This window comes from Variovorax guangxiensis, assembly GCF_003952165.1.
Taxonomy (GTDB): domain Bacteria; phylum Pseudomonadota; class Gammaproteobacteria; order Burkholderiales; family Burkholderiaceae_C; genus Variovorax; species Variovorax guangxiensis.
The window spans coordinates 224,947-280,966 of the sequence record NZ_RXFT01000005.1; the positions used below are offsets into that span (position 1 = coordinate 224,947).

The 56,020-nt window shown below is 69.1% G+C and carries 52 protein-coding genes (2 of these 52 running past the window's edge); 33 read left to right on the forward strand and 19 right to left on the reverse strand.

Annotated elements, in window-relative coordinates:
- Positions 1–1,135, forward strand: partial view of an FGGY-family carbohydrate kinase gene (locus EJP67_RS14080; protein WP_126022335.1) — the 3' portion only. It extends 392 nt beyond the left edge of the window; only the last 1,135 of its 1,527 coding nucleotides appear in the window; the start codon falls outside the window, past its left edge; its stop codon occupies positions 1,133–1,135.
- Entirely contained in the window at positions 1,132–1,869 is a 738-nt protein-coding gene (locus EJP67_RS14085; RefSeq protein WP_126022336.1) for an SDR family oxidoreductase, read from the forward strand. The genes EJP67_RS14080 and EJP67_RS14085 overlap by 4 nt, the downstream gene beginning before the upstream one ends.
- Before the next feature lie 12 nt (positions 1,870–1,881).
- Here the strand turns inward: EJP67_RS14085 and EJP67_RS14090 are convergent, their stop codons facing one another.
- From EJP67_RS14090 to EJP67_RS14100, 3 genes are read right to left on the reverse strand one after another with little or no spacing between them, the layout of a single operon-like run.
- The gene (locus EJP67_RS14090) at positions 1,882–2,199 is read right to left on the reverse strand and encodes a polyhydroxyalkanoic acid system family protein (protein WP_126022337.1); all 318 of its coding nucleotides are present in this window, start codon (positions 2,197–2,199) and stop codon (positions 1,882–1,884) included.
- Positions 2,192–3,340 (reverse strand): aminopeptidase, encoded by a 1,149-nt coding sequence (locus EJP67_RS14095; protein ID WP_126022338.1) that lies wholly within the window; start codon positions 3,338–3,340, stop codon positions 2,192–2,194. The genes EJP67_RS14090 and EJP67_RS14095 overlap by 8 nt, the downstream gene beginning before the upstream one ends.
- Positions 3,337–5,400: a molybdopterin-containing oxidoreductase family protein gene (locus EJP67_RS14100; protein WP_126022339.1), complete on the reverse strand. Its 2,064-nt coding sequence runs from the start codon at positions 5,398–5,400 to the stop codon at positions 3,337–3,339. The genes EJP67_RS14095 and EJP67_RS14100 overlap by 4 nt, the downstream gene beginning before the upstream one ends.
- Positions 5,401–5,451: 51 nt before the next feature.
- Between EJP67_RS14100 and EJP67_RS14105 the strand changes: the two genes are divergently transcribed.
- Positions 5,452–6,576 (forward strand): ABC transporter substrate-binding protein, encoded by a 1,125-nt coding sequence (locus EJP67_RS14105; RefSeq protein ID WP_165909629.1) that lies wholly within the window; start codon positions 5,452–5,454, stop codon positions 6,574–6,576.
- Positions 6,577–6,594: 18 nt separating this feature from the next.
- Here EJP67_RS14105 and EJP67_RS14110 read toward each other — a convergent pair whose 3' ends face one another.
- The 4 genes from EJP67_RS14110 to EJP67_RS14125 form a co-directional block, all read right to left on the reverse strand.
- Entirely contained in the window at positions 6,595–7,689 is a 1,095-nt protein-coding gene (locus EJP67_RS14110) for a M14 family metallopeptidase (RefSeq protein ID WP_126022340.1), read from the reverse strand.
- 46 nt (positions 7,690–7,735) lie between these two features.
- Complete coding sequence (locus tag EJP67_RS14115; RefSeq protein WP_126022341.1) at positions 7,736–8,938, reverse strand: M20 aminoacylase family protein; 1,203 nt, start codon at positions 8,936–8,938, stop codon at positions 7,736–7,738.
- 103 nt (positions 8,939–9,041) lie between these two features.
- Positions 9,042–9,557: a nucleoside deaminase gene (locus EJP67_RS14120; protein WP_126022342.1), complete on the reverse strand. Its 516-nt coding sequence runs from the start codon at positions 9,555–9,557 to the stop codon at positions 9,042–9,044.
- Positions 9,558–9,579: 22 nt separating this feature from the next.
- Positions 9,580–10,779, reverse strand: coding sequence for a glycerophosphodiester phosphodiesterase (locus tag EJP67_RS14125; RefSeq protein WP_126022545.1), 1,200 nt, complete (start codon positions 10,777–10,779; stop codon positions 9,580–9,582).
- 106 nt (positions 10,780–10,885) lie between these two features.
- On the opposite strand from EJP67_RS14125, the gene argE reads away from it, so the two are divergent.
- The 10 genes from argE to EJP67_RS14175 all read left to right on the forward strand — a co-directional run bounded on the left by argE (position 10,886) and on the right by EJP67_RS14175 (position 23,468).
- Positions 10,886–12,052: an acetylornithine deacetylase gene (gene argE, locus EJP67_RS14130; RefSeq protein WP_126022343.1), complete on the forward strand. Its 1,167-nt coding sequence runs from the start codon at positions 10,886–10,888 to the stop codon at positions 12,050–12,052.
- On the forward strand, positions 12,045–13,307 hold the full coding sequence (locus EJP67_RS14135; RefSeq protein ID WP_240650654.1) for a DUF445 domain-containing protein: 1,263 nt from the start codon (positions 12,045–12,047) through the stop codon (positions 13,305–13,307). The genes argE and EJP67_RS14135 overlap by 8 nt, the downstream gene beginning before the upstream one ends.
- Positions 13,308–13,442: 135 nt before the next feature.
- On the forward strand, positions 13,443–15,125 hold the full coding sequence (locus tag EJP67_RS14140; protein ID WP_126022344.1) for a hypothetical protein: 1,683 nt from the start codon (positions 13,443–13,445) through the stop codon (positions 15,123–15,125).
- Positions 15,126–15,261: 136 nt separating this feature from the next.
- Positions 15,262–16,035, forward strand: coding sequence for an MHYT domain-containing protein (locus EJP67_RS14145; protein ID WP_126022345.1), 774 nt, complete (start codon positions 15,262–15,264; stop codon positions 16,033–16,035).
- Positions 16,036–16,110: 75 nt separating this feature from the next.
- Positions 16,111–17,721, forward strand: a complete 1,611-nt coding sequence (locus EJP67_RS14150; protein ID WP_126022346.1) for an acyl-CoA carboxylase subunit beta — start codon at positions 16,111–16,113, stop codon at positions 17,719–17,721.
- Entirely contained in the window at positions 17,718–19,679 is a 1,962-nt protein-coding gene (locus EJP67_RS14155) for an acetyl/propionyl/methylcrotonyl-CoA carboxylase subunit alpha (RefSeq protein ID WP_126022347.1), read from the forward strand. Before EJP67_RS14150 ends, EJP67_RS14155 begins: the two co-directional genes overlap by 4 nt.
- Positions 19,680–19,715: 36 nt before the next feature.
- Positions 19,716–20,618: an SDR family oxidoreductase gene (locus tag EJP67_RS14160; protein ID WP_126022348.1), complete on the forward strand. Its 903-nt coding sequence runs from the start codon at positions 19,716–19,718 to the stop codon at positions 20,616–20,618.
- Positions 20,619–20,651: 33 nt separating this feature from the next.
- Positions 20,652–21,812, forward strand: a complete 1,161-nt coding sequence (locus EJP67_RS14165; protein ID WP_126022349.1) for an acyl-CoA dehydrogenase family protein — start codon at positions 20,652–20,654, stop codon at positions 21,810–21,812.
- Positions 21,813–21,827: 15 nt separating this feature from the next.
- Entirely contained in the window at positions 21,828–22,994 is a 1,167-nt protein-coding gene (locus EJP67_RS14170; RefSeq protein WP_126022350.1) for an acyl-CoA dehydrogenase family protein, read from the forward strand.
- A 171-nt stretch (positions 22,995–23,165) separates the two neighbouring features.
- Complete coding sequence (locus EJP67_RS14175; protein WP_126022351.1) at positions 23,166–23,468, forward strand: Dabb family protein; 303 nt, start codon at positions 23,166–23,168, stop codon at positions 23,466–23,468.
- Between the two features lie 10 nt (positions 23,469–23,478).
- Here the strand turns inward: EJP67_RS14175 and EJP67_RS14180 are convergent, their stop codons facing one another.
- Positions 23,479–24,753: a DEAD/DEAH box helicase gene (locus EJP67_RS14180; protein WP_126022352.1), complete on the reverse strand. Its 1,275-nt coding sequence runs from the start codon at positions 24,751–24,753 to the stop codon at positions 23,479–23,481.
- A gap of 59 nt (positions 24,754–24,812) precedes the next feature.
- Here EJP67_RS14180 and EJP67_RS14185 point away from each other — a divergent pair, with 59 nt between their 5' ends.
- From EJP67_RS14185 to EJP67_RS14205, 5 genes are all read left to right on the forward strand, one after another.
- Positions 24,813–25,208: a translation initiation factor Sui1 gene (locus tag EJP67_RS14185; protein ID WP_126022353.1), complete on the forward strand. Its 396-nt coding sequence runs from the start codon at positions 24,813–24,815 to the stop codon at positions 25,206–25,208.
- 7 nt (positions 25,209–25,215) lie between these two features.
- Positions 25,216–25,452 carry a DUF3820 family protein gene (locus tag EJP67_RS14190; protein WP_126022354.1) on the forward strand — a complete coding sequence of 79 codons (237 nt, stop codon included), beginning with the start codon at positions 25,216–25,218 and terminating at the stop codon, positions 25,450–25,452.
- 195 nt (positions 25,453–25,647) lie between these two features.
- Complete coding sequence (locus EJP67_RS14195; protein ID WP_126022355.1) at positions 25,648–26,088, forward strand: RNA recognition motif domain-containing protein; 441 nt, start codon at positions 25,648–25,650, stop codon at positions 26,086–26,088.
- A 191-nt stretch (positions 26,089–26,279) separates the two neighbouring features.
- On the forward strand, positions 26,280–26,768 hold the full coding sequence (locus EJP67_RS14200) for a tripartite tricarboxylate transporter TctB family protein (protein WP_126022356.1): 489 nt from the start codon (positions 26,280–26,282) through the stop codon (positions 26,766–26,768).
- Positions 26,769–26,781: 13 nt separating this feature from the next.
- A complete protein-coding gene (locus EJP67_RS14205) occupies positions 26,782–28,293 on the forward strand; it encodes a tripartite tricarboxylate transporter permease (protein WP_126022357.1) in 1,512 nt (503 codons plus the stop codon).
- A gap of 3 nt (positions 28,294–28,296) precedes the next feature.
- Here the strand turns inward: EJP67_RS14205 and chrA are convergent, their stop codons facing one another.
- Both chrA and EJP67_RS14215 read right to left on the reverse strand, forming a co-directional pair.
- Positions 28,297–29,661 (reverse strand): chromate efflux transporter, encoded by a 1,365-nt coding sequence (gene chrA / locus EJP67_RS14210; RefSeq protein WP_126022358.1) that lies wholly within the window; start codon positions 29,659–29,661, stop codon positions 28,297–28,299.
- Between the two features lie 20 nt (positions 29,662–29,681).
- A complete protein-coding gene (locus EJP67_RS14215; protein ID WP_126022359.1) occupies positions 29,682–30,440 on the reverse strand; it encodes a sulfite exporter TauE/SafE family protein in 759 nt (252 codons plus the stop codon).
- Between the two features lie 356 nt (positions 30,441–30,796).
- Between EJP67_RS14215 and EJP67_RS14220 the strand changes: the two genes are divergently transcribed.
- Both EJP67_RS14220 and EJP67_RS14225 read left to right on the forward strand, forming a co-directional pair.
- Positions 30,797–32,053, forward strand: a complete 1,257-nt coding sequence (locus EJP67_RS14220) for an ammonium transporter (protein ID WP_126022360.1) — start codon at positions 30,797–30,799, stop codon at positions 32,051–32,053.
- A 23-nt stretch (positions 32,054–32,076) separates the two neighbouring features.
- Entirely contained in the window at positions 32,077–32,382 is a 306-nt protein-coding gene (locus EJP67_RS14225) for a hypothetical protein (protein WP_019655447.1), read from the forward strand.
- Between the two features lie 7 nt (positions 32,383–32,389).
- Here EJP67_RS14225 and EJP67_RS14230 read toward each other — a convergent pair whose 3' ends face one another.
- The 6 genes from EJP67_RS14230 to EJP67_RS14255 form a co-directional block, all read right to left on the reverse strand.
- Positions 32,390–34,063 (reverse strand): thiamine pyrophosphate-binding protein, encoded by a 1,674-nt coding sequence (locus EJP67_RS14230; protein WP_126022361.1) that lies wholly within the window; start codon positions 34,061–34,063, stop codon positions 32,390–32,392.
- 157 nt (positions 34,064–34,220) lie between these two features.
- Positions 34,221–35,450 (reverse strand): pyridoxal phosphate-dependent aminotransferase, encoded by a 1,230-nt coding sequence (locus tag EJP67_RS14235; protein ID WP_126022362.1) that lies wholly within the window; start codon positions 35,448–35,450, stop codon positions 34,221–34,223.
- Positions 35,447–36,346 carry an amino acid ABC transporter substrate-binding protein gene (locus EJP67_RS14240; RefSeq protein WP_126022363.1) on the reverse strand — a complete coding sequence of 300 codons (900 nt, stop codon included), beginning with the start codon at positions 36,344–36,346 and terminating at the stop codon, positions 35,447–35,449. The genes EJP67_RS14235 and EJP67_RS14240 overlap by 4 nt, the downstream gene beginning before the upstream one ends.
- A 169-nt stretch (positions 36,347–36,515) precedes the next feature.
- Positions 36,516–38,054, reverse strand: a complete 1,539-nt coding sequence (amaB, locus tag EJP67_RS14245; protein ID WP_126022364.1) for an L-piperidine-6-carboxylate dehydrogenase — start codon at positions 38,052–38,054, stop codon at positions 36,516–36,518.
- A gap of 149 nt (positions 38,055–38,203) precedes the next feature.
- Positions 38,204–38,623 (reverse strand): MAPEG family protein, encoded by a 420-nt coding sequence (locus EJP67_RS14250; RefSeq protein ID WP_126022365.1) that lies wholly within the window; start codon positions 38,621–38,623, stop codon positions 38,204–38,206.
- 14 nt (positions 38,624–38,637) lie between these two features.
- A complete protein-coding gene (locus EJP67_RS14255; protein WP_126022366.1) occupies positions 38,638–39,528 on the reverse strand; it encodes an IclR family transcriptional regulator in 891 nt (296 codons plus the stop codon).
- A gap of 217 nt (positions 39,529–39,745) precedes the next feature.
- Between EJP67_RS14255 and EJP67_RS14260 the strand changes: the two genes are divergently transcribed.
- The 7 genes from EJP67_RS14260 to EJP67_RS14290 are packed head-to-tail and all read left to right on the forward strand — an operon-like array spanning position 39,746 to position 46,424.
- Positions 39,746–40,819: an ABC transporter ATP-binding protein gene (locus tag EJP67_RS14260; protein WP_126022367.1), complete on the forward strand. Its 1,074-nt coding sequence runs from the start codon at positions 39,746–39,748 to the stop codon at positions 40,817–40,819.
- The gene (locus tag EJP67_RS14265; RefSeq protein WP_126022368.1) at positions 40,816–41,679 is read left to right on the forward strand and encodes an ABC transporter permease; all 864 of its coding nucleotides are present in this window, start codon (positions 40,816–40,818) and stop codon (positions 41,677–41,679) included. Before EJP67_RS14260 ends, EJP67_RS14265 begins: the two co-directional genes overlap by 4 nt.
- A gap of 4 nt (positions 41,680–41,683) precedes the next feature.
- Positions 41,684–42,478 carry an ABC transporter permease gene (locus tag EJP67_RS14270; protein ID WP_126022369.1) on the forward strand — a complete coding sequence of 265 codons (795 nt, stop codon included), beginning with the start codon at positions 41,684–41,686 and terminating at the stop codon, positions 42,476–42,478.
- A gap of 6 nt (positions 42,479–42,484) precedes the next feature.
- Positions 42,485–42,784 (forward strand): (2Fe-2S)-binding protein, encoded by a 300-nt coding sequence (locus EJP67_RS14275; protein ID WP_420824268.1) that lies wholly within the window; start codon positions 42,485–42,487, stop codon positions 42,782–42,784.
- Positions 42,781–44,202: an FAD/NAD(P)-dependent oxidoreductase gene (locus tag EJP67_RS14280; RefSeq protein ID WP_126022371.1), complete on the forward strand. Its 1,422-nt coding sequence runs from the start codon at positions 42,781–42,783 to the stop codon at positions 44,200–44,202. Before EJP67_RS14275 ends, EJP67_RS14280 begins: the two co-directional genes overlap by 4 nt.
- Positions 44,199–45,353, forward strand: coding sequence for an NAD(P)/FAD-dependent oxidoreductase (locus tag EJP67_RS14285; RefSeq protein WP_126022372.1), 1,155 nt, complete (start codon positions 44,199–44,201; stop codon positions 45,351–45,353). The genes EJP67_RS14280 and EJP67_RS14285 overlap by 4 nt, the downstream gene beginning before the upstream one ends.
- A 21-nt stretch (positions 45,354–45,374) precedes the next feature.
- Positions 45,375–46,424: an ABC transporter substrate-binding protein gene (locus tag EJP67_RS14290; protein WP_240650655.1), complete on the forward strand. Its 1,050-nt coding sequence runs from the start codon at positions 45,375–45,377 to the stop codon at positions 46,422–46,424.
- A 123-nt stretch (positions 46,425–46,547) separates the two neighbouring features.
- On the opposite strand, the gene tet is transcribed toward EJP67_RS14290, so the two are convergent.
- Positions 46,548–47,765 carry a Tet(A)/Tet(B)/Tet(C) family tetracycline efflux MFS transporter gene (tet, locus tag EJP67_RS14295; protein WP_126022374.1) on the reverse strand — a complete coding sequence of 406 codons (1,218 nt, stop codon included), beginning with the start codon at positions 47,763–47,765 and terminating at the stop codon, positions 46,548–46,550.
- Positions 47,766–47,846: 81 nt separating this feature from the next.
- On the opposite strand from tet, the gene tetR reads away from it, so the two are divergent.
- A complete protein-coding gene (gene tetR / locus EJP67_RS14300; protein ID WP_126022375.1) occupies positions 47,847–48,500 on the forward strand; it encodes a tetracycline resistance transcriptional repressor TetR in 654 nt (217 codons plus the stop codon).
- A 6-nt stretch (positions 48,501–48,506) separates the two neighbouring features.
- On the opposite strand, the gene EJP67_RS14305 is transcribed toward tetR, so the two are convergent.
- Positions 48,507–50,135: a GMC family oxidoreductase gene (locus EJP67_RS14305; protein ID WP_126022376.1), complete on the reverse strand. Its 1,629-nt coding sequence runs from the start codon at positions 50,133–50,135 to the stop codon at positions 48,507–48,509.
- Positions 50,136–50,305: 170 nt separating this feature from the next.
- Positions 50,306–51,814 (reverse strand): CoA-acylating methylmalonate-semialdehyde dehydrogenase, encoded by a 1,509-nt coding sequence (locus EJP67_RS14310; protein ID WP_126022377.1) that lies wholly within the window; start codon positions 51,812–51,814, stop codon positions 50,306–50,308.
- Positions 51,815–51,934: 120 nt separating this feature from the next.
- Here EJP67_RS14310 and EJP67_RS14315 point away from each other — a divergent pair, with 120 nt between their 5' ends.
- From EJP67_RS14315 to EJP67_RS14335, 5 genes are all read left to right on the forward strand, one after another.
- On the forward strand, positions 51,935–52,864 hold the full coding sequence (locus EJP67_RS14315; protein WP_126022378.1) for a LysR family transcriptional regulator: 930 nt from the start codon (positions 51,935–51,937) through the stop codon (positions 52,862–52,864).
- Between the two features lie 148 nt (positions 52,865–53,012).
- Positions 53,013–54,179: an MlaE family ABC transporter permease gene (locus EJP67_RS14320; protein ID WP_126022379.1), complete on the forward strand. Its 1,167-nt coding sequence runs from the start codon at positions 53,013–53,015 to the stop codon at positions 54,177–54,179.
- 12 nt (positions 54,180–54,191) lie between these two features.
- A complete protein-coding gene (locus tag EJP67_RS14325) occupies positions 54,192–55,016 on the forward strand; it encodes an ABC transporter ATP-binding protein (protein WP_126022380.1) in 825 nt (274 codons plus the stop codon).
- 9 nt (positions 55,017–55,025) lie between these two features.
- The gene (locus tag EJP67_RS14330) at positions 55,026–55,985 is read left to right on the forward strand and encodes an MlaD family protein (protein ID WP_126022381.1); all 960 of its coding nucleotides are present in this window, start codon (positions 55,026–55,028) and stop codon (positions 55,983–55,985) included.
- A gap of 27 nt (positions 55,986–56,012) precedes the next feature.
- Positions 56,013–56,020, forward strand: the start of a protein-coding gene (locus EJP67_RS14335; protein ID WP_126022382.1) for an ABC-type transport auxiliary lipoprotein family protein. Its footprint extends 658 nt past the window's final position; 8 of the gene's 666 nt are visible here — the first part of the coding sequence; its start codon is at positions 56,013–56,015; the stop codon falls past the right edge of the window.

Genomic DNA, 56,020 nt, shown 5'->3' on the forward strand with positions numbered 1-56,020 from the left:
CAGCTACTACGGCTTCACCAAGATCCTGTGGGTGCGCGAGCACCTGCCCGAGGTGTGGGCGAAAACGCGCCACTTCCTGCCGCCCAACAGCTACGTCAACTGGCGGCTCACCGGCGAACTCGCCGTCGACCACAGCTCGGCCGGCAACATCGGCGGCGTGTACGACGCGGCACGCCGGCAATGGTCGCAAGAGGCGATGGAGATGCTCGGCATTCCGTCGCGCATGATGCCGCCGCGCCTGGTCGAGTCGAGCGACGTGGTCGGCGGGCTGAGCGCCGAATGGGCCGCGAAGCTGGGCCTCGCCGAGGGCATGCCGCTGATGGCGGGCGGCGTCGATGCGGCGGTGGCCACCTTCTGCGCGGGCGTCACCGGAAGCGGCGACCACGTGGCGATGATCGGCACCAGCATGTGCTGGGGTTTCGTGAGCCCCACTGTCGATGCGCGGCACCGGCTCATCACCATGCCCCACGTGTACCGCGGCGCGGACCGCAGCTATGTGTTCGGCGGCGCGATCACGGCGGGCGCCGCGGTCACCTGGTTCCGTGAAGCCTTCTGCCAGGCGGAGATCGCCGAGGCCGCGCGCACCGGCGAGGACGCGCACGCGCTGATCGAGCGCAAGGCGGTCGAGGTTCCGCCCGGCGCCGAGGGCCTGGTGTTCCTGCCCTATCTCATGGGCGAGCGCAGCCCGATCTGGGACGCGCAGGCCAAGGGCGCCTTCATCGGGCTTTCGCTGGCGCACAGCCGCGCCCACCTGTACCGCGCGGTGCTCGAGGGCGTGAGCTTCGCGCTGCAGCACAACATCGAGGCCGGGCGCCAGAGCGGCCAGCCGCTGGACGAGCGCCTGATCGTGGTCGGCGGCGCGGCGCACTCCGACCTCTGGATGCAGATCGTGGCGGACATCACGGGCTATCCGGTGTTCACCATCGAGCAGGAAGTGGAAGCGGCGCTGGGCGCGGCCATGCTCGCGGCGCTCGGCGCCGGGCTGGTCGATGCGGCCACCGCCGAACGCGGCTGGGTCACGCTGGTGGAGCGGGCGCGACCCGAGCCCCGCGCGCAGGCCTTGTACCGCGAGCGCTTCGAAATCTACAAATCGCTCTACCCCGCGCTGCGCGATGCGATGCAGCGGCTGAAATGACCACTTCCTTCGATTTCTCCGGGCGCCGCGCCCTCGTGACCGGCGCGAGCAGCGGCATCGGCCGCGCGGTGGCGGCGCGGCTCGCGCAGGCAGGCGCGCAGGTCACGGCCGTCGGGCGCAATGCCGCGGCACTGGCGGCGCTGCACACCGAAGCCGGTTGCACGCCGCTGGTGCTCGACGTGGCCGACGCACCCGCGCTGGAACGCGCGCTCGCGCCCCTGCCCGCCTTCGACCTGGTGGTGAATTGCGCCGGCATCGCGCTGCTCGAATCGGCCACCGAGATGCAGGCCGAGAGCTTCGATGCGGTGATGGCCGTCAACGCGCGCGCGGCGGCATTGGTGGCCTCGCGCTGCGGCAAGGCCATGATCGCGGCCGGCGTGCGCGGCAGCATCGTCAACGTGTCGAGCCAGGCTGCGCTGGTGGCGCTCGACGCGCATCTCTGCTACTGCGCCTCGAAGGCGGCGATGGACGCCATCACGCGTTCGCTGTGCCTGGAGTTCGGGCCGCACGGCATCCGTGTGAACAGCGTGAACCCGACCGTCACGCTCACGCCGATGGCCGAGCAGGCCTGGTCCGATCCGGCCAAGAGTGCGGCCGCATTGAAGAACATTCCGCTGGGCCGCTTCGCGCAGGTGGAGGAAGTGGTGGCGCCCGTCCTCTTCCTGCTGGGCGATGGCGCTTCGATGGTGAGCGGCGCGGCGCTGCCGGTGGACGGCGGCTACACCATCGTCTGAACTTCGGCGCGCTCAGGCGAGACGCGTGCCGCCGCCTCGCGGCGCATCGAGCATCGCGTCGAGGTTGCGCGTGATCTTGGCCTCGATCATTTCGCTGAAGCTGCTGAAAAGGAAGCCCAGCGTCGCGTCGAGCTTGAAGGTGGTGTCGGTGACTTCGACGGTGCCGTCGATGCCGGCGCGCGTGAAGGTCGCGGTGTCGCAGCTTTCGCCCTGCGTGTAGACGCATTCGAGGCCGAACTCCTGCTCGGCCTGCTGGATCCACTTGCGCGCGACGACGCGCGCGCGTGCGATGCCCATTGTGTGGTTGCGTTCGATGTGGATGTCAGGCACCGCGATCTCCGGTCTTGTCGTGTTCAGGTGTGGTCTGGGTCTGGAGGATACCCGTCGCTGCCTGCAGGGCGACGCGGCGTTCCTCGGAGGTCGGCAGCTTCGCGATGCGCCGCACCTCGGCATAGAAGCGCGGCCATTCGCGGTCCTCGCGCTCGAAGAGTTTCTCGAAGCTGGGCACGAGGTCGTCGTAGGCTCCCTGCGCGCCGAAGGCCGCGTTGTTGGCGCGCGCCACCCAGGCGTCGTAGGCGTTCTGGCGCGGGCCGCTCCAGCCCTCCTTCAGCTTCGCGTAGCGCTCGCGGAAGTCGGCCATGGCGGCCTGCTTCATGGCTTCCACCTTCGTCCAGTCCTTGGCCTTGGCTTCGGGCGACTCGTACACCTTCGTCAGCGCGCGGCGGGTGTCGAGCGCCAGCGCGCGGAATTCCTGTCGCTGCGCGTCGAACTGCGCGTACTCGCGCCGCGCCGCATCGCCGGCCTCGCGCTGCAGCCACATCGCGCCGCCGATGCGCTCGACCGCGGTGGCATAAGACTCGTTGAAGACCGTGTCGCCCGCCACGTAGAGCACCTGGTGCGCGAGCTCGTGGAACACGATGCGCGCGAGCTCGCCCTCGGGGTAGCCGATGAAGGTCGACAGCAGCGGATCGCCGCCGGCCCAGTTCATCCAGCCCAGCGTGGAGTACGCGGGCACCGGGTAAACGGCCACTTCCAGATCCTGCTTCTTCTGCTCCTCGGCCTCGGCCTTGGCCGCTTCCTCGGTGTAGTAGCCGCGGTAGCCCACGCAGCCCGCCACCGGAAAGCACCAGCTCTTGAGCGTGAGCGAGTAGTGCGGCGCCGCCACCACGTTCCAGACGGCCGCGGCGCGATGCAGGTCGGCGTACGACTTGTAGCTGGCGTTGTCGGGCAGTCCGAGTTCGGCCGAGGCGAAGCGGCGGATGCGCTGCGTGAGTTCGAGCTTGGCCTTCAGCGCCGACGACACCGACGGATCGGCCAGCCATTCGGGCACCGGCTTGGCGGCGCGCATGATGCCGATGTGGCCGCTGGCGGACTGCCAGTAGTAGCCGAGGTCGGCGCAGCCGGTGAGCAGAAGCAGCGAGCCGGCCAGCGCGAGGGCCGGAAGGCCCGGAAGAAAGCGAAAGCGCCTCACACTTTCTCGACTTCGACCAGGCAGTCGTAGAAGGTCGGCCCGCGGCCGATGTCGGTCAGGCGCTGGCTGGTGAGCTCGTTGACGTTGGTGCCGTCCATGCCGAGCTTGCGCCACCAGATGCCCATGCCGTGCACCACGCCCTGGCGCGCGCGGCGCGAGACCTCGGCGCGGCAGCGGTGCTCGCCGCGCTTGTTGAACACGCGCACCGTGGCGCCGTCCTCGATGCCGCGCGCGGCGGCGTCGGCCTCGTGGATCTCCAGCAGCGGCTCGACCTCGATGGCGCGCAGGCTCGTCACGTTGACGAAGGTCGAGTTGAGGAAGTTGCGCGCCGGCGGCGAGATCATGGCCAGCGGGAATTCGGTCGAGCTGCCTGCCGGCTCCCAGTTGGGCACGTGGTCGGGCAGGCCGTCCACGCCCATGGCCTGCAGGCGGTCGCTGAAGAATTCGCAGCGGCCCGAGGGCGTGGGGAAGCCGCCTTCGGCGAAAGGCGCCTCGGGCAACTTCAGGCTGCTGAAGCCCTGCGCCATCAGCTCGGAGAAATCGATGTTGCGCTCGGCGAAGGCGGTGCGGCACAGCGTCTCGTCGGAATCGGAGAAGCAGGGTTCGGTGAAGCCCATGCGCTTCGCCAGTTCGCGGAACACCCAGGCGTTGCTGCGGGCCTCGCCGCGCGGCGCCACGGCCGGGCGGTTCAGCAGCACGTCGGTGTGGCCGTAGCTGCAGTGGATGTCCCAGTGCTCCAGCTGCGTGGTGGCGGGCAGCAGGTAGTCGGCGTAGTCGGCGGTGTCGGTGCGGAACTGCTCCAGCACCACGGTGAACAGGTCTTTGCGCGCGAAGCCCGCCGCCACCTTGGCCGACTCGGGCGCCACCGCCACCGGGTTGCTGTTGTAGACCACGATGGCCTTCACCGGGTTGGCGGTGTCGAGCAGCGCATCGCCGATGGTGCTCATGTTGATGGTGCGCGGCTTGCGCCCGGCCAGCAGGTCGGGGCGCTGCAGCGCGGCGCGGTCCACCGGGTAGTGGCCGGAGCTGCTCAAGAGCAGGCCGCCCGCGCGGTCGCGCCAGGCGCCCACCAGCGCCGGCAGGCAGGCGACGGCGCGCGCCGCGTTGCCGCCGCCGCGCACGCGCTGCATGCCGTAGTTCAGGCGGATGGCGGCCGGCTTCGTGGTGCCGTAGGCCTTGGCGAGCGAGACGATCTGTTCCTCGGGAATGCCGCAGACCTGCGCCGCGCGCGACGGCGGCCATTGCAGCGCGCGCTCGCGCAGCTGCTCCCAGCCCAGGGTGTGGTTCGCGATGTAGTCGGGGTCGAGCCAGTCGTTCACGATCAGCTCGTGCATCAGTGCCAGCGCCAGCGCGGCGTCGGTGCCGGGCAGCAGCGCGATGTGCTCGTCGCACTTGTCGGCGGTTTCGGTCTTGCGCGGGTCGATGCACACCAGCCGCGCGCCGGCGCGCTTGGCGGCCTGGGCGTGGCGCCAGAAATGCAGGTTGCTGGCGATGGAGTTGCTGCCCCAGATCAGGATCAGCTTGGCCTCGGCGAAGAACTCGATGCGCATGCCGACCTTGCCGCCCAGCGTGTAGAGCATGGCCTCGCCGCCGGCCATGGAGCAGATCGTGCGGTCCAGCAGGCTGGCTCCCAGCTTGTGGAAGAAGCGCCGGTCCATCGACTCGCCCTGCACCAGGCCCATGGTGCCCGCATAGCTATAGGGGACAATAGCTTCGGGTTTTCCCTGTAATACTTGAAGATTCGCCGCGATGTCGTCCAGGGCGGCGTCCCAGCTCACCGGCTCGAACTGGCCGCTTCCCTTGGGGCCCACCCGCTTCAGGGGCTGAACCAGCCGTTCCGCATGGTCGTTGCGCTCGATGTAGCGCGACACCTTCGTGCACAGCACCCCGCCCGTGTGCGAATGGGCGGGGTTGCCCTGCAGCTTCACGGCAACGCCGTCCCTGACGGTGGTGACCAGCGCGCAGGTGTCCGGACAGTCGTGCGGGCATGCGCCCAGCACGGTGGTCGTTGCGGGCTGGGAGGGCGCTTCTTCGAGCGAGGTATCCGGTGCGTGGGCCATCGGGCAAGTCTAATTTGTGCGCGATTCAGAGCGCAGGAGTGGGTTTTCATCATGTTGTTGAATCGACGTCGTTTTTCTCTGGCCGCGGGCGCGGCCGCCACGCTGGGCGGCTTCGGCCTCGCCCGGGCGCAGGACACGCCGCTGGTGCTGGGCCAGTCGGCGGCATTCACCGGCCCGGCGGCGCAGCTGGGCATCCAGTTCCACCAGGGCGCCAAGCTGTTCCTGGACCAGTACAACGCCCAGCCGGGCCGCCGCAACGTGGTCATCAAGAACCTGGACGACGGCTATGAACCCGACCGCTGCGCGGCCAACACGCAGAAGCTGATCGAGGAAGACGTCTTCGCGCTCTTCGGCTATATCGGCACCCCGACCAGCCTGGCCGCGCTGCCGCTGGCGGTGAAGGACAAGGTGCCCTTCGTGGCGCCCTTCACCGGCGCGATGTCGCTGCGCGAACCCTTCCAGAAGAACGTGTTCCACCTGCGCGCCTCGTACAACGACGAGACGGCGCTGATGGTGAAGCAGCTCACCCACCTGGGCCTGAAGAAGATCGCGGTCTTCTATCAGAACGATGCCTACGGCAAGGCCGGCCTCGACGGCGTGACGCTGGCGCTCGGCGAGCAGCAGCTCAAGCCGGTCGCGCTCGCTACCGTGGAGCGCAACTCGGCCGACGTGGCGCAGGCGGTGAAGGCCATCGTCGCGGCGCGGCCCGACGCGGTGGTGCAGGTGGGCGCGTACAAGGCCTGCGCGGCCTTCATCCGCGAAGCGCGCAAGGCAGGCTATGGCGGCACCTTCTTCAACATGTCCTTCGTGGGCACGCAGGCGCTGGCCGACGAGCTGGGCAAGGACGGCGCCGGCGTGATGATCACGCAGGTGGTGCCCTCGCCCTACAACCAGGCCAACGCGCTGGCCCGCGAGTTCGCCGAGGCGGCGCGCAAGGTCAACGGCGCGAGCGTCAACTTCTCGAGCCTGGAGGGCTACCTGGCCGCGAAGGTGCTGGTCGAAGGCCTGCGCAAGGCGCCGGGCAAGCCCACGCGCGAGAGCCTGATCGCGGGCCTGGAAAGCATCGACCGCCAGCAGTTCGGCGGCTTCGAGGTGTCGTTCTCGGCCAGGAACCACGTGGGCTCGAAGTTCGTCGAGCTCTCGATGCTGACGGGCGACGGCCGCGTCAGGACCTGAGGTTCTCCGGCCGCGGCGTCAGCCCGTCAAGCCGTCGACGGCCTGGAACATCGCCTGGCGCGCCTGGCTGACGATCTGCCCGCGCCAGGCGTCGGTGTCCGTGTAGAACGCTTCCACCATGCGCGCGCGGATGCCATCCGCCAGCTCGGCCGGCGCCTCGGGGTGCCTGTGCAGCCAGTGGTCGGCGCGCAGGGCGCCGGTCACTTCGAGGATGGGCAGCGTGCCGTATTCGAGCGCGATGCCGGTGTACTCGGCCTGCGGGCACTCCTGGTACACCGAATCCCACATCAGCCCGCGCAGCAGCGCCGAGGTGGATGAACCGTCGTAGATGGAGGTGACGGGCGCCGCGGGCGTGCCCCACCACGCGTTGGCCCGCGCGTAGGCGGCCTTGTCGTCGCGGCAGGCGAAGATGCGTTCGCCCAGCCCGTTCGGGCCCAGCCCGGTGTGCAGGTCGATCCACGCGATGCGCTTGGCCTGCCCCGCATGGCGGCGCAGCACCTCGCGGATGGTCCTGTTGCTCCAGGTCGGCGCCTTGCCACCGTAGAAGAGGCCGTCTTCGAACTGGTACTGGCCGCTGGTCACGGCCGCCTGGTAGGCGGTGGTGCCGTGCTTGCCGATCCATTTCTCGATGGCCGCCTGGTTCTCGGGCGTGGGCGGCCAGGTGTCGGGCAGCAGCAGCTCGTGCAGCTTGGCGTAGGCCTCGTTGACCGGCACCGGCTTCGAGAAATCGATGAAGTTGCGGTTGAGGTCGACGTTCTCGTGCGTCACGCGCCGGCCGTGCGAGAAACCGTGCGGATTGAGCGCATGCACATACAGCACCGCGACGCCCTGCGCCTTCGCTTTCTCGCGCCACTCGGCGTCGTGCAGCGCGAACACCTGCACGCCGCTGCCGCAGTGGCCTTCGACGCCGTGGCAGGCGCTGCTGACGACCAGCAGGTTCGGCGCATCGGGCGCGCCGTCGAGCGCCACGTCCATCGAGAGCTCCTCGCCCTCGCGCCCCTTGAGCGGATGCGCATGCGGCTCGACCGTGAGGCCGGCGCTCACGCAGCCCTGCAGGAACTTCTGGCGCGCCTGCGCGTAGCGCGGCGAAAAGGCTTCGGCGATTCCGATCATGTGGCGCTGGACCTCTCTCGGTGAATCAGGCGACCAGGAAGGCGGATCAGGCGGCGCTGCCGCCGGGCTTGAGGAACTGCTCCGCGATCTGCACCCAGCAGGTCGCGCCCAGCGGGATCAGGTCGTCGTTGAAGTCGTAGCTCGCGTTGTGCAGCGTGCACGGGCCCTCGCCGTGATGCACGTCGCGGTGCGAGCCGTCGCCGTTGCCGATGAAGGCGTAGGCGCCCGGCTTGGCCTGCAGCATGAAGGCGAAGTCTTCCGAGGTCATGGCTGCTTCCTGCTTGAGCACGTTCTCGGGACCGACCACGTCGCCCATCACGCGGCGGGCGAAGTCGGCCTCGGCCTCGGTGTTGATGGTGGGCGGGTAGTAGCGCTCGAAGCGGAACTCGCAGGTGGCGTCGTGCGCGGCGCAGATGTGGTCGCAGATCTGCTTCATGCGCGCCTCGATCATGTCGAGCACCTCGATGGAGAAGGTGCGCACCGTGCCCGACAGTTCGCAGTTGTCGGGAATCACGTTGTTGGTTTCGCCGGCATGGATGGTGGTGACGGAGATGACGGCCGAATCGGTCGGCTTCATCTTGCGCGTGAGGATGGTCTGGAAGGCCTGCACGATCTCGCAGGCGATCGGCACCGGGTCGACGCCGGTCTGCGGCAGCGCCGCGTGGCCGCCCTTGCCCACCACGTTGACGAAGAACTTGTTGCCCGAGGCCATCACCGGGCCCGGGCTCACCGCGAACTGGCCGGCCTTCATGCCGGGCCAGTTGTGCATGCCGAAGACGGCATCCATCGGGAATTTCTCGAAGAGCCCTTCCTTGATCATCTCGCGGGCGCCGCCACCGCCTTCTTCGGCGGGCTGGAAGATCAGGTAGACGGTGCCGTCGAAGTTGCGGTGCTTCGCCAGGTGCTGCGCGGCCGCGAGCAGCATGGCCGTGTGGCCGTCGTGGCCGCAGGCGTGCATCTTGCCGTGGTGCTTGCTGGCGTGGGCGAAGGTGTTGAGCTCGGTGACGGGCAGTGCGTCCATGTCTGCGCGCAGGCCGACGGCGCGATTGCTGGTGCCGTTCTTGACGATGCCCACCACGCCGGTGGTGCCCAGGCCGCGGTGGATGGGGATGCCCCATTCGGTGAGCTTGCCTGCCACCACGTCGGCGGTGCGGACTTCTTCGAAGCAGAGTTCGGGGTGTGCGTGCAGGTCACGTCGGACGGCGGCGATGCCAGCCGCCTGCGTGACGATCGAGTCGATGAGTTTCATGGGGATAGACCGTCTCAAAACGCCAGTCTATCCACTCTGGCATTTCGGGGCACCTCGGGAAACACGCAGCCCCAGCCGGTTGCCGGGGCCTTTCCTCAGTTCCTCAGTGCGCGCCGGTCCAGAAGCCCACGTGCGGCGCGGCGGCTTCCTGCTCGAGCAGCGGCCCCACCACCTCGACGCGCCGCTGCCCGCGCGCGAAGACTTCGCGGCAGGGAAGCGAAAAGGTCGGGTTCTCGGGATGGTCGCCCGTCAGGCCCAGCAGCGCGTGTTCGGAAAGCGCGTACACCACGCGCCCGATGTTGGTCCAGTAGATAGCGCCCGCGCACATGCAGCAGGGCTCGGCGCTGGTGAAGAGCGTGCAGCGCGCGAGCTCCTCGGGGGTGAGCAGCTTCGCGGCCTGCGCGGCGGCCACCAGCTCGGCGTGCTGCGTGGGATCGCCCTCGGGCGGCATCGAGTTGTTGCCCGCGGTGACGACGACCTCGCCGTGCTCGTTCGCCACCAGCGCGGCGAAGGGATGGCGCCCGCGCGCCTTCGATTCGTCCGACAGGCGGATGGCCATGCGAAGCAGTTCGAGGTCGCGCGGGGAGAGGTCGGGCGAGGAGGTATCGTCTGTGGTCATGCGCGGACGATAACCCGGTCGATCAGCGGCCGATGCTCTTGAGGTAGTCGGCGCGCGCGGCCAGCGCGGTGTCGGTGAAGTCGGTGAACACGCCGTCCACGCCGAGCTTGTAGTACACGCCGTATTCGTTCTTGCCGTCCTTGTTGTAGTCGGATGCCAGGCGGCGCGACTCGTTGCGGAAGGTGAAGGGGTGCACGAACAGGCCCGCCTTGTGCGCGTCGGCGATCAGCGAGGTGGGCGCCGTGGAGGTGGCGTCGGCGTCGTTGATCTTGCCGTCCTTGTTGACGTCCACCGGCTTGCCATCGGCACCGATGGTGCCCTTGATGCTCACGATGTAGCGCTTCCAGGGACCGATGCCGTCGGCGTACTTCTTGATCTCTGCCAGGCCCGCGGGCGTGACCATGGCGTCGAAGTTGCGCTTGTCGCCGGCCTTGGTCCAGTCGTAGGGGCGGTCGCTGGGCACGGCGAAGGTCACGGCGCCGGTCTTCAGGTCGACGCTGTCGCCGTCGATGAGCTGGATGAGCTTCGTATTCAGGCCCTTGCTCTTCATGTACTTGAGGCTGCCCGGCTCGAAGGACTGCACGTAGATGGGCGCGGTCTTGCTGTTCCAGCCGGCCGCGTTGATGGCGGCGATGACCTTGTCCTCCATCGGCAGGCCCAGGTCGCGGAAGTAGGTCGGGTTCTTGGTCTCGGGGTAGATGGCGATGGTGCGGCCGGTTTCCTTCGACTTGGCCTTGGCGAAGTCGATGATCTCCTGGAAGGTCGGCACCTTGTACTTGCCGTTGAATTCCTGCGGACGCTCGGCGTCGGTGGAGATGGCGCCCAGGGTCTTGATCTCGGCCAGCGTGAAGTCGTTGCTGAACCAGCCGGTCTGGGTTTCGCCGTCGACCTTGATGGTCTTCTTGCGCGAGGCGAAGCGGGGGTGTCTGGCCACGTCGGTGCTGATGGCGAGATTGGGGTCGTGGCGGGCGATGAGCACGCCGTCCTTGGTGGAGATCAGGTCCATCTCGATCACGTCGGCGCCGAGCTCGATGGCGCGGGCGTAGGCTTCGAGGGTTTCCTCCGGCAGATAGCCCGATGCACCACGATGGGCGATGACCAGCGGCGGGTTGCCGTCCAGCGTGAGCAGCTTGCTGCTGCCGCCGGAAGGTCCGGTGCTGCTGCAGGCGGCCAGTGCGAGGGCTGCGGTGGCGGTCAGGGCGATCTGAAGAGAGGTGCGCATGGTCGAGGTTTCTCCGTCCGGAATGAAGAGGCGCAGGGTACCCGTTTCGCGTGACAGCTTCGACATCCATGCACGCGCGGCGCCGACTTCCGGGAGAATGTGTTGCATGCCCCATACGCTTTCACCCCAAAGCCTGCTGATGGCCCAGACGCTGGTGCGCATGAACACCATCAGTGCCAACAGCAACCTCGAACTGATCGACTTCGCCCAGAGCCACCTCGCGGCGCTGGGCGTGAAGAGCCGCATCACCTACAACGCCGAACGCACCAAGGCGAACCTCTTCGCCACGCTGGGCGAGGGCAAGCCGGCCGGGGTGATCGTCTCGGGCCACACCGACACGGTGCCCTGGGACGGGCAGGACTGGAGCGTCGATCCGCTCTCGGCCGTGGTGCGCAATGAGCGCCTCTACGGGCGCGGCTCGGCCGACATGAAGAGCTTCATCGCCGTCGCGCTGTCGAACGCCAGGCGCTTCCTGGAGAGCGACTCTCCCTTCGCGATGCACTTCGCCTTCAGCTACGAGGAGGAGATCGGCTGCTTCGGCGTGAAGGAGCTCATCGCCGACATGCGCGACGCCGGCATCAAGCCTCTGGCCTGCATCGTGGGCGAACCCACCAGCATGGTGCCCGCCATCGCGCACAAGGGCGTGTACCGCTACAAGTGCTGCGTGCGCGGCAAGGAGGCGCACTCCTCCCTCACGCCGAAGTCGGTCAACGCCATCGAGATGGCCGCGCGCGTGATCGGCAAGGTGCGCGACATGGCCGAGGGCTTCGAGCGCAGCGAGCCGCGCTACGAGGGCTTCGACGTGCCCTTCAGCACCGCGAGCGTGGGACAGTTCCACGGCGGCATCGCCGACAACGTGGTGCCGCGCGACGCCGAGTTCCGCTATGAATTCCGCGACCTTCCCACCGCCGACGCCGGGAAGATGCAGGCCGAGGTGGTCGCCTACGCGGGCAGCCTCGAACCCGCGATGAAGAAGGTGGCGCCCGACGCGGGCTTCAGCTTCGAGACCATCTGCGAGATCCCGAGCTTCCTGGGCTCCGCCAACGACCCCATCACGCTGCTGGCCCAGCGCCTGGCGAGCGAGGAGCGCACCACGCTGGTGGCCTTCGGCACCGAAGCGGGTCTTTTCAAGAACGCCGGCATCCCCACCGTGGTGTGCGGACCCGGCAGCATCGAGCAGGCGCACCAGCCCGACGAGTACGTGAGCCTCGAGCAGCTCGCGCGCTGCGAGCTGTTCATGGAGCGCCTGGCATCCACGCCGAGCATTGGCTGAGAGCGCCGCCAGCATCGACGCGTCGCGGCGCATGAAGCGCGTCGCGCTCGGCCTGCTGTGCGGCGCCGCACTGCTCTATGCGGTGGCGAGCGTGCTGCATGCGCGGCACCCGGCCTGGGGCTACGTGGCGGCCTTCGCCGAGGCGGCGATGGTGGGCGCCATTGCCGACTGGTTCGCGGTGGTGGCGCTGTTCCGCCACCCGCTGGGCCTGCCGATTCCGCACACCGCCATCATCCCGAGCAACAAGGACCGCATCGGCGCCAAGCTCGCGGGATTCATCTGCGACAACTTCCTGAGCACCGAGCAGGTGCTCGGCAAGCTGCGGCAGTTCGACGCGGCCGGGCGCATCGCCGACTGGCTGGCGCGCCCCGCGAGCGGCGAGAAGCTCGGCGAATGGGGCGTGGCCGCCACGCGCTACGGGCTCTCGGCCTTCGACGACGAGCGCGTGCGCGACTTCATGGGCCGCGCCGCCGCGGCCGGGCTGCAGAAGATCGACCTCTCGCGCCTCACGGGCCAGGCGCTCGACGCGCTCACGGCCGGCGGGCGCCACCAGGCACTGCTCGACGACGTGCTGCAGCAGGTGGCCGGCCTGCTCGAAGGCGAGGAGGTGCAGGCGCACATCACCGAGGCGATCGCGCGCGAGATCAGGACGCTGCGCTACGTGGGCCTCGACCAGGTGGCGGCCAAGCTGGCCACGCGCAAAATCGTCGCGGCGGTGGCGCGCACCATCGGCGAGCTCGCGGCCGAGCCCGAGCATCCGATGCGCAGGCGCTTCGACCACTTCGTCGACGACTTCGTGGTGCGCCTGAAGCTCGACCCCGAGTTCCAGCAACGCGGCGAACAGATCCGCGCGGAGCTGGTTGCGCACCCCGCCCTGGGCGACTACCTGCACGGGCTGTGGGGCGAGATGCTCGCGTGGCTGCACGACGACCTGGGCCGCAACGACTCGAGCATCCGCCGGCGCATCGCGTCGATGGCCGGCGCGCTGGGCACGCGGCTGCAAGGCGACGAGGCCATCCGCCGCTGGATCAACGAGCAGATCGAGGCCGCCGCGCCGCTGGCCATCGAGCGCTACCGCGAGGACATCCGCCGCTACATCGAGGAGCGCGTGGGCGAGTGGAACGCGCAGGAGATGACGGTCGAGCTCGAGCGCCACATCGGGCGCGACCTGCAGTTCATCCGCATCAACGGCACGCTGGTGGGCGGGCTGGTGGGGCTGCTGATCCACACGGCGACGCAGCTGCTGCGCGGCTGAGTTGCGGCTGAACCGCAGCTGAAGGCCGCGGGTAATCCACAGCGGACGAAAGTCCGCATCCTGTCCCCATGGGGACTCCGCGGCCCCGCCGCGCTCCTAGACTGCTGCGCGCATCAATAAGAGGAGTCGCCAACCATGCCACGTCGAAGCAGCCTCGGCGCCATCGCGCTGACCGCCACCCTCGCCCTGCTGGGCGCCTGCAGCAGCCTCTCGCCACCGGCCTCCGCCCCACCCTCGCCCACGCAGTCCGCCCCGACCACGCGGCCCGCCTCGTGGGCCGCGCCCGAGGCGCTGGTCGCGCCCTCGGCCTTCGCCGGGGTGCATGGGCTGGCCATCGACGCCAAGGGCCGGCTGCTCGCGGGCTCGGTGCTCGGCAACACGATGTGGGAGGTCGACCCCAGCACCGGCGCGGCCAGGGTGTTCATCGACGCACCCGAAGGCCAGGCCGACGACATCGCCGTGGGCCCGAAGGGCGAGCTGGCCTGGACCAACTACCTGATGGGCATGCTGCGCTACCGCGAGAGCGACACCGCGCCCATGCGCGTGCTGGCCAAGGACCTGCCCGGCCTCAACTCGCTGGACTTCGACCGCCGCAACGGCAGGCTCTACGCCTCGCAGGTGTTCCTGGGCGACGCGCTGTGGGAGATCGACCGCGAGGGCCAGAAGCCGCCGCGGCTCATCAGGAAGGACATGGGCGGCTTCAACGGCTTCGAAGTGGGGCCCGACGGCATGCTCTACGGGCCGCTGTGGTTCAAGGGCCAGGTGGTGAAGATCGACCCGGCCAACGGCAACATGACCGTGATCGCCGACGGCTTCAAGATTCCGGCCGCCGCCAACCTCGACGGCAAGGGCAACCTCTGGGTGGTCGACGCGCGCAGCGGCGAGCTGGTGCGGGTGGAGCTGGCCACCGGCCGCAAGACGGTCGCGAAGCAGCTGCGGCCGTCGCTCGACAACCTCGCCATCGCTCCTGACGGAACGATCTACGTCTCCAACATGGCGAACAACGAGGTGCAGGCCTTCAACCCCGCCACCGGCGAGCTGCGCACGCTCACCAGCGGCAAGGTGGCGGCGCCGGCCGGCATGAAGATCGACGGCAACGACCTCTGGGTGGCCGACGTCTTCGGCTTCCGCCAGGTCGACGTGCGCACCGGCGAGGTGCGCGACATCTTCCGCATGCAGCGCGACCCGGAGCTGGACTACCCCTTCGCCGTCGGCCTGTCGCCGAAGCTCTTCGCGCTGAGCTCGTGGTTCACCGGCACGGTGCAGCTGGTCGACCGGCAGACGCTGAAGACGGTCGAGACCATCCACGGGCTGAAGGCGCCGTTCGACGCCATTCCCATGCCCGACGGCAGCGTGATCTACGCGGAGATCGCGACCGGCAGCATCACACGCGCGAGCGGGCCGAAGTTCGCGCAGAAGTCAGTGCTCGCCAGCGGCCTGAACGGCCCGGTGCAGATGATCGTCGGCCAGGACGGCGCGCTCTACGTGACCGAGGCGGCCGGCCGGCTGCTGCGCATTCCGCTGGACGCCAGCGCTCCGCTGCGCGCGGTGGCCGAGGGGCTGGCCCTGCCCGAAGGCCTGGCGCAGACGCCCTGGGGCAGCTTCATCGTGGCCGAGAGCGCGGCGCGCCGGCTGGTCGAAATCGCGCCCGACGGCAGCGGCCGTACCGTCGCCGAGAACCTGCCGATCGGCCTCGCGCCCGGGCCCGGGCTGCCTCCGCCCTACGTGGTGACGGGCGTCGCGGTGGGCCGCGACGGCTCGATCTACATGGCGGCCGACCGCAACAATGCGATCTATCGGATTCGCCCCGTAAGGTAGGGTAACAATAAGTGTAAATTTCAGTTTACTTTTACAAACAAACATTACAGACTGCGCGGGACGTCTTGTGGCGTCCCGTCCGCATCCGGCGGCGGGGGGTCCGCGAGGCGCTCTTTTGACCTGAAAGGGACATCGCATGACTCCGCTCGTCGTAGGCCAGATCCTGTCGCCCGAGTACTCCCTGGGCATGGTGGCGCTCTCCTTCCTCATTTCCTTCGCGGGCTCGCTGGTGGCCCTGATCTGCGCCGGGCGGATGGTCGGCGCGGACGGCAAGCCCAACCTCGCCGTCGTGACCTGCGCGGCGGTGGCGCTGGGCGGCATCGGCATCTGGTCGATGCACTTCATCGGCATGCTGGCGTACCGGCTGCCGATAGCCATTTCGTACAACATGCCGCTCACGGTGGTGTCGCTGGTGGCGGCCATCCTGATTTCGGGCATCGCGCTGTACATGGCCGGCGGGCGGCGCAAGTTCAGCCGCTCGGGCTGGCTCGGCGGCAGCCTGCTGGCGGGCATCGGCGTGTGCGTGATGCACTACATGGGCATGTTCGCGATGAATATGCGCGCCTCGATGAACTTCGACCTGACGACGGTGGGCCTGTCGGTGCTCATCGCCGTCACCGCCGCCGCGGCGGCCCTGTGGCTGGCCTTCAACCTGCGCAAGTTCACGCACAAGGTCGCGGCCGCCGCAGTGATGGGCGTGGCGGTCTGCACCATGCACTACGTGGGCATGAGCGCGGCCAGCATGGTCTGCACCGCCGCCGCGCCGGTCGACGCGCTGGCCATCGGCGGCAGCTACATGGGCCTCACGGTGTTCGGCACGGCCGGCGCGGTGCTGATCTTCATCTACTGGGTGGTCACCGGCAGCAGCCTCGACGCGCCGGTCGCCGGCCGCCGGGTGCGCGCCAGCTAGTAAGCGCAAGCGGGCGCGGCGCCCGCATCCTAGAGTCCGCGCAGAGCGAAAAAAACGATCTGCACGGACTCTCACATGCCAGTCATCGAATCCCGGCTGCAAACGGCCGGCGACACCTTCCAGGCCAACCGGGCCAGCATGCTGGCGCTGCTCGGCCAGGTGCGCGAGCATGAGGCCCGCGCCGTCGCGGCCTCCGGCGCATCGGCCGAGCGTTTCGCCAGGCGCGGGCAGCTGCTGCCGCGCGAGCGCATCGCGCTGCTGCTGGACACCGGCGCGCCCTTCCTGCCGCTGGCCTCGCTGGCGGGCCTCGGCCAGGACAATCCCGATCTCTCGAAGAGCGTGCCCGGCGGCGGCCTGATCTCCGGCATCGGCTACGTCGCGGGCGTGCGCTGCATGGTCAACGCCTCCGACTCCGGCATCGACGCCGGCGCGCTGCAGCCCATGGGCCTGGACAAGCAGCTGCGCGTGCAGGAGATCGCACTGGAGAACAGGCTGCCCTACGTGCAGCTGGTGGAAAGCGCCGGCGCCAACCTCATGCACTACCGCGTGCAGGACTTCGTGCGCGGCGGCAACATCTTCCGCAACCTCGCGCGGCTGTCGGCCGCAGGGCTGCCGGTGGTGACGGTGACGCACGGCTCCTCGACCGCCGGGGGCGCCTACCAGACCGGTCTTTCCGACTACATCGTGATGGTGCGCGACCGCACGCGCGCATTCCTCGCGGGACCGCCGCTGCTGAAGGCGGCCACCGGCGAGATCGCCACCGAGGAAGAACTCGGCGGCGCGGTGATGCACACGCACATCTCGGGCCTGGGCGACTACCTCGCGGAGGACGACCGCGACGCCATCCGCATCGCGCGCACGATCCTCGGCGGCATCGACTGGGCGCGCGACGAGGCGCCGCGCCGGTTCGCGCCGCCGCGCTACGACGCCGAGGAACTGCTGGGCATCATGCCCAGCGACGGCCGACGCCCGGTGGACATGCGCGAGGTCATCGCGCGCATCGCCGACGGCTCCGAGTTCCTGGAGTTCAGCGAGCACTACGGCAGCGCCACCGTCTGCGGCCACATCCGGCTCGAAGGGCATGCGGTGGGCATCATCACCAACAACGGCCCCATCGACTCCGACGGCGCCACCAAGGCCACGCACTTCATCCAGGCCTGCTGCCAGTCGCGCACGCCCATCGTCTACCTGCAGAACATCACCGGCTACATGGTGGGCCGCGCGCATGAGGAGGCCGGCATCATCAAGCACGGCGCGAAGATGATCCAGGCGGTGTCGAACGCCACGGTGCCGCAGGTCACGCTGCTGTGCGGCGCCTCGTATGGCGCGGGCAACTACGGAATGTGCGGCCGCGGCTTCGCGCCGCGCTTCTGCTTCAGCTGGCCCAACGCGCGCACCGCCGTGATGGGCGGCGAGCAGGCGGCGAAGACCATGGCCATCGTGATGGAGGCCGGCATGGCACGAAAGGGCGCGGTCGACCAGGCGAAGATCGACGCGATGCAGCAGCAGGTCGTCGAGCGCTTCGACCGGCAGATGAGCGTGTTCACCACCAGCGCGCTGCTGCTGGACGACGGCGTGATCGACCCGCGCGACACCCGCGCCGTGCTGGCCGAGGTTCTCTCGGTGTGCCGCGACGCCGATGCCCGCGCGCCCCAGCCCATGCAGTTCGGGGTGGCACGGCCATGAGCAACAGCACCACTACCGGATTCCGCAAGATCCTCGTCGCAAACCGCGGCGAGATCGCGGTGCGCGTGATGCGCACCGCCCGTGCCATGGGCTTTCGCACCGTGGCCGTGTACTCCAGCGCCGACGCCGGCTCGGAACACGTGCGCTTCGCCGACGAGGCGGTGCACATCGGCGAGCCGCTGCCTGCGCAGAGCTACCTGAACATCGCCGCGATCGTCGAGGCCGCGCGCGCCAGCGGCGCCGACGCGGTGCACGCCGGCTACGGCTTCCTCGCCGAGAACGCGGCCTTCGCGCAGGCCTGCCGCGATGCCGGCCTGGTCTTCATCGGCCCCTCGCCCGAAGCCATTCGCGCGATGGGCGACAAGGCCGGCGCCAAGCGGCTGATGCAGGCGGCGGGCGTGCCCTGCATTCCGGGCTACCAGGGCGAGGACCAGAGCGAGAAGACGCTGGCCGCCGAAGCCGCGCGCATCGGCTGGCCGGTGATGATCAAGGCCACCGCCGGCGGCGGCGGGCGTGGCATGCGGCTCGTTATCTCGGCCGCGAATTTCGCCGAGCAGCTGCGCAGCGCGCAGTCGGAAGCGCTCAATGCATTCGGCGACGCCACCGTGATCCTGGAGCGCGCCATCGTCGCACCGCGCCATGTCGAGGTGCAGGTGTTCGCGGACCGGCACGGCAACGCCATCCACCTTGGCGAACGCGACTGCTCGGTGCAGCGCAGGCACCAGAAGGTGGTGGAGGAAGCGCCCTCGCCCGCCGTCTCGCAAGCGCTGCGCGAACGCATGGGCGCCACCGCCGTCGCCGCGGCGAAGGCCATCGCCTACGAAGGCGCGGGCACGCTCGAATTCCTGCTCGATGCCGAGGGCCGCTACTGGTTCATGGAAATGAACACGCGCCTGCAGGTCGAGCACCCGGTGACGGAAGCGGTGACGGGCCTCGACCTGGTCGAGCTGCAGTTGCGCATCGCGGCCGGCGAGCCGCTGCCGATCGCGCAGCAGGACGTGCGCTTCTCCGGCCACGCGATCGAGGTCCGCCTGTGCGCCGAAGATCCGCAGCAGGGCTTCATGCCGCAGAGCGGCACGCTGGCCGCATGGCGCCCCAGCGCCGCGCTGCGCACCGAGCACGCCCTGCGCGATGGCGCCGAGGTACCGCCCTTCTACGACTCGATGATCGCCAAGCTGGTCGCCCACGGCGGCACGCGGGAGGACGCGAGGCAGCGGCTCCTGGCCGGCCTGCACGACACCGTCGCGCTCGGCATTCCGACCAACCAGCAGCTGCTGGAGCGCACGCTGTCGCATGCGGTGTTCGCAGGCGGCAAGGCGACGACCGCCTTCGTGGCCGACCACATCGACACGCTGCTCGCCACCGACGAAGCAGGCCGCAACCGCGCCGCGCTGCTTGCCGCACTGCTGTTGCAGCTCGGCGAACGCGGCTGGCCTTCGCCGCTGGCGCACACGCTGCCCAACGCTCTTCGCTTCGAGCTCGACGGCACGGTGCACGCCGCCCGGGTGACGCCGCGCGGCGCCGGCCGCTTCGACATCGCGCTGGACGGCCAGGCGCCGATGCAGCTCTCGCTGCTCGACATGCCCGGCGACGGCAGCCTGCGCTTCTCGTGCAACGGACTTTCGGCAAAAGCCTTCGTCGCGCGGCATGACGGCCGCGTGTTCTTCCACTTCGACGGACAGGCTCACCGCCTCGACGACCTCACTCACGTGCCGGCCACCCGAGCAGGCGCCGATGGCGGCGATGGCCTGCTGCGCGCCTCCATGAACGGCCGCGTGATCGCGCTGCTGGTGGCCGAGGGCGAGGCCGTCGCCGCGGGCCAGCCGCTGGTCACGCTCGAAGCGATGAAGATGGAGCACGTGCACTGCGCGCCGCGCGCCGGCAAGGTCGCCCTGCATGTCGCGGTGGGCGCGCAGGTGGCGGCGCGGCATGTGGTCGCGCAGGTCGCCGATGCATGACGGGAACCAGCCCACGTCTTTGCGAAAACCATTCACATGAACGCTCCCTCCTCCCACTACCGCTCCGTCTTCGCCCCCGGCCTGTTCGACGGGCAGGTCATCGTCGTCACCGGCGGCGGCTCCGGCATCGGCCGCTGCACCGCGCACGAGCTCGCCTCGCTGGGCGCGCAGGTGGTGCTGGTCGGCCGCAAGCCCGAAAAGCTCGACGCGGTGCGCGCCGAGATCGAGGCCGCCGGCGGCAAGGCCTCCACGCAGGCCTTCGACATCCGCAACGAGGACGCGGTGCGCTCGGCCATCGCCGCCGTCGTCGCCGCGCACGGCCGCATCGACGGGCTGGTCAACAACGCGGGCGGCCAGTACATCACGCCGCTGCATGCGATCTCGGCCAAGGGCTGGGAGGCGGTGATCCACACCAACCTCACGGGCGGCTTCCTGGTCGCGCGCGAGTGCTACCTGCAGAGCATGCAGGCCAACGGCGGCGCCATCGTCAACATCGTGGCCGACATGTGGGGCTCCATGCCCAACATGGGCCACAGCGGCGCGGCGCGCGCGGGCATGGTGAGCTTCACCGAGACCGCCGCACTCGAATGGGCCGCGAGCGGCGTGCGCGTGAACGCGGTGGCGCCGGGCTACATCGCATCGAGCGGCATGGACCACTACCCGCCCGAGGCCGGCGACATGCTGCGCGCCATGCGCAAGACCGTACCGGCCGGCCGCTTCGGCAACGAGGCCGAGACCTCCGCCGCCATCGTCTTCCTGCTCTGTCCCGCCGCGAGCTTCGTCAGCGGCAGCGTGCTGCGCGTGGACGGCGCGCGCCCGCAGGTGCGCATGGGCTGGCCGATGGCGATTCCCGACGCGCAGGCGCGGCAGCGCCGCGCGGTGAAGCCCTTCGACGGCTTCCACCTGGCGCAGGCGCCGCGCGTGTTCCAGGACAAGTAGGACGAGAGACAAGAAAAGACCGGAGACCACCTCATGCAATACAGCCACGAACACCTCGAGATCCAGAAGACCCTGCGCCGCTTCATCGACGACGAGATCAACCCGCACGTGGACGAGTGGGAAGAGGCCGAGATCTTTCCCGCGCACGAGGTCTTCAAGAAGCTGGGCAACCTCGGCCTTCTGGGCCTGAACAAGCCCGAGGCCTTCGGCGGCGCGGGCCTGGACTATTCGTACGCGATGGCCATGGCCGAGGCGCTGGGCCACATCTCCTGCGGCGGCGTGCCGATGGCCATCGGCGTGCAGACCGACATGTGCACGCCCGCGCTCGCGCGCTTCGGCAGCGACGAGTTGCGCCGCGAGTTCCTGGCGCCGGCCATCGCGGGCGACATGGTCGGCTGCATCGGCGTGAGCGAGCCCGGCGCGGGCAGCGACGTGGCGGGCCTGAAGAGCCATGCGCGCAAGGACGGCGGCGACTACCTCATCAGCGGCCAGAAGATGTGGATCACCAACAGCCTTCAGGCCGACTGGATGTGCATGCTGGTCAACACCGGCGACGGGCCCGTGCACCGAAACAAGTCGCTGGTCATGGTGCCGATGGACAGCCCCGGAATCGAGAAGGCGAAGAAGCTGCGCAAGATCGGCATGAATTCGAGCGACACCGGCCTCATCTACTTCGACAACGTGCGCGTGCCGCAGCGCTACCGCATCGGCGAGGAGGGCCAGGGCTTCGTCTACCAGATGCAGCAGTTCCAGGAAGAGCGCCTGTGGGCTGCCGCGAGCTCGCTGGAGCCCATGGAAGACTGCATCGCCCAGACCATCGAGTGGGCGCAGCAGCGCCAGATGTTCGGCTCCACGCTGGCCGACCAGCAGTGGGTGCAGTTCAAGCTCGCCGAGCTCAAGACCGAGGTGGAGGCGCTGCGCGCGCTCGCCTACCGCGCCTGCGACCTGCACGTGAAGGGCGAGGACGTGCTCGAGCTCGCCTCGATGGCCAAGCTCAAGACCGGCCGCCTCACACGCCAGGTGGCCGACACCTGCCTGCAGTTCTGGGGCGGCATGGGATTCACGCTGGAGAACCGCGTCTCGCGCCTGTACCGCGACGGCCGGCTGGGCTCCATCGGCGGCGGCGCCGACGAGGTGATGCTGGGCATCCTCGCCAAGACCATGGGCATCGCCAAGCGCCCGCCGCGCGGCTAGCAGGAAGCCGGTCGCATGGACGCCGAGCTGCAAGCCGACCGCGCCGCGCTCGCCGACACGGTGCGGCGCTTCGCCGAAAGCGAGATCGCGCCGAACGTGCAGGCCTGGGACGATGCGGGCGAGTTTCCGCGCGCGCTCTATGCACGCGCCGCCGAACTGGGCCTGCTGGGCCTGGGCTATCCGGAAGAACTCGGCGGCACGCCGGCCTCGTATTCGCTCAAGCTGCCGGCCTGGGTCGCGCTCGCGCGCCATGGCAAGAGCGGCGGCGTGCTCGCCAGCCTGTTCTCGCACAACATCGGCCTGCCGCCCGTGGTGCTGCATGCCAGCGACGCGGTGCGCCGCGAGGTCGTGCCGCCGGTGCTGCGCGGCGAGAAGATCGCGGCGCTCGCCATCACCGAGCCCGGCGGCGGCTCCGACGTGGCGGCGCTGCGCACCACGGCAAGGCGCGACGGAGATCACTACGTGGTCGACGGCGAGAAGACCTTCATCACCTCGGGCATGCGCGCCGACTGGATCACCGTGGCCGTGCGCACCGGCGAGGGACGTGGCGCGGGCGGCATCTCGATGCTGCTGGTGCCGGGCGGCGCGGTCGGCCTCACGCGCACGCGGCTGTCGAAAATGGGCTGGCTGTGCTCCGACACCGCCACCCTGCACTTCGACAACGTGCGCGTGCCCGCGCGCTACCTGCTCGGCAACGAAGGCGAAGGTTTCCGCATGATCATGGGCAACTTCAACGGCGAGCGCATCGGCCTCGCCGCGGGCGCGCTGGGCTTCTCGCAGGCCTGCCTCGACGAGGCGCTGGCCTGGGCCCGCGAGCGAAAGGCCTTCGGCGCCCCGCTCATCGGGCACCAGGCGGTGCGCCACAAGCTCGTCGACATGCAGATGCGCATCGCCTCCACCGAGGCGTGGATCGAAGCGGTGTCGGCGCAGGGCGATGCGCTGGAAGCCGCCGGCCGCCACAACGCCCCCGAATGGGTGGCGCAGATATGCATGCTGAAGAACCACGCGACGCAGGCCATGCAGTTCTGCGCCGACCAAGCGGTGCAGATCCTCGGCGGCATGGGCTTCATGCGCGGCACCGTGAGCGAGCGCATCTACCGCGAAGTGAAGGTGATGATGATCGGCGGCGGGGCCGAGGAAGTCATGAAGGAGCTGGCGGCGAAGCAGCTGGGCTGGCTGTAGAGGCAACAGAAGGAAGAAGCGGGGAAAGCGGAAAACTGTTCTTCACAGGCGCGGCTCGCCGGGCGCGATGCCGTGCTTACCATCGGTCGCGCCAAGCCAGGCAGCAGGAGCCCGTGTGACCTTCATTCCCCATCTTTCTTTCGGCGAGCCCGCCACGGGCACGCGAGCGCCATGCTGAAGCACATCGTGATGTGGGACCTGCGCGCAGACACGCCCGAAGAAAAGGCGCGCGCCACGCAGCTGCTCAAGTGCAAGTTCGAATCGCTGCGCGGGCAGATACCCGGCCTGCTGCACATCGAGGTCGGCGTCGATTCGAGCCGCGTGGGCTACGCCTGCGACGTGGTGCTCTACAGCGAGTTCGACAGCCAGGCTTCGCTCGACGGCTATGCCACGCATCCGGCGCACCTGCGCGTGCGTGAAGAGCTGGGCGATCTGCGGATCGCGCGGCATCAGGTGGATTACGCGGTGGGCTGATCGGCCGCGGTCAGTCGCTCGCCTCGGGGGCGTCTCCCCGCGCGGCAGCAAGCGCAGCAGCCGCCCGCAGCTTGTCCTTCTTGCTCGGCCTCTTCCCCTTGATCCCCCCCGTGCCCGAGGCGTCCACCACCGGCGGCGCGGTTTCCGTCGGCTCGAAGCCCTCGACGCGCTCGCGCGGCAGCCGCAGGCCGTTGCGTTTCTCGATCAGGCGGAAATGGGCCTCGGTGGCCGCGCTCACGAAGCTGATCGCCAGGCCGCGCTCTCCCGCGCGCCCGGTCCTGCCGATGCGGTGGATGTAGTCGGTCGGCGAGCGCGGCAGGTCGTAGTTGACTACCACGGGCAGCTGCGCGATGTCGATGCCGCGCGCGGCGAGGTCGGTGGCGATCACCACGTCCCACCGGCTCTGCTTGAACTGCGAGAGGATGTTGCTGCGGGTGCCCTGCGCGATGTCGCCGTGGAAGGGCACGGCGTAGATGCCGTTGCGGTAGAGCTTCTCGGCCACGGTCTGCGCCGCGTGCTGCGTGGCGACGAAGACCAGCACGCGGTCCCACTCGTTCTCGTGCTGCTCGAGCAGGTGGCGCAGCAGCTGGGTGCGGCGGCTCGCGTCGACCTCGATCACGCGCTGCACGATGTCGGGCGCGGTGCCCGGCTCGCCTTGCACGTCGACGATGGCGGGGTCGCGCAGCATGCCGTCGGCCAGCGCCTGGATGGCCGGCGGGAAGGTGGCGGAGAAGAACAGGTTCTGGCGCCGCTTCGGCAGCAGTTCGAGGATGCGGCCGAGTTCCTCGGCGAAACCCAGGTCGAAAAGGCGGTCGGCCTCGTCGAGCACGAGCATGGCGACCGCGTCCAGCCTGAGCGCGTTGTGCTCCACCAGGTCCAGCAGCCGCCCGGGGGTGGCGACGACGATGTCGGCGCCGCCGCGCAGGCTCATCATTTGCGGGTTGATCGACACGCCGCCGAAGGCGGTGACTATCTTCAGGCGCTCGGGCAGGTGCTGCGCCAGGTCGTGCATGGTGTCGCCGACCTGGCCCGCGAGTTCGCGCGTGGGCACCAGCACGAGCGCGCGAACGCGGCGCGGGCCCTCACGCTGCTCGGTCAGGCGCTGCAGCAGGGGCAGGGAGAATGCGGCGGTCTTGCCGGAGCCGGTCTGTGCCGAGCCCCGCAGGTCGCGGCCTTGCAGAATGGCGGGGATGGCCGCGGCCTGGATGGGCGTCGGCGTGGAAAAGCCGCTTCGGGCGGCGGCCTGCACGAGCGCGGGGGCCAACCCCAGTGAGTCGAATGGCATGTGTATGAGCGCGGCGGGCGAAGAGAGAGAAAGATCGAAAGCAGAAAGAGGCGTATCGGATGTCGACGATGAAACAGCAGCGCACCGGCCAGTCCGGCGGCAGCACCCTGGTGTATTCCACCGACGGGGGCGGACGCATGTGTCCCGGCTGCGGCGAGCCCGTGGCCCGTTGCCGCTGCAAGGAGCTCGAAAAGGCGCGCGGCACGCCGGCCACCGACGGCATTGTGCGCGTGTCGCACGAGACAAAGGGCCGCAAAGGCAAGGGCGTGACGGTAGTGAAGGGCATGGCGCTCGACGCGGCGGCCCTGCTGGCGCTGGGCAAGCAGCTCAAGACGGCCTGCGGCACGGGCGGCACGGTGAAGGACGGCACCATCGAGATCCAGGGCGACCACCGCGAAACGGTGATCGCAGCGCTGGTGAAGCTGGGCCATACGGTCAAGCGCGCGGGAGGCTGAGCGCTCCATGAACCCCGAAGACCTGCAACGGCTGGTAACGCTCGAAATGCCCTTCGGCAAGCACAAGGGCACGCTGATTGCCGACCTGCCCGGCAACTACCTGAGCTGGTTCGCACGCGAGGGTTTTCCCTCGGGAGAAATCGGCCGGCTGCTCGCCCTGATGCATGAAATAGACCACAACGGGCTTTCCGGGCTGCTGAAACCGTTGCGAAACCGCCCTCCGGAACGGGGAGTTTCCCGATAAGGCGCGATTTCGCCACATCTTTTTCGAAATCGGGCTGGATAATGCCCGCTACGTGTCAGTGAGTCGCATTGCGGCTCCCGTGCACGTAATTTGGTGATCGGTCAGTTTCGCGCCACAGCGCAGTTCTTGTTTGTTGTGATTCTGGGACTCCATCGCTTTTTTGTTTTTTTGTTGGTTTGAATCAGGAGTCCCTCAATGGGCAAGAAACTTTACGTGGGCAACCTCGCCTACTCGATCCGCGACAACGATCTCGAACAAGCCTTCGGCGAATTCGGCTCGATCGTCAGTGCCAAGGTCATGATGGAACGTGACACCGGCCGTTCGAAGGGCTTCGGCTTCGTCGAAATGGGCACGGATGCCGAAGCGCTCGCAGCCATCGAAGCCATGAACGGCCAGCCCCTGCAGGGCCGCGCCCTGACGGTGAACGAAGCCCGTCCGATGGAAGCCCGTCCCCCCCGCAGCGGTGGCGGCGGCTACGGCGGTGGTGGTGGTGGTGGCGGCTACGGTGGCGGCGGCCGCAGCGGTGGCGGTGGTTACGGCGGCGACCGCGGTGGCTACGGTGGCGACCGCAGCGGTGGCGGCGGCTACGGTGGCGGCGGTGGTGGCTACGGCGGCGGCGGCCGCGGCGGCTACTGAGTCGAACCCCCTCCAGGGCCCTCGGGCCTCTGAATGAAAAAGCTCCTTCGGGAGCTTTTTTCGTTTCCGGGACACACCGGCCCCGGGGAGAACCCTTGCCCTGCGGTACGCATTTGTTCGTACCGCACCGGTCAGCCAACGGTCAGGCGCGCAGATCGACCCTCGTTTCCCCAATACAAGAGGAGCGAGACATGCGGATAAAGAGCCAGGCGGACTTCTTTTCGGGAGTCATGTTCACCACCGTGGGAGGCGCCTTCGCCATCGGCGCGACCACCTACACCATCGGCGACGGCGCGCGCATGGGGCCGGGCTACTTCCCGCTCATGCTGGGGATCCTGCTGGCGGTGCTGGGCGCGATCATCATGTTCCAGGCGATGGTGGTCGAGACCACCGACGGCGACCCGATCGGCAAGTGGGCCTGGAAGCCTCTGGCCTTCGTGCTCGGCGCCAACCTCGCCTTCGGCGTGCTGCTGGGCGGGCTGCCCAGCATCGGGCTGCCGGCCATGGGCATGATCATCGCGATCTACGCGCTCACCATCATCTCCAGCATGGCGGGCGAGCACTTCAGGCTGCGCGACGTGCTGATCCTCGCGACCATCCTGGCGGCCGGCAGCTACGTGGCGTTCATCTGGGCGCTGAAGCTGCAGATCCAGGTCTGGCCCACCTTCATCGCAGGTTGAGGAGCACACCGCCATGGAACTCTTCAACAACCTCGCGACCGGCTTCGGCGTCGCGTTCACTTTCACCAACCTGCTGTACTGCCTGATCGGCTGCATCCTGGGCACGCTGATCGGCGTGCTCCCGGGCATCGGCCCCGTCGCGACCATCGCGATGCTGCTGCCGGCCACCTATGCGCTGCCGCCCGTGTCGGCGCTGATCATGCTGGCCGGCATCTACTACGGCGCCCAGTACGGGGGCTCCACCACGGCCATCCTGGTGAACCTGCCGGGCGAGTCCTCGTCGGTGGTCACCTGCATCGACGGCTACCAGATGGCCAGGCAGGGCCGCGCGGGCCCGGCACTCGCCGCCGCCGGCCTGGGCTCGTTCTTCGCGGGCTGCGTGGGCACGCTGATCCTGGCCGCCTTCGCGCCGCCTCTGACCGAACTGGCCTTCAAGTTCGGTCCGGCCGAGTACTTCTCGCTGATGGTGCTGGGCCTGATCGGCGCGGTGGTGCTGGCTTCGGGCTCGCTGCTGAAGGCGGTGGCGATGATCGTGCTGGGCCTGCTGCTGGGCATCGTGGGCACCGACGTCAACTCGGGCGTGGCGCGCTACAGCTTCGACATTCCGGAGCTCACCGACGGCATCGGCTTCGTGGTCATCGCCATGGGCGTGTTCGGCTACGGCGAGATCATCGGCAACCTCTCGCAGCCCGACGACGAGCGCGAGGTGTTCACGCACAAGGTCAAGGGCCTGTGGCCCACCAAGGACGACTTCAAGCGCATGCTGCCCGCGGTGCTGCGCGGCACGGCCCTCGGCTCGGCCCTGGGCATCCTGCCGGGCGGCGGCGCGCTGCTGGCCTCCTTCGCCTCCTACGCGCTGGAGAAGAAGATCCGCATGCGCCCCGGCGAAGTGGCCTTCGGCAAGGGCAACATCCGCGGCGTCGCATCGCCGGAGTCGGCCAATAACGCCGGCGCGCAGACCTCCTTCATCCCGCTGCTGACGCTTGGCATTCCGCCCAACGCGGTGATGGCGCTGATGGTGGGCGCGATGACCATCCACAACATCCAGCCCGGTCCGCAGGTGATGACCAGCAACCCGGAGCTCTTCTGGGGCCTGATCGCCTCCATGTGGATCGGCAACGCGATGCTGATCATCCTGAACCTGCCGCTGATCGGCATGTGGATCAAGCTGCTGACGGTGCCCTACAAGTTCCTGTTCCCGGCCATCGTGCTGTTCTGCGCGATCGGGGTGTACTCGACCAACAACAACACCTTCGACGTGTGGATGGTGGCGGCCTTCGGCTTCATCGGCTACCTCTTCATCAAGCTGCGCACCGAGCCCGCGCCGCTGCTGCTGGGCTTCATCCTCGGGCCGATGATGGAAGAGAACCTGCGCCGGGCGCTGCTGCTGTCGCGCGGGGCGTGGAGCGTGTTCGTCACGCGGCCGCTGTCGGCGGGGCTCCTGATCGCTGCTGTCCTGCTGCTGGGCATCGTGCTTCTCCCGGCCATCAAGGCCAAGCGCGAAGAGGCGTTTGTAGAGGATTGAGCCTCAGCGCACGAGCAAAGGCAGCAGCAACAGCTGCCACGCGAGCCCCAGCAGGGCCGAGGCGAGCACCACCGGGATCACACCGGCCTTGAAGCGGAACAGCGCCACGGCGGCGACCAGCCCGATCGCCGCCGATGCCGCGTCGAATCCACCGCTGGCGCCCTTGGGCCACAGCACGTGCCAGGCGAAGAACACCGCCAGGTTGACGATCACGCCCACCACCGCCGCCGTGATGGCCGTGAGCGGCGCGGTGAGCTTCAGGTTGCCGTGCGTCGACTCGATGAAGGGACCGCCCAGCAGGATGAAGAGGAACGACGGCAGGAAGGTGAAGAAGCACACCACCGTCGCCGCCACCGCGCCCGCCGCGAAGAGCGAGTGGGCGCCGAACAACGCCTGGTTCCAGCCGCCGACGAAGCCCACGAAGGACACCACCATGATCAGCGGCCCCGGCGTGGTCTCGCCCAGCGCGAGGCCGTCGATCATCTGCGTGGCGCCCAGCCAGCCGTAGTGGTCGACCGCGCCCTGAAACACGTAGGGCAGCACCGCGTAGGCACCGCCGAAAGTCAGCAGCGCGGCCTTGGTGAAGAACCATCCCATCTGCGTGAGCGTGCCGTGCCAGCCGTAGAGCGCAGTGAGCGCGCCGATGGCGCCCAGCCACAGCGCGAGGAACACGCCCAGCACGCGCCAGAAGCGGCCCCAGCCGAAGCGCGCGTGAGCGGGTGTCGGCGTGTCGTCGTCGATCAGCGCCGGGCCGGCGGAAGCCGCTGCCGCGCCATGCCCGCCGCCGGGCGCGAAGCGCTCCGGCGCCACCCGGCTGCCGAAATAGCCGATGGCTGCGGCCGCCAGCACGATCAGCGGAAAGGGCACGCTCAGCGCGAAGATCGCCGCGAAGGCCGCCGCCGCGATCGCCCAGAGCCATGCGTTCTTCAGCACCCGCGAGCCGATGCGCCAGGCCGCGAACAGCACGATGGCCGTCACGGCAGGCTTCACGCCGTACAGCAGCCCCGCCACCGCCGGCACCTGCCCGTAGGTCATGTAGACCCACGACAGCGCGATCAGGATGAAGAGCGAGGGCAGCACGAACAGCGCCCCCGCCGCGATGCCGCCCCAGGTGCGGTGCATGAGCCAGCCGATGTAGGTGGCGAGTTGCTGGGCCTCGGGGCCGGGCAGCAGCATGCAGTAGTTGAGGGCGTGGAGGAATCGCTTCTCCGAGATCCAGCGCCTGCGCTCCACCAGCTCCTGGTGCATCAGCGCGATCTGCCCGGCCGGCCCGCCGAAGCTGATGAAGCCCAGCTTGAGCCAGTAGCCGAAGGCCTGCCAGAAGCTGACGGGAACGGGCCGCTCGACGGGATCTTGGGGAGAGGACATCGGGCGACTTTCGTGTTGCGCTATTTCAGGAATGCGTCGTAGGCGGTCTTCAGTATCAGCGCGCTCACCACCACGATGAACACCACCCGCACGAAGCCCGCGCCGTGCTTCAGTGCAACCCGCGTGCCCAGCACGCTGCCGGCCACGTTGGCCACAGCCATCACCAGCCCGTAGTGCCACCAGACGTGGCCCTTGGCCGCCAGCAGGATCAGCGCGGCGGCGTTGGTCAGCGTGTTGATGATCTTGGCCGAAGCCGAGGCGTTGAGGAAGTCGTAGCCCATCCAGCGCACGAAGAGAAACACCAGGAAGCTGCCCGCACCCGGCCCGAAGAAGCCGTCGTACAGCCCGATCGACAGGCCGATGGTGGAGGCCGCCAGCGTCTCCGCCCTGCCCGAGAAGCGCGGCGCGTGCATGCGGCCCATGTCCTTGCGCGCCAGCGTGTACAGCAGCACGCCCAGCAGGATGAGCGGCAGCGCCTTGCGCAGGAAGTCGCCCGGAAACATGGTGACGCCCCAGGCGCCCAGCATCGAGCCGGCAAAGCCGAGCAGCGCGGCCGGCCACAGCGCGCCCCAGCGCATCTGCACCCGCTGGCTGAACTGGGCCGCGGCGGCGGCCGTGCCCCAGATGGACGCGCTCTTGTTGGTGCCCAGCAGGGTCGCGGGCGGTGCGCCCGGAAAAACGGCGAACAGTGCGGGCACCAGGATCAGCCCGCCTCCGCCAACGATCGAATCGACAAAACCCGCGAGCGCAGAGGCGCCTGTCACCACCAGCATTTCCATAGGGGCTGGATTGTCTCACCCAGGCGCTATCGAAAAAGTAGCTGAAAAGGCCCGAGCCTCAAGCCTTCGCGGAAATAAAAAAGGCGCCGACCAGCGGCGCCTTCCAAAGTCGAACAGGCATCTCGTACGGAGCCTTTGAAGAATTTTTATTGTTGCTAGGGGGGATTGTCTCCTCGGACCCTCGGCACACGAGCAGGGCCCGTTCGCGAGTGCGCAGACTTTAGGGGCACGCACCGCCTCAGTGCATAGGGAATTACCCGCTTTGCCTTACGCGGGAAGCCCGATTTGCAAACCAAAGTGTTTCTGATAGTTAACGACGTGGCACGACTTGTGCACTGGGCGCCTGAGTCCACCACATGAAGAAGAAAGCGACCATGGCCCTGGCACCGCAAGCCTCCATCAACGCGGCAGACACCGCATGGATGATGACCTCGACCGCGCTGGTGCTGCTGATGACGCTGCCCGGCATCGCTCTCTTCTACGCGGGCATGGTGCGCCGCAAGAACGTGCTGGCCACCATGGCCGCGGTGGTGGCGATCGCCTCGACGGTCTCGCTGACCTGGTTCGCGGTGGGCTACTCGCTGGCCTTCACCGAGGGCTGGCCCTGGCTCGGTGGCACCGGCCGCCTCTGGTTCTCGGGCTTCGACTATCTGAAGGAGGCCGGCCAGCTCGCCGTGAGCCACGTGGCACCCAACGTGCCCGAGACGGTCTACGCGATGTTCCAGCTCACCTTCGCGATCATCACCACCGCGCTGGTGCTCGGCGCCTTCGTCGAGCGCATGCGCTTCTCGGCGATCCTTTGGTTCGCGCTGCTGTGGAGCGTGCTGGTGTATGCGCCCATCGCGCACTGGGTTTGGGAGCCGGGCGGCTGGCTCGCGCAGATGGGCGCGCTCGACTTCGCGGGCGGCTCGGTGGTGCACGTCAACGCCGGCATCGCGGGGCTCGTGTGCGCCTACGCCCTCGGCTCGCGCAAGGGCTACGGCCGCGAGGCCTTCGAGCCCTACAACCTGGCTTTCACCATGACCGGCGCCGGCCTGCTGTGGGTGGGCTGGTTCGGCTTCAATGCCGGCTCGGCGGTGGCGGCCGACGGCCGCGCGGGGCTGGCGATGCTGGTCACGCACATCGCGGCGGCCGCCGGCGCCATGAGCTGGATGCTCGGCGAATGGATCGTGCGGCGCAGCCCCTCGCTGCTGGGCCTGTGCTCGGGCCTCGTGGCCGGGCTGGTGGCCATCACGCCGGCGGCCGGCTTCGTCACGCCGCCGGCCGCGCTGGCCATCGGCGCCATCGCGGGGCTGGCCTGCTATTGGGGCGCCACCGGCCTGAAGCACCTGCTGGGGGCGGACGACTCGCTCGACGTGTTCGGCGTGCACGGGATCGGCGGCATCGTGGGTGCGCTGCTGACGGGCGTGTTCGCCGACGCACGCATCTCGGGCGCCACCGGCGACGTGCTGACGCAGGCGATCGCGGTCGGCAGCGTGGCCATCTTCAGTGCGGCGGGCACGGCGGTGGTGCTGTTCCTGGTGCACGTCATCGTCGGCCTGCGCGTCGATGCCGACAGCGAGCAGCTGGGCCTCGATCTTGCACAGCACAGGGAACATCTCGGGAGCAGTTGACCCACCGCCGGAGGAAACAAGCCATGTCCCCATCCATGTCCGAAAGCGAACGCATCGCCCTCGCCGCCCGCCTCCACGTGGCGCTGCGGCGAAAGCACGGCCGCGTGACCGACACCGAATGGATGGCGACCAATGCCGAGTACGCCGCCGAGATCGTGCGCATGACGCGCGCGCACGCCGCCGACACCAAGGACGAGGAGCTCTACCTGCTCGCCACCCGCCTGGAGCAGGCGATGGAGCCGCTGGCACGCGCCGCGCGCCTGGCGGCGCGCCAGCCCGACGGCCAGCCGCCCACGCCCCCACCCCGGTACGTAGGCGGCCTGCGCTGAGGCTTGCTCAGCCCTCCAGCGCAGCCCTGCGAATCGACTGCAGCGTGCTGCCCGGCGTGATGGCCTCCGGGTCCAGCAGGCAGTGCAGGATCGCCGGCTTGCCGCTGGCGCGCGCACGGGCCAGCGCGGGGCCGAACTCTTCGGTGCTCTCGACGCGCTCGCCGTGCCCGCCGAACACCTCCGCGTAACCACGGAAGTCCGGGTTCTTCAGCTGCGTGGCGCTGATGCGGCCGGGGTAGTGCTTTTCCTGGTGCATGCGGATGGTGCCGTACATGGCGTTGTCCAGCAGCACCACGATGATCGGCAGCCCGTACTGCACGGCGGTGGCGAATTCCTGGCCGTGCATCATGAAGTCGCCGTCGCCCGCGAACACCACCACCTCGCGCTGCGGCCACAGGCGCTTGGCGCCGACGCCGGCCGGCAGGCCGTAGCCCATCGACCCGCTGGTGGGCGCGAGCTGGCTCGCGTACGCGCGGAACGGCCAGAAGCGGTGCACCCAGGTGGCGAAGTTGCCCGCGCCGTTGCAGAAGATGGTGTCGGCCGGCAGCACCTCGCGCAGGTGCTGCATGACCTCGCCCATCTGCAGCGCGCCCGGAATGCGGATCGGCGACGGGTCGCTCCAGCGCAGGAAGTCTTCGCGCGCGGTCTTCGTTTCCGCCACCCAGGCCGGAACCTGCGCGGGGCGCAGCGTGGAAACGGCTTCGGCGAATGCCTGCGGCGTGGCATGGATGCCCAGCGCCGGGCGATACAGCTTGCCCAGCTCGTCGGCGTCGGCATGCACGTGCACCAGCGCCTGCTTCGGCTGCGGGATGGACAACAGCTCGTAGCCCTGCGACGGCACCTCCGACAGGCGCCCGCCGGCCAGCAGGATCAGGTCGGCATTGCGGATGCGCTCCAGCATCTTCGGATTGACGCCCAGCCCGAGGTCGCCCGCGTAGCAGGGATGCTCGGCCGACATCAGCATCTGGCGGCGGAACGAGCAGTACACGGGCAGCGAGAACGCAGCCGCGAAGTCCGCGAACTGGCCCGCTGCCTTCTCCGACCAGCGGCTGCCGCCCACGATGGCCACCGGCCGCTGCGCCTGCAACAGGCGCTGCTGCAGTTCGGCGAGCTGCGCGGCGCCTGGATGGGTTTCGGTGACGGCATAAGGCTGTGCGTCGGCCACCGTCGCGGCCTCGGTCAGCATGTCTTCCGGCAGCGCGATCACCACCGGGCCGGGCCGGCCCGAAGTCGCGACATGAAAGGCGCGCGACACCAGCTCGGGCACGCGCGCCGGGTCGTCGATCTGCACCACCCACTTGGCCATGGTGCCGAACACCGCGCCGTAGTCCAGCTCCTGGAAGGCCTCGCGGCCCATCGCGTCGCGCGCGACCTGGCCGACGAAGAGCAGCAGCGGCGTCGAGTCCTGGTGCGCGATGTGCACGCCCGCCGATGCATTGGTGGCGCCCGGCCCGCGCGTCACGAAGCACACGCCCGGCCTGCCGGTGAGCTTGCCCTGGGCCTCGGCCATCATCGTCGCGCCGCCTTCCTGCCGGCACACGGTCACTTCGATGGAGGCGTCGTGCAGCGCGTCGAGCACGGCGAGAAAGCTCTCGCCGGGCACGCAGAAGAGCTGCTCGACGCCGTGGGTGACGAGCTGGTCGACCAGGATCTGGCCGCCTGTGCGGGGTGTGGAAGTCATGCTGTATCCAAAGGGCTGAAGGTGTTCGGTATCGCTCCTTCCCCCTCTGGGGGAAGGTTGGGATGGGGGCAAGCGGCGATGGACGAGCCGACGGCAATGGATGCGCCGCCTGCCCCCACCCCAGCCCTCCCCCAGCGGGGGAGGGAGCAATGCGGGGTCATTCGAGCGCCTCGCACGCTGCCTGGATGCGCTTGCATGCCTCTTCCAGCTGCGCCATCGAGGTCGCGTACGAGATGCGGAAATACGGCGCCAGCCCGAACACGCTGCCCGGCACCACCGCCACCTCGAAGTCCTGCAGCAGGTAGCGGCAGAAGTCGCTGTCGCTGTGCAGCAGAGTGCCGCCGCGCGTGCGCCTGCCGAGCACGCCGGCGCAGCTCGCGAATGTGTAGAACGCGCCTTCGGGCACGCGGCAGTGCAGGCCTGGCGCGCGGTTCAGCGCGGCGACCACGAAGTCGCGCCGCGCCTGGAAGTCGGCGCAGCGCTCGGCCACGATGTCCTGCGGCCCGGTCAGCGCCTCGATGGCGGCCGCCTGGCTGATGGACGAGGGGCAGGAGGTGGTCTGGCTCTGCACCACCGCCATCGCTGCAATCAGCGCGCGCGGCCCCGCGCCGTAGCCCACGCGCCAGCCGGTCATCGCATAGGCCTTGGACACGCCGTTCACCGTCAGCGTGCGCTCGCGCAGGCGCGGCTCCACCGCCACCGGCGTGGCGAAGGCCAGACCGTCGTAGAGGATGTGCTCGTAGATGTCGTCCGCCAGCACCCAGACCTGCGGATGGCGCAGCAGCACCTCGCACAGCGGCCTGAGCTGCGCAGCGCTGTAGGCCGCGCCGCTCGGGTTCGAGGGCGAGTTCAGGAAGAGCCAGCGCGTGCGCGGCGTGATGGCCGCCTCCAGCTGCGCCGCGTCGAGCCTGAAGCCGTTCGCTTCGGTACAGGCCACCGGCACGGGCACGCCGCCGCAGATCTGCACGATGTCGGCGTACGAGGTCCAGTACGGCGCGGGCAGGATCACCTCGTCGCCCGGGTCCAGGCTGGCCATCAGCGCGTTGAAGATCACCTGCTTGGCGCCCGCGCTCACGCTGATCTCGTCGAGCGCGAAGTCGAGCGCGTTGTCGCGCCTGAATTTCAGCTGCACCGCCGCCTTCATCGCCGGGCTGCCGTCGAGCACCGTGTAGCGCGTGTCGCCCCGGCCGATGGCGCGCACGGCAGCGTCGCGCACGTTCTGCGGCGTGTCGAAGTCGGGCTCGCCCGCGCCCAGCACGATCACCGGACGGCCCGCGCGCTTGAGCGCGTTGGCGTGGTCGGTGATGCGCAGGATCTCCGAGACGCCGATGGCGCGCACGCGCTGCGCAGGAGAAAAGACGACGGGGGCGACTGTGTCTGCGGTCACTTGGCGTAGGCCTCCAGCGGCTTGTCGTTGGGCTCGGCGATGAGCTGCTTCAGCGTCGCGCTCATCGGCAGGTTCAGGCTGGTGTTCTTCGGCGGGATGGCCGCGACGAACCACTTGCCGTAGATCTTCTCGAGCTCGCCGCTCTTCATCATGCGGCGCAGCGAGTCGTCCACCGCCGACTTGAAGGCCGGGTCGTCCTTGCGGAACAGCAGCGCGATCGGCTCCGAGCCCAGCGGCTCGCCCACGATGCGGTAGGCCGAGGGGTTCTTCGAGTTCGCGATGATCCCGGCCAGCAGGTTGTCGTCGAGCACGAAGGCATCGGCGCGGCCCGCCTCCATCAGCAGGAAGCTCTCCAGGTGGTCCTTGCCGAGCAAGGTGTTGTAAGAGACGTTCTGCGCGCGCTCGCGCTTGCGAAGAAGCTGCACCGCGGTGGTGCCGGAGGAGGCCGACACGTTGCGGCCCGCGAGCTGGTCGAGGCTGGTGATGCCCGAGTCGACCCGGGTGGCCATGCGCACCTCGCTCACGTAGGTGGTGAGCGCGAAAGCCACCAGCTGCTGGCGCGCCATGTTGTTGGTGGTGGGGCCGCAGCCGATGTCCAGCGTGCCGTTCTGCACCAGCGGGATGGTGTTCTGCGCGGTCACGGCCATGTATTCGAGCCTGGCCTGCGGCGCGATGTCCTTCAGCACGCGCTCGCACAGCTCGACGTGATAGCCCACGTACTTCTCGCCCGCGCCCAGCATGTAGGCCATGGGCGGCGAAGCCTCGCGCACGCCGAGCACCACCTTGCCGCTGGACTTGATCTTGTCGAGCGTGCCGCCGGCGGCGGTCTGGGCGGCGGCGCCGAACGAAAGCGCCAGCAGCGCGGCCGCGGCAATGGTCTTGAAGGCGATGTTCATGTGTTCTGTCTCCTGATGGTTGTTTTTGACGGGGAGGCGAAGGCCGTCCCGACCTCGCACGGCCCTTTCGCGGGACATCGCGGAACCGGCTTTGCCGGGCCGCCGATGTCGCCCCCGGTGAGGGGGTTGGCGTAGCGACACGAAGTGCGCGAAGCCTGGGGGAAGGGACTCAGTCCCCGATGTCGAAGGTCACGCCCTGAGCGAGGGGCAGTGCCGTGGAGTAGTTGATGGTGTTGGTGGCGCGGCGCATGTACGCCTTCCAGCTGTCGGAGCCGGCTTCGCGTCCGCCGCCGGTTTCCTTCTCGCCGCCGAAGGCACCGCCGATCTCGGCGCCGCTCGGGCCGATGTTGACGTTGGCGATGCCGCAGTCCGAGCCGGAGCTCGACATGAAGCGCTCGGCCTCGCGCATGTTCAGCGTGAAGATCGACGACGACAGGCCCGCGCCCACCGCGTTGTGCTGCTCGATGGCCTCGTCGAGCGAGCTGTAGCGCACCACATAAAGGATGGGCGCGAAGGTCTCGCGCAGCACCGGGCCCTCGTGCGACTTCAACTCCACCAGCGCGGGGCGCACGTAGTAGGCGTCGCTCGTGCCGATGCCCTCCACGCGCTGGCCGCCGTGCACGGTGGCGCCGATCTCGCGGCTTTCGGAGAGCGCCTTCTGCATGCCGTCGAAGGCCGCGCGGTCGATCAGCGGGCCGACCAGCGTGCCGGCCTCGCGCGGATCGCCCACCTGCACGCTGCCGTAGACCTTGGCGAGCTTGGGCACCAGCTGTTCGTACACACTCTCGTGCACGAAGAGGCGCCGAAGCGTGGTGCAGCGCTGGCCGGCCGTGCCCATGGCGGCGAAAGCGATGCCGCGCAGCGCGAGGTCGAGGTCGGCCGAGGGCGTAACGATGGCGGCGTTGTTGCCGCCGAGTTCGAGAATGGCGCGGGCAAAGCGCGCGGCCAGCTTCGGCCCCACCTGCCGGCCCATGGCGGTCGAGCCGGTGGCCGAGAGAACGGGCACGCGGTGGTCGTCCACCAGCAGCTCGCCGATGTCGCGCTGGCCCAGCAGCAGGCCCAGCAGGCCTTCGGGCGCGTCGCCGAAGCGTGCGATGGCGCGCTGCGCGATGGCGTGCACGGCCAGCGCGGTCAGCGGCGTCTTCTCGGAAGGCTTCCACACCACCGGGTCGCCGCACACCAGCGCCAGCGCCGCGTTCCACGACCACACGGCCACCGGGAAGTTGAAGGCCGAGATCACGCCGCACACGCCCAGCGGATGCCAGGTTTCCATCATGCGGTGCTCGGCACGCTCGGTGGCCAGCGTGAGGCCGTAGATCTGGCGCGAGAGTCCGACCGCGAAGTCGCAGATGTCGATCATCTCCTGCACCTCGCCTGCGCCTTCGGACGGAATCTTGCCGGCCTCCAGCGTGACGAGGCGGCCCAGGTCGGCCTTGGCGGCGCGCAGTTCCTCGCCCAGCAGGCGCACCAGCTCGCCGCGGCGCGGCGCCGGCACGTTGCGCCAGGCCTTGAAGGCCTCGTGCGCGCGGCCGATGATTGCCGTGGCCTCGGCCGGCGAGGTCTGCGGCACCTGGGCCACCACCTCGCCGCTGACGGGCGAACGCACCGTCAGCTCGCCGCCGGTGTGGGCCGAGCGGGGCACGCCCAGGCGCTGCAGCAGCTGCGCGACTTCGGTGGCGACGAGAAGGGAGGTTTGGGCTTCGGACATGAGCGCTCCGGGGGACAGATGAAGGGAAAGACGGGAAGGCGGCGAGAGGCCTGATCCGCCCAATATCAGCGAATCGAACCCGATCGCCAAATGAAAATATCGAAGGATCTGGTGCGTTTCAGGAAGGATCTCAGCCTTTTTACGTGCGTCTAGCGCACCAACCTGGCTGCCGCCAGGACCCACAGCGCCACCAGCACCACATTGCTCGCCGCGAACACGCCCAGCCGGTGCAGCACGTGGTTGTAGGTCAGGTGCACCGCGCTGTGCAGCGCCCGCAGCCCCACGTAGGCCCAGGCCAGCCACACGGCCGCGGGCGTCGGCTGCGCCGCCACGTAGAAGACCAGGCACACCACGTAGAACAGCACCGGCAGCTCCAGCAGGTTCATGTAGTTGCGGTTGGGAATGCGCACCGCATCCGGCACCGCCGCCGACTCGCCCAGCCTGAAATCGGCCGCCCGGACTTCGCGGCGCAGAACGGCGCGCACGCGCGTGAAGGGAATGAGCAGCAGCACCATGCCGGTGAGGGCCGCGAGGGCGAAGACGGGGTAGAGGATCGAGGGGTTGTTCATGGTCGGCTCCCTGCTCAGCCCGCCCCCGAGGGCTCGGGCAACGGAATCTTCTGCCCCGCCGGCGAACTCGCCAGGCTCTGCGCCGGCCGCCTCAGCGTCGCGTCGAAGGGATTGATCCTCGGCCCGATCGCCGCCGCCTCGCGTTTCAGCAGCTCCACCACCGTCGGCATGCGGTCGGCGTTGAGCCGGTCGGCGATGGTGCCCACGCTCAGCGCGGCCACCGCGCGGCCTTCGCGGTCGAGGATGGGCACGGCCACGCCGGCCATGCCTTCGAGCAGGCCGGTGTTGCGCCCCGCGTAGCCCTGCTGCCGCACGCGCTCGATCTCGGTGCGCAGGTAGACCTCGTCGTACACGCCGTACTCGCGCACGCGAGAGAGATTGAAGCGGATGACTTCCTCGCGCTCGGCCTCGGGCAGGAAGGCGAGGATCGCGAGCGCGCCCTGTCCCACGCCCAGCGCGATGCGCCCGCCGATGTCGCCGGTGAAGGAGCGAATGGGAAAGGGCCCTTCGCTCCGGTCGAGGCACACGGCGTCGAAGCCGCTGCGCGCCAGCAGGAAGATGCTGTCGCCGAGGCTCGCGCACAGCCGCAGCAGCACGGGCCGGCAGATGGAGCGCAGGTCGCCGGGGTTGCCCGCGCTGGCGGCCAGCGCGAAGAAATCGATGCTCAGGCGGTAGAGCTTGCTGCGCTCGTCCTGCTCGACCATGCCTTCGGCGATGAGCGACTGCAGCAGCCGGTGCGTGGTGGCCTGGGTGAGGCCGACCGAGCGCGCGATCTGCGTCACGCGCCCGCCCTCGGCCTGCACCGCGCCGAGCGCGCGGATCACCGAAAAGACGCGCGGCACGCCGCCGCTGGCCGTCGCGTTCGCCCCTGCGCCGGCCGGGGGGTTCGCCGAAGAGCTATCCATACCTTCCTCCTGCGGAATTCGATTCATTGATCGAAGCCATGATATTCCATTGAATGGAATAAATTGAAGAAAGATTCTGATTAATGGAATACCCGAGGCGATGTGGCTCAATCGTTGCAATAGAGTGAATTAAGGGCAGCAAGCTGTCCATGGCCCGCACCAAGTCGAAGCAAGGTGCCTGAAGCCATCTTTTCGCCCCCGAAGAAAGGCCCGTTCCATGTCATTCCTGCGGCTCACCGACGTGACCAAGTTCTATGGCGCCACCCGTGCGGTGACGGACATGAATCTCTCGGTGGAAAAGGGCGAGTTCGTCTCGCTGCTCGGTCCTTCGGGCTGCGGCAAGACGACCACGCTCCAGATGATCGCGGGCTTCGAGGCGGTGAGCAGCGGCCGCATCGAGCTCGCGGGCAAGGACATCACGCACGCCAAGGCCAACACGCGCGGGCTGGGCATCGTGTTCCAGACCTACGCCCTCTTCCCGCACATGACGGTGGCCGACAACGTGAGCTTCGGCCTGGAGATGCGCAGGATGCCGAAGGCCGAGCGCACCGAGCGGGTGAAGCAGGCGCTGGCGCTGGTGCACCTCGAGCAGCACGCCGCGCGCTACCCGCGCGAGCTTTCGGGCGGCCAGCGGCAGCGGGTGGCGCTGGCGCGCGCGCTGGTGATCGAGCCGCCGGTGCTGCTTCTGGACGAGCCGCTGTCCAACCTCGACGCCAAGCTGCGCGAGGAGATGCAGTTCGAGCTGCGCCAGATCCAGCGCAAGGTCGGCACCACCACGGTGATGGTCACGCACGACCAGAGCGAGGCGATGTCGATCAGCGACCGCGTGGTGGTGATGGAGGGCGGGCGCGCCACGCAGATCGACCATCCGCAGCGCGTGTACGAGCATCCGGGCACGCGCTTCATCTCCACCTTCGTGGGCAAGGCCAACCTGCTGGACTGCCGCGTGTCGGGCAGCGGCCCCGGGCGCACCTGCGTGGAGGTGGGTGCGCTCTCGCTGGACGTGGACGACACCGGCTTCAGTGTCGACGCCGCCGCGCTGCTGAGCGTGCGGCCCGAGAAGCTGCAGCTGGTGCCGCCGGGCGGCGGCCGCATCGACGGCGAGGTGCTGGAGCGCTTCTTCCTCGGCAGCCAGTGGCTCTACCGCGTGGCGACTTCGGTGGGCGAACTCATGGTGCTGAGCCCCAACGACGGGCGCGAGGCCCTCGCCGAAGGCAGCCGTACAGGCATCGACTGGCCGGCGCACTGCATGCGGCTTCTGCCGGCCGATGAAAGGGCTGTCACGGCATGAGCAGCGCATCGAAAAGCAAGGCCACCGCATGGTGGCTCTCCGGCCCCGCGCTGCTGCTGTTCACGGTGCTGCTGGTGGTGCCGCTCGGGCTCACCGCAGTGCTGTCGTTCAACGTCTACGACCCGGCCACGGGGCCGAAGTCGGGCGAATTCACGCTCGCGCACTACGCGCTGGTGTTCTCCGACTCCTACTACCTCGGCATCTTCTGGCGCACCTTCTGGGTCTCGGCGCTGGTCACGCTGATCTGCGTGCTGATCGGCGCGCCCGAAGCCTATGTGCTCAGCCGCATGCGCAACCCGTGGCGCTCGGCGCTGCTGCTGGTGGTGCTCGCGCCGCTCTTGGTCTCGGTGGTGGTGCGGGCCTTCGGCTGGAGCATGCTGCTGGGCCCCGAGGGCGCGGTGAACGCACTGCTGCAGCTCGTGGGCATCGGGCCGGTGAAGATCCTCTACACCAGCGCGGCAGTGGTCATCGCGCTGGTGCACGTGATGCTGCCCTTCATGGTGATCCCGGTGTGGACCTCGCTGCAGAAGCTCGACCCCGGCGTGGAGAACGCGGCCCTGTCGCTCAACGCCACGCCCTTCACCACGCTGCGGCGCATCGTGCTGCCGCAGGTGATGCCGGGCATTCTCTCGGGCAGCCTGATCGTGTTCGGGCTGGCGGCGAGTTCCTTCGCCATCCCGGGGCTGCTGGGCGGACGCCGGCTGAAGATGGTCGCGACCATCGTCTACGACGAGTACCTGAGCGAACTCAACTGGCCGCTGGGCGCGGCGGTGGCGCTGGTGCTGCTCGTCGCCAATCTCGCGGTGATGCTCAGCTACAACCGGCTGGTCGAAGGCCGCTACAAGAAAGCGCTGGGGTGAACCGATGAGCAGAAACGGCCCCATCGCCCTCGCGTTCAACGCGCTGGTCATCGTCTTCATGCTGGCGCCGCTGGTGGTGGTGTGCATCGTGGCGTTCACGCCCGAGAACACGCTGACCATCCCCACCACGCATTTCTCGCTGCGCTGGTTCGAGGCGGTGTTCGCGCACCCCGACTTCATGCAGTCGTTCTGGAACAGCCTGTGGCTCGCGCTGAGCTCGGCCACCATCGCGACGCTGCTCGCGGTGCCGGCCGGCATGGCAATCACGCGCTACGAGTTTCCGGGGCGCGACTTCCTCAACGGCCTGTTCCTCTCGCCGCTGATCGTGCCGCACCTGGTGCTGGGCGTGGCGCTGCTGCGCCTGTTCTCGCTGGTGGGCGGCGCTGGCAGCTTCGGCTGGCTGGTTCTGGCGCATGCGCTCATCGTCACGCCCTACACGCTGCGGCTGGTGGTGGCGGCGCTGGTGGGCTTCGACCGCAGCGCCGAGCAGGCCGCGCTCTCGCTGGGTGCGAGCCAGGCCACCGTGTTCCGCCGCATCACGCTGCCGATGATCCTGCCGGGCGTGACCGGCGGCTGGATGCTGTCGTTCATCAACAGCTTCGACGAAGTGACGATGTCCATCTTCGTCACCTCGCCGAGCACGGTGACGCTGCCGGTGCGCATGTACATGTATGCGACAGAGTCCATCGACCCGCTGATGGCCGCCGTGTCGGCGCTGATGGTGGCGGTGACGGCCTTCGCGATGGTGCTGCTCGATCGCGTCTACGGGCTCGACCGCGTGCTGGTGGGGCGCAGATAGATGACCATGAAAACACACGCCCTGCTCCACCGCGTGGCCGAGAAAACCGGCCGCGCGACGGTGCCTTTCACGCTCGACGGCGAACCTGCGAGCGCCCTGGCCGGCGACACCGTGCTGACCGCCGTGCTCACGCAGTGCGGCCAACTGCGCCGCAACGAGTTCAGCGGCCTGCCGCGCGCGGGCTTCTGCATGATGGGCGCCTGCCAGGACTGCTGGATCTCCACCGGCGAAGGCGAGCGCGTTCGCGCCTGCTCGACATTCATCGCACCGGGCATGGCGCTGGTCACGGGAAAGGACGGCGCATGAGCGCGACAGCAACACCGGCAGCGACAGGCGAAGTCCGCCCGGTGATCGTCGGCGCAGGTCCGGCCGGCGTGCGCGCCGCGCAAACGCTCGTGGCGCACGGCCTGAAGCCGGTGGTGATCGACGAGGCCTCGCGCGCCGGCGGCCAGATCTACCGCCGCCCTCCTCCCACCCTGGCCGGCCGCGACAAGCAGACGCTCTACGGCTTCGAGTCGAAGCGCGCCGACGCGGTGCACAACGCCTTCGAGACGCTGCAGGGCCGCATCGAACACCATGCCGACAGCCTCGCGTGGAACGCGCAGGACCAGGTGCTCGACGTGATGCACAACCCCACGCGCAGCAACCGCCGCGTGCCCTACAGCCACCTGATCGTCGCGACCGGCGCCACCGACCGCGTGCTGCCGCTACCGGGCTGGACGCTGCCGGGCGTCTACACGCTGGGCGGCGCGCAGGTGGCGCTCAAGTTCCAGGGCTGCGCCATCGGGCGGCGCGTGGTGTTCATGGGCACCGGGCCGCTGCTCTACCTGGTGGCATATCAATATGCGAAGGCCGGCGTGGACGTGGCCGCGGTGCTCGACACGGCGCGCCTGGCCGACCAGATCGCCGCCGCGCCGGCGATGCTGGTGCAGCCGGCCGTGCTCGCGAAGGGCATGTACTACGTGGGCTGGCTGCGCGCGCACGGCGTTGCGCTGCATGGCGGCGTGCGTCCGCTGCGCGTGCTCGGCGACGAGGCGCAGGGCCGCGTCACCGGCGTGGCCTGGCTCGACGGCGGGAACGAGCGCACGATCGAATGCGATGCGATCGGCTTCGGCTACGCGCTGCGCTCGGAGACGCAACTCGCCGACCTGCTCGGCTGCCGCTTCGACTACGCGCCGCTGCACCGCGCGCACCTGCCGGTGCGCGACGCGGCTGGGCGCTCCAGCGTGCAGGGCGTGTACCTCGCGGGCGACGGCGCCGGCATCATGGGCGCGGATGCGGCCGAGTGGGCTGGCGAGCGCGCGGCGCTGGCGCTGCTGCAGGATGCCGGCATCGCCATCGACACCGCGCGTGCGTCGGAGCTCGAACGCAAGCTCGAAAAGCTCGCCGGCTTCCGCCAGGGCCTGGAGCGCGCCTTTCCCGTGCCGCAGGACTGGGCGGAGAACGCGGCCGACGACCTCGTCATCTGCCGCTGCGAGAACGTCACCGCCGGCACGTTGCGCCAGACCATCGCCAGCACCGGCGCCGACGAGATGAATCGCCTGAAGGCCCTGTCGCGCGTCGGCATGGGCCGCTGCCAGGGGCGCATGTGCGGCGCGGCCGCGGCCGAGATCCTCGCGCACGCGACGCGGCAGCCGCTGCAGCAGGTAGGCCGGCTGCGCGGGCAGGCGCCGATCAAGCCGATCCCGCTCCGGCTCGTGCCGGCCGAAGGGAGCGGCGCATGAGTTCGATCAGGAAGCTTCGCACCGACGTCGCCATCGTCGGCGGCGGCATCGTCGGCTCTTCCGCCGCGCTGGCCCTGCGCCGCATGGGCGTCGGCGTGGTTCTGCTGGAGCGCGACCTCTGCGGCTCACGTTCCAGCGGCGTGAACTACGGCGGCGTACGCCGCCAGGGCCGGCCGGTGAGCCAATTGCCGCTGGCGCAGCGCGCGCATCGCATCTGGGGCGGTCTTGCCGGGCTGCTGGGCACCGACGGCGAATACATCCGCTCGGGCCATTTCAAGATCGCGCGTAGCGAATCCGACATGGCCTCGCTGGAGCGCTACCGCGCGTTGAGCAGCGATTTCGACCTGGGCCTGGAGCTGATCTCCGGCGCGCGCCTGCGCGAGCAGTGCCCGTGGCTGGGTACGCGCGCGGTGGGTGGCTCGCTCTGCGCGGAAGACGGGCAGGCCAATCCGCGCCTGGTGTCGCCGGCCTTCGCGCTGGCGGCGCAGCGCGCGGGCGCGCAGGTCTTCGAGCGGCACAGGGTCGACGAGGTGGCGCACGACGGCGCCATGTTCATGGTGCGCAGCGGCAACGCGCTCGAAGTGCAGGCGCCGGTGCTGCTGAACTGCGCGGGCGCGTGGGCCGGCGCCATCGCCAGCCAGTTCGGCGAGACACCGCCGATGTACGCACGCAGCCCGCTGATGGCGGTGACCGAGCCGGTGCCGCATTTCATGAAATGGAGCCTGGGCGTGGAAGGCGGCGGCATCTACTGCCGGCAGGTGGAGCGCGGCAACGTGGTGCTGGGCGGCGGCTCCGGCATCACGCTCGACGCCGAACGCTCGCGCGCCGAGCGCGAAGGCATCGCCACGCTCGCGGTGCAGGCGATCGAACTGCTGCCGGTGCTGCGCCACGCGCACATCATCCGCACCTGGGGCGGCACCGAGGGCTACCTGCCCGACCGCGAACCGGTGCTGGGCCCAAGCCGCACCACGCCGGGCCTGTTCCACGGCTTCGGCTTCGCGGGCGCGGGCTTCCAGATCGGCCCGGCCGCCGGCGAGGTGCTGGCCGAGCTGGCGCGCGACGGCCGCACCGACACCCCCATCGACGCCTTCGCCATCGAGCGCTTCGACGGCGCCGACGAATCCCACACTGCATCCGCATCCCCCACCTGAACCTGAATGGAGAGCATCGCCATGTCCAAGAAGTCATCGATCAGAACCCTCCCGCTGCTGGCCGCGCTGCTCGCGGCCGCCGGCATCGCCGGCGCGCAGACCAAGACCCTCTACATCGGCATGAACGGCGGCACGATGGAGAAGGCGTACACGCAGTACGTCTTCCCGGCCTTCGAGAAGGCCTATGGCGCGAAGGTGGTGGTGGTGCCGGGCACCTCGTCCGACATCCTCGCCAAGGCACAGGCCAACAAGGACAAGCCGCAGATGCACGTGATGTTCCTCGACGACGGCGTGATGGTGCGCGCCATCGGCATGGGCCTGTGCCAGAAGCAGAAGCCCAGCCAGTCGCTCAGCGAGATCTACCCGGCCGCGCGCTTCAAGGACGACATGGCCAGCGGCGTGAGCCTGGGCATGACGGGCCTGGCCTACAACGCGAAGATGTTCAAGGAGAAGGGCTGGGCGCCGCCCACCTCCTGGATGGACCTGGCCGATGCGAAGTACAAGGGCAAGGTGGTGTTCCAGTCGGTGTCGTCGTCCTCCTTCGGGCTGCACGGCTTCCTGATGTTCAACCGCATCCAGGGCGGCAACGACAAGAACGTGGAGCCCGGCTTCAAGGCCTGGCCCACCACCATCGGGCCGAACGTGCTGGAGTACATCCCGAGCTCGGCCAAGCTCTCGGAGATGGTGCAGACCGGCGAGGCCGCGATCTTCCCGCTCACGCCCACGGCCGTGGCCGCGATGAAGAGCAAGGGCATTCCGGTGGAATACGCACCGCCCAAGGAAGGCGCGGTGGTGCTCATGGTCGGCCAGTGCGTGATCGCCAACAACACCGAGCCCGAGCTCTCGCAGAAGCTCGCCGAGTTCCTGCTGAGCCCGCTGGCGCAGGCCAACGTGCTGCAGTACGGCGCGCAGATTCCCACCAACCCGAAGGCGCCGGTGGTGGGCGACGGCGTGGCCCAGGTGGCGGACATCAACAAGTGGATGAAGACGGCAGTGACCATCGACTGGGAAAGCATCAACGCGAACCGCCCGGCGTGGAACGCGCGCTGGAACAAGACGATAGAAAAATAAAGCTCGCCCCCAGGCTGCGCGCACTTCGTGTCGCTTCGCCAACCCCCTACCGGGGGCAACACCTGAGGCCCGGCAAAGCCGGTTCCTCGGTGTTTCTGGCATCGGACCGGAGTCAGACCGAAGCTATGGCTTGGGAGTCTTGCGCAGCAGCACCGGCATGCACAGCAGGTAGACCACCGCGCCCGCCAGCCACGCGATGCCGGGAAAGCGCAGGCGAAAGGCGAAGTAGAGCTGGCTGATGAGCAGCGGACCGAACACAGAGGCCAGGCTGGAGAGGCTCGCGAGCACGCCCTGCAGCCGCCCCTGCTCGGCATCGCCCACGCGCGCCGAGAGCATCGACTGCAGCGCGGGCCCGCCGATGCCGCCCGTGCACAAGAGCGGCAGCAGTGCGAGCGCCATCCAGCCCTGCGTGGCGAAGGCCAGCAGCGCATAGGCGGTGCAGTCGGCCGCGGTGCCGATGGCGATGGCCGCGCGCTCGCCCCAGCGCTCGACGAGCGGGCCCGCGACGAAGCCCTGCATCAGCGCCTGGATCAGCCCGAAGACGGCGAGCGAGACGCCGACCATGGTGCTGTTCCAGGCGAACTTGTCCTCGCCGTAGAGCACCCAGGTCGTGCCGGCGACCTCGCCCACCAGCATCAGCACCGTGAACACGGCCAGGATCGGCAGCAGCGCGGGAAAGCTCTTCGCCCAGCGCAGCGGCGCGAGCGGATGCAGCACGCCGCGGTCGAAGGGTTGCGTGGCGAGCTTCGCCGGGCGCGACTCGCGCAGCAGCAGCAGGGCCGCGAGGAAGGTCAGGCCGTTGAGCACCGCGGCGGCGATGAAGGGCAGCCGCACGCCGTGGTCGCCGAGCACGCCGCCGAGCGCCGGCCCCGCGATGAAGCCGATGCCGAAGCAGGCGCCCATGCGGCCGAACCAGCGCGCGCGCTGGTTCTCGGGCATGAGGTCGGCGATGGCGGCCGAGGCCACCGCCATGTTGGCCCCGGTCATGCCGGCGATCGCGCGGCCCACGAACAGCATCCACAGCGACGGCGCAAAGGCCATGAAGAGCGCGTCGACGGCGGCGCCCGCCACCGAGACCAGCAGCACCGGGCGGCGGCCGAAGCGGTCGCTGAGAGCGCCGAGCACCGGCGCGCAGAGGAACTGCATCAGCGCGTAGAGCGAGAGGAATGCGCCGAAGCGCCAGCCGAGGTCGCCGGTATGGCCGACCTCGCGCAGCAGGCTGGGCACGATCGGCATGACCAGGCTGATGCCGATCGCGTCGAGCGTGACGATCGCGAGGATCACGGCATGCGCATGGCGGCCGGTCGCGAAAGGGGTTGGGAGGGTGCTTGAATTTATCATTGATAAGGAATTATCAGCGATAAATTCCAGGCTGTGAAGTACGCTCCCCGGTCGACATCGGCACGCACGCACATCGGAAGAATGAAACTGGACCGCGAAGTGATCCTCGAGACGGCGCTCACGCTGCTCGACGAGGTTGGAATGGACAAGCTCAGCACGCGGCTGCTGGCCGAGCGGCTCGGCGTGCAGCAGCCCGCGCTGTACTGGCACTTCAGGAACAAGCGCGCGCTGCTCGACGCGATGAACGGCGAGATCCTGCGCCGCGTGCACGAGCGCAAGCTCCCGGAGCCCGGCGAGACCTGGGACGCCTTTTTGCGCGAGAACGCCCGCAGCTTCCGCCGCGCGCTGCTGGCGCGTCGCGACGGTGCGCGGCTGCATGCGGGCTCGGAGCCCGATCCGGCCGATCTCGACATGGTCGAAGAGCAGCTCGCTTCGGTGGTCCGGCTGGGCCTGCCCGCGCCGCAGGCGATGACGCTGCTGATCGCGCTGGGCCGCTACACCGTGGGCTGCGTGCTGGAGCAGCAGGCGACACCGCCCGACGCGGCCGAGCAGCAGCAGGCGCTCGATGCCGCCGCGGCCTCGCGCCCGCTGCTGGCCGAGGCTTTCGCCAACTACCGCCGGGCCGGGCCCGACGCGCTGTTCGAGATCGGCATCGACCTCATGCTGGAAGGCGCGAAGGCGCGCATGGCGGGCAATGAGCCGCCCAAGCGCCGCACTGCCGCACCGCGCCGCTGAAGCCGATCAGCGGTTGTCCTCGACGATCCAGCCCGCGGCCTTCTCGGCCATCATGAGCGTCGGGCTGTTGGTGTTGCCGCTGGTGATGGTGGGCATCGCGCCAGCATCCACCACGCGCAGGCCCTGCACGCCGCGCACGCGCAGGCGCGAATCGAGTACCGCCGCGGGGTCGTTGTCCGCCCCCATCCTGGTGGTGCCCACCGGATGGAAGATGGTGGTGGCGATGTCGCCGGCCAGGCGCGCCAGGTCCTCGTCGGTCTGGTATTGCACGCCGGGCTTCCATTCCTCGGGCTTGTACTTGGCAAGCGCGGGCTGCTGCGCGATGCGGCGCGTGACGCGCAGCGACTCGGCCGCCACCTTGCGGTCCTCGTCGGTGCTCAGGTAGTTGGGCGCGATGGCCGGCGCGTCCTCGAAGCGGTTGCTGCGGATGCGCACCGAGCCCCGGCTCGTCGGGTTGAGGTTGCACACGCTCGCGGTGAAGGCCGGGAAGCTGTGCAGCGGATCGCCGAAGGCATCGAGCGACAGCGGCTGCACGTGGTACTGCAGGTTGGGCCATTCGCGGTCTGGCGAGCTGCGCGTGAAGGCGCCAAGCTGCGAGGGCGCCATGCTCATCGGGCCGCTGCGCTTGAGCACGTATTCGAGGCCGATCTTCGCCTTGCCGATCATCGACGAGGCCATCACGTTGAGCGTGGGCGCGCCGGAAATCTTGTAGACCGCGCGGATCTGCAGGTGGTCCTGCAGGTTGGCGCCGACGCCGGGCGCGTCGACCACCACGTCGATGCCGTGCTGCCTCAGCAGCTCGGAGGGCCCCACGCCCGAGAGCTGCAGGATCTGCGGCGAGCCGATGGCGCCGGCGCTCAGCACCACTTCGCGCGTGGCGCGCACCGTGACCTTCTCGGTGCCGTTCCACACCTCGGCGCCGGTGCAGCGGCGCGTGCCGTCGGGCTGCGTCTCGAAGAGCAGGCGCGAGACCTGCGCGCCGGTCCAGAGCTCGAAGTTGGGCCTGCCATAGCAGGTCGGACGCAGGAAGGCCTTGGCGGTGTTCCAGCGCCAGCCGTTCTTCTGATTGACCTGGAAGTAGCCCACACCCTCGTTGTTGCCGCGGTTGAAGTCGGTGGAGTGCGGCACGCCGGCCTGCACCGCGGCTTCGGCGAATGCGTCGAGGATGTCCCAGCGCAGGCGCTGTTTCTCGACGCGCCACTCGCCGCCCGCGCCGTGCATCTCGTCGGCGCCCAGGTAGTGGTCTTCGTGCTTCTTGAAGGCCGGCAGCACGTTCTGCCAGCGCCAGCCGTCGTCGCCGGTGAGGTCGGCCCAGTGCTCGTAGTCGCGCGACTGGCCGCGCATGTAGATCATGCCGTTGATGCTGGAGCAGCCGCCCAGCGTCTTGCCGCGCGGATAGCGCAGCACCCGGCCGTTGAGGCCCGCGTCGGGCTCGGTGCTGTAGAGCCAGTCGGTGCGGGGGTTGCCGATGCAGTACAGGTAGCCGACCGGGATGTGGATCCAGTGGTAGTCGTCCTTGCGGCCCGCCTCGATGAGCAGCACGCGCCGGTTCTTGTCGGCGCTCAGGCGGTTCGCCATGAGCGAGCCGGCGGTGCCGGCGCCGATGACGATGTAGTCGAAGGTGGTCTCGCTCAAGTGGTTGTCTCCTTCTGCTTCGTTCTTGTTTGCTCAGGGCGCCGCACCGCGCCGATGCCAGTATCTGCCAGTACCAGTGCTCCCGCGGAACCGGCTCCGCCGGGCCGCCGGGAGCGCCCCCTCGAGGGGGGATGCGAGCGACACGAAGTGCGCGAGAGTCGGGGGTGGACTTATTTCGCAGTGGGCATGACGAACTCGGCGCCCTTGCCGATGCTTTCCGGCCAGCGCTGCATCACCGACTTCTGCTTCGTGTAGAAGCGCACGCCCTCTTCGCCGTAGGCGTGCATGTCGCCGAACAGCGATCGCTTCCAGCCGCCGAAGCCGTGCCAGGCCATGGGCACCGGGATCGGCACGTTGATGCCGACCATGCCCACCTGGATGCGGCGGCTGAATTCGCGCGCCACGTTGCCGTCGCGGGTGAAGCAGCTCACGCCGTTGCCGAACTCGTGCGCGTTGACGAGGTCGATCGCGTCCTTGAAGTTGGCCACGCGCACGCAGCTGAGCACCGGGCCGAAGATCTCTTCCTTGTAGATGCGCATCTCGGGCGTGACGTGGTCGAAGAGCGTGCCGCCCATCCAGAAGCCATCGCCGCAGCCTTCGCCCGCCTGGTTGCCGTCGAACTTGCGGCCGTCCACCAGCAGCTTCGCGCCTTCCTTCTCGCCCAGGTCGATGTAGCCGGTGATGCGCTCGTGCGCGGCGCGGGTGACGATGGGGCCCATCTCGGCCGCGAGGTTCTCGCCATCGAGCACCTGCAGCGTCTTCGTGCGCTCGATGAGCTTGGGAATGATCTTGTCGGCCACGTCGCCCACCAGCACCGCCACGCTGATGGCCATGCAGCGCTCGCCGGCCGAGCCGTAGCCGGCGCCGATCAGCGCGTCCACGGTCTGGTCGATGTCGGCATCGGGCATCACCACCATGTGGTTCTTCGCGCCGCCCAGGGCCTGCACGCGCTTGCCGTGGCGGGCGCCGGTCTCGTAGATGTAGTTGGCGATGGGCGTGGAGCCGACGAAGCTGATGGCCTTGACGTCGGGGTGCTCCAGCAGCGCGTCGACCGCGGCCTTGTCGCCCTGCACCACGTTGAACACGCCGTCGGGCAGGCCGGCTTCCTTCAGCAGCTCGGCGATGCGCAGCGAGGGCGTCGGGTCGGTCGGGCTGGGCTTGAGGATGAAGGTGTTGCCCGCGGCGATGGCCACCGGGAACATCCACATCGGCACCATCACCGGGAAGTTGAAGGGCGTGATGCCGGCGACCACGCCCAGGGGCTGGCGCAGCGTCCAGTTGTCGATGCCGGTGCTGACCTGGTCGGTGTAGTCGCCCTTGAGCAGCTGCGGGATGCCGCAGGCGAACTCGACGATGTCGATGCCGCGGCTGACTTCGCCCTGCGCGTCGGTGAAGACCTTGCCGTGCTCGGCGGTGATCATGTGGGCCAGCTCGTCCTTGTGCTCGTTGAGCAGCTGCAGGAACTTGAACATCACGCGCGCGCGGCGGATCGGCGGCGTGTCGGCCCAGGCCGGGAAGGCGGCCCGCGCGGCTGCGACGGCGGCCGAGACCTGGTCCGCATTGGCCAGGCCGACCTTGCCGGTGACGGCGCCGGTGGCAGGGTTGGTCACGTCCTGCGTGCGGCCGGAGGTGTTGGCGGCGGGCTTGCCGGCGATGAAGTGGTCGATGGAAGTAGGCATGGGGAGAACCCTGATGGAGGCGGTGTCGGGAGGAAGAGTGCGGCCAGTTTAGGCAGCGCGTTGTTCCCCGCCTAGTCACGATGCTTGAACTTATTGTTCGCATTGGCGAACAATGCAGGCATGAAACCCCAAAATATCGAGTCGCTCTGGACGCACCTGCACTGGCTCACGGTGCTGGCGCAGCAGGGCAGCTTCACCGCCGCCGCGCTGCGCCTGGGCGTGAGCAAGGCGGCCATGAGCCAGCGCATCGCCGAGCTCGAACGCGCGGCCGGCGCGCCGTTGGTGCAGCGCACCACGCGCAGCGTGCGACTCACCGAGGCCGGCCAGCGGCTGGTGGAAGACATGCGCGGCCCCTTCGAGCAGATCGCCCACAGCTTCGCCGGCGTGCGCGACCTCGCGGGCGTGCCGCGCGGGCTGGTGCGGGTGACCGCGCCGGTGGCCTTCGCGCGCCAGCAGCTGGTGCCCAGGCTGGCCGAGTTCCTGCGCGCGCAGCCCGAGGTGCGCATCGAGCTCGACCTGTCGGACCGGCTCAGCTCGCTCGCGATGGAGGGCTTCGACCTCGCGATCCGCCATACGGCCGCGCCGCCCGACACGCACGTGGCCTGGACGCTGTGCGAAACGCGTTCGGTGCTGGTGGCCAGCCGCGCCTACCTGCGCCGCCGCGGCACGCCGCGCGAGCCCCAGGCGCTGGCCGGCCACGACTGCCTGCACTACCCCCGCGCCCAGGAAACGCCGACCTGGCACTTCGAGACCAAGTCTTCGGCGCCTCGCATCACGGTGCCGGTGTCGGGGCCGCTGGTCGCCAACAACAGCGAGGCGCTGCGCGACGCGGCCCTGAGCGGCCTGGGCATCGCGCTGGTGCCCGACTTCAGCGCGCAGGCGGCGCTGCAGTCGGGCAAGCTGCAGCAGGTGCTGCCGCAATGGCGCTCGGTGGGCGCCTTCGGCGAGCGCCTGTATGCAATACGCCCCTACGCCACGCACGTGCCGCAGGCGGTGACGGCTTTCGTGGGCTGGCTGCGCGAGGCGCTCTCCGATGGCTTCGCGCCCTGAGGAAATCATGAAGAAACGGCGTGGTGCCCTACGCGAACGAAGGGTCTGGCGCACCTTGACCGCGGATGCACGCGGTTACGATGCGCGCACCCGGCACGGGTTTTGTTAACTTTCCCCCTCACCCGCCTCACTTATTTCTCATCCAGCCATGTCTCCCGCTCCATCGCCTGCCGACGCCTCCGCCGCCGACAGCGCGTGGCCCCGCGTCGGGCAACGTGAGCAGGAGGGCCGCCAATGGACGGTGGCCAGCGGCCGCTGGACCACGCTGGCGATGTCATCCAAGCCGGCATGGCAGGCGCTGGACCAGAGCCTGAAGGCGGCCCCGCCGGCCGACGACCGTGCCTGGGACCTGCGGCCCATCGAGCAACTCGACCACATCGGCGCGCAGCTGCTGTGGGAGCACTGGCGCCATGAGTGGCCCGTCACCATCGAGTTGTCGCCGCAGCACAAGGCCGTGCTCGACCAGGTGGCGCAGTACACCGTCGCGACGCCCGACGAGCCCTCGCCCACGCTGAACGACCGCATCCGCGCGTTCTCGCACAACGGGCCGCGCGTGATGTACGTGGTGCGCGACTTCACCGCGCTGATCGGCCAGCTCGCGCTCGACCTGTGCCGGCTGGCACGCGCGCCGCACCGCGGACCGTGGCGCGATTTCTCCGGGCACCTGTATCAGTTCGGCGCGACGGCGCTGCACATCACGGCGCTGGTCGGCCTGCTGATCGGCGTGGTGCTGGCCTACCTGATCTCGCAGCAGCTGCGCCAGTACGGCGCCGAGACCTTCGTGGTGAACATCCTCGGGCTCTCGCTGATCCGCGAGCTGGGGCCGGTGCTGGCCGCCGTGCTGATCGCCGGCCGCTCGGGCTCCGCCATCACGGCGCAGATCGGCGTGATGCGCGTGACCGAAGAGCTCGACGCGATGCGCGTGATGGGCATCCCGCACGGCTTTCGCCTGGTGATGCCGCGCGTGCTGGCGCTGGCCATCGCAATGCCGCTGATCAGCCTGTGGACTTCGATGGCCGCGCTCGCGGGCGGCATGCTCGCGGCCGACGCTGCCCTCGACATTTCGCCGGCCTATTTCCTCTCGGCCCTGCCGCGCGCGGTGCCGATCTCGAACCTGTGGCTGGCCATGGCCAAGTCGGCGGTATTCGGCATCCTGATCGCGCTGATCGGCTGCCACTTCGGCATGAAGGTCAAGCCCAACACCGAGAGCCTCGGGCGCGGCACGACCTCGTCGGTGGTCACGTCGATCACCGCGGTGATCCTGGTCGACGCCCTCTTCGCCGTGCTCTTCAAAGGTATCGGCTTCCGCGCATGAGGGCGTGAAACCATGAGCATGCCCGTGCGCCCCGACACCGACGCCACCGTGGTGGACATCCGCGGGCTGTGGACCGTGTTCCAGAGCGCCGACGGCGAGCAGGTGGTGCACCGCGACCTGCAGCTGCACATCGACCGCGGCGAGGTGCTCTCGCTGGTCGGCGGCTCGGGCACGGGCAAGACGGTGCTGCTGCGCCAGATTCTCGGGCTGGAGAAGCCCACGCGCGGCCACGTGGAGGTGCTGGGCCAGGAGCCCGGCGAGCTCAGCGCCTCGGGCGCGGCCAACGTGGGCATGCTGTTCCAGCACGGCGCGCTGTTCTCGGCCTTCAGCGTGCTGGAGAACATCGCCTTTCCGCTGCGCGAGCTGAAGCTGCTGCCCGACGAGCTCATACGCCACGCGGCGCTGGTGAAGCTGCAGATGGTGGGCCTGGGCCCGCAGCACGCCAACAAGAGCCCGGCCGATCTCTCGGGCGGCATGATCAAGCGCGTGGCGCTGGCGCGCGCGCTCATCATGGACCCGCCGCTGCTGCTGCTGGACGAACCCACAGCCGGCCTCGACCCCGAGGCCTCCGACAGCTTCTGCGACCTGCTGCGCGGCCTGCACCGCGAACTGGGCCTCACGGTGGTGATGGTCACGCACGACCTGGACACGCTGTTCGACCTGAGCACCCGCATCGCGGTGCTGGCCGACCAGAAGGTGATCGTCACGGGCGCGGCGCGCGATGTCATCGCGTACCCGCATCCCTTCATCCACGAATACTTTCTCGGCGGGCGCGGCCAGCGCGCCCTCGAAGCGCTGCATGACAAGCCGGCCCCCGAGCGGGCCGCTGAAAGGTAGGTAGCCACCATGGAAAACAAGGCCCACGCACTCGCCGCCGGCGCCTTCGTGCTCGGACTGATCGCCGCGCTCGTCGCGCTGGTGGTCTGGTTCACGCGCGACAACACCGTGCGCAACATCTACGAGCTCTCCACGCGGGACGCGGTCAGCGGCCTGCAGCCGCAGGCCATGGTGCGCTACCGCGGCATCGCGGTGGGCAAGGTGGCGTCGATCGACTTCGACCCCAAGGTCAAGGGCAACGTGCGGGTGCGCATCACGGTCGACGAGCGCGTGCCGCTCACCACCTCCAGCTTCGCCACGCTGAGCTACCAGGGCGTGACCGGCCTGGCCTTCATCGCGCTGGACGACAAGGGCGAATCGACCGTCGCGCTCAAGCCCAACAACGACGACCCGCCGCGCATTCCGCTCAAGCCCTCGATGCTGGCGCAGCTGCAGGACCGCGGCGAGGCCATCATCAACCAGGTCGAGGAAGTGACCAAACGCGCCAACCAGCTGCTGAGCGATCCCAACCAGAAGCGCGCGGCCGACGCGCTGGAGAACATCGCGGCCGCTTCGGCCAGCGCCAACACGCTGCTCAAGACGCTCGACAACACGGTGAAGACCGGCCTGAACCCTGCGCTGACGAAGCTGCCCGACACCATGGCCTCCGTGAAGAAGGCCGCCGGCGACGTCTCGCGCGTGGCCAACAACTTCAACACCACCGTGGGCCGCCTGAACGCGCCCGACGGCCCGGTCGAGCGGCTGAGCGACGGCACCAAGGCGCTGGCGCAGGCGGTCGATTCGTTCAACGCCGCCACGCTGCCGCGCGTGAACCGCGTGGCCGACGACACCTCGCACGCGGTGCGCCGGCTGGGCCGCGCGGCGGACAGCATCAACGACAACCCGCAATCGCTGCTGTTCGGCAACGGCGGCGCGGCCGCGGGCCCGGGCGAGCCGGGCTTCCAGGCGCCGGCCGCGACGCGGCCCTGATTCCCGACCGAGGGAGGATCACCGACCATGAACGC

Bases quoted from the DNA above. Each gene is read 5' to 3' on its own strand.
- EJP67_RS14100 (WP_126022339.1), bottom strand. From the start codon at position 5,400: ATGGCCCACGCACCGGATACCTCGCTCGAAGAAGCGCCCTCCCAGCCC.
- EJP67_RS14195 (WP_126022355.1), top strand. From the start codon at position 25,648: ATGGGCAAGAAACTTTACGTGGGCAACCTCGCCTACTCGATCCGCGAC.
- EJP67_RS14170 (WP_126022350.1), top strand. From the start codon at position 21,828: ATGGACGCCGAGCTGCAAGCCGACCGCGCCGCGCTCGCCGACACGGTG.
- EJP67_RS14140 (WP_126022344.1), top strand. From the start codon at position 13,443: ATGCCACGTCGAAGCAGCCTCGGCGCCATCGCGCTGACCGCCACCCTC.
- chrA (WP_126022358.1), bottom strand. From the start codon at position 29,661: ATGTCCTCTCCCCAAGATCCCGTCGAGCGGCCCGTTCCCGTCAGCTTC.
- EJP67_RS14230 (WP_126022361.1), bottom strand. From the start codon at position 34,063: ATGACTTCCACACCCCGCACAGGCGGCCAGATCCTGGTCGACCAGCTC.
- argE (WP_126022343.1), top strand. From the start codon at position 10,886: ATGCCCCATACGCTTTCACCCCAAAGCCTGCTGATGGCCCAGACGCTG.
- EJP67_RS14275 (WP_420824268.1), top strand. From the start codon at position 42,485: ATGAAAACACACGCCCTGCTCCACCGCGTGGCCGAGAAAACCGGCCGC.
- EJP67_RS14240 (WP_126022363.1), bottom strand. From the start codon at position 36,346: ATGAACATCGCCTTCAAGACCATTGCCGCGGCCGCGCTGCTGGCGCTT.
- EJP67_RS14150 (WP_126022346.1), top strand. From the start codon at position 16,111: ATGCCAGTCATCGAATCCCGGCTGCAAACGGCCGGCGACACCTTCCAG.
- EJP67_RS14255 (WP_126022366.1), bottom strand. From the start codon at position 39,528: ATGGATAGCTCTTCGGCGAACCCCCCGGCCGGCGCAGGGGCGAACGCG.
- EJP67_RS14290 (WP_240650655.1), top strand. From the start codon at position 45,375: ATGTCCAAGAAGTCATCGATCAGAACCCTCCCGCTGCTGGCCGCGCTG.
- EJP67_RS14330 (WP_126022381.1), top strand. From the start codon at position 55,026: ATGGAAAACAAGGCCCACGCACTCGCCGCCGGCGCCTTCGTGCTCGGA.
- EJP67_RS14175 (WP_126022351.1), top strand. From the start codon at position 23,166: ATGCTGAAGCACATCGTGATGTGGGACCTGCGCGCAGACACGCCCGAA.
- EJP67_RS14145 (WP_126022345.1), top strand. From the start codon at position 15,262: ATGACTCCGCTCGTCGTAGGCCAGATCCTGTCGCCCGAGTACTCCCTG.
- EJP67_RS14180 (WP_126022352.1), bottom strand. From the start codon at position 24,753: ATGCCATTCGACTCACTGGGGTTGGCCCCCGCGCTCGTGCAGGCCGCC.
- EJP67_RS14325 (WP_126022380.1), top strand. From the start codon at position 54,192: ATGAGCATGCCCGTGCGCCCCGACACCGACGCCACCGTGGTGGACATC.
- amaB (WP_126022364.1), bottom strand. From the start codon at position 38,054: ATGTCCGAAGCCCAAACCTCCCTTCTCGTCGCCACCGAAGTCGCGCAG.
- EJP67_RS14205 (WP_126022357.1), top strand. From the start codon at position 26,782: ATGGAACTCTTCAACAACCTCGCGACCGGCTTCGGCGTCGCGTTCACT.
- EJP67_RS14120 (WP_126022342.1), bottom strand. From the start codon at position 9,557: ATGACCACAGACGATACCTCCTCGCCCGACCTCTCCCCGCGCGACCTC.
- EJP67_RS14250 (WP_126022365.1), bottom strand. From the start codon at position 38,623: ATGAACAACCCCTCGATCCTCTACCCCGTCTTCGCCCTCGCGGCCCTC.
- EJP67_RS14105 (WP_165909629.1), top strand. From the start codon at position 5,452: ATGTTGTTGAATCGACGTCGTTTTTCTCTGGCCGCGGGCGCGGCCGCC.
- EJP67_RS14165 (WP_126022349.1), top strand. From the start codon at position 20,652: ATGCAATACAGCCACGAACACCTCGAGATCCAGAAGACCCTGCGCCGC.
- EJP67_RS14280 (WP_126022371.1), top strand. From the start codon at position 42,781: ATGAGCGCGACAGCAACACCGGCAGCGACAGGCGAAGTCCGCCCGGTG.
- tetR (WP_126022375.1), top strand. From the start codon at position 47,847: ATGAAACTGGACCGCGAAGTGATCCTCGAGACGGCGCTCACGCTGCTC.
- EJP67_RS14285 (WP_126022372.1), top strand. From the start codon at position 44,199: ATGAGTTCGATCAGGAAGCTTCGCACCGACGTCGCCATCGTCGGCGGC.
- EJP67_RS14270 (WP_126022369.1), top strand. From the start codon at position 41,684: ATGAGCAGAAACGGCCCCATCGCCCTCGCGTTCAACGCGCTGGTCATC.
- EJP67_RS14110 (WP_126022340.1), bottom strand. From the start codon at position 7,689: ATGATCGGAATCGCCGAAGCCTTTTCGCCGCGCTACGCGCAGGCGCGC.
- EJP67_RS14225 (WP_019655447.1), top strand. From the start codon at position 32,077: ATGTCCCCATCCATGTCCGAAAGCGAACGCATCGCCCTCGCCGCCCGC.
- EJP67_RS14215 (WP_126022359.1), bottom strand. From the start codon at position 30,440: ATGGAAATGCTGGTGGTGACAGGCGCCTCTGCGCTCGCGGGTTTTGTC.
- EJP67_RS14115 (WP_126022341.1), bottom strand. From the start codon at position 8,938: ATGAAACTCATCGACTCGATCGTCACGCAGGCGGCTGGCATCGCCGCC.
- EJP67_RS14160 (WP_126022348.1), top strand. From the start codon at position 19,716: ATGAACGCTCCCTCCTCCCACTACCGCTCCGTCTTCGCCCCCGGCCTG.
- EJP67_RS14315 (WP_126022378.1), top strand. From the start codon at position 51,935: ATGAAACCCCAAAATATCGAGTCGCTCTGGACGCACCTGCACTGGCTC.
- tet (WP_126022374.1), bottom strand. From the start codon at position 47,765: ATGATAAATTCAAGCACCCTCCCAACCCCTTTCGCGACCGGCCGCCAT.
- EJP67_RS14155 (WP_126022347.1), top strand. From the start codon at position 17,718: ATGAGCAACAGCACCACTACCGGATTCCGCAAGATCCTCGTCGCAAAC.
- EJP67_RS14200 (WP_126022356.1), top strand. From the start codon at position 26,280: ATGCGGATAAAGAGCCAGGCGGACTTCTTTTCGGGAGTCATGTTCACC.
- EJP67_RS14265 (WP_126022368.1), top strand. From the start codon at position 40,816: ATGAGCAGCGCATCGAAAAGCAAGGCCACCGCATGGTGGCTCTCCGGC.
- EJP67_RS14310 (WP_126022377.1), bottom strand. From the start codon at position 51,814: ATGCCTACTTCCATCGACCACTTCATCGCCGGCAAGCCCGCCGCCAAC.
- EJP67_RS14185 (WP_126022353.1), top strand. From the start codon at position 24,813: ATGTCGACGATGAAACAGCAGCGCACCGGCCAGTCCGGCGGCAGCACC.
- EJP67_RS14220 (WP_126022360.1), top strand. From the start codon at position 30,797: ATGAAGAAGAAAGCGACCATGGCCCTGGCACCGCAAGCCTCCATCAAC.
- EJP67_RS14085 (WP_126022336.1), top strand. From the start codon at position 1,132: ATGACCACTTCCTTCGATTTCTCCGGGCGCCGCGCCCTCGTGACCGGC.
- EJP67_RS14260 (WP_126022367.1), top strand. From the start codon at position 39,746: ATGTCATTCCTGCGGCTCACCGACGTGACCAAGTTCTATGGCGCCACC.
- EJP67_RS14190 (WP_126022354.1), top strand. From the start codon at position 25,216: ATGAACCCCGAAGACCTGCAACGGCTGGTAACGCTCGAAATGCCCTTC.
- EJP67_RS14320 (WP_126022379.1), top strand. From the start codon at position 53,013: ATGTCTCCCGCTCCATCGCCTGCCGACGCCTCCGCCGCCGACAGCGCG.
- EJP67_RS14125 (WP_126022545.1), bottom strand. From the start codon at position 10,779: ATGCGCACCTCTCTTCAGATCGCCCTGACCGCCACCGCAGCCCTCGCA.